The organism is Marinobacter sp. NFXS11, assembly GCF_040148675.1.
Lineage (GTDB): Bacteria > Pseudomonadota > Gammaproteobacteria > Pseudomonadales > Oleiphilaceae > Marinobacter.
The window spans coordinates 336,275-393,945 of the sequence record NZ_JAGDDV010000001.1; the positions used below are offsets into that span (position 1 = coordinate 336,275).

The 57,671-nt window shown below is 57.1% G+C and carries 50 protein-coding genes and 1 pseudogene (2 of these 51 running past the window's edge); 27 read left to right on the forward strand and 24 right to left on the reverse strand.

The features are described 5' to 3' along the window. On the reverse strand, positions 1–715 hold the 5' portion of the coding sequence (locus J3362_RS01690) for a GGDEF domain-containing protein (RefSeq protein WP_349517829.1). The gene continues 224 nt to the left of window position 1, outside the view; 715 of the gene's 939 nt are visible here — the first part of the coding sequence; the start codon lies at positions 713–715; its stop codon lies off the left edge, out of view. Positions 716–881: 166 nt separating this feature from the next. On the opposite strand from J3362_RS01690, the gene J3362_RS01695 reads away from it, so the two are divergent. Continuing rightward, complete coding sequence (locus J3362_RS01695) at positions 882–1,991, forward strand: ADP-ribosylglycohydrolase family protein (RefSeq protein ID WP_349517830.1); 1,110 nt, start codon at positions 882–884, stop codon at positions 1,989–1,991. Here the strand turns inward: J3362_RS01695 and ovoA are convergent. After that, positions 1,966–4,119, reverse strand: a complete 2,154-nt coding sequence (ovoA, locus tag J3362_RS01700; protein WP_349517831.1) for a 5-histidylcysteine sulfoxide synthase — start codon at positions 4,117–4,119, stop codon at positions 1,966–1,968. The genes J3362_RS01695 and ovoA overlap by 26 nt on opposite strands. Before the next feature lie 107 nt (positions 4,120–4,226). Beyond that, positions 4,227–5,420 carry a multidrug effflux MFS transporter gene (locus tag J3362_RS01705; protein ID WP_349517832.1) on the reverse strand — a complete coding sequence of 398 codons (1,194 nt, stop codon included), beginning with the start codon at positions 5,418–5,420 and terminating at the stop codon, positions 4,227–4,229. Positions 5,421–5,558: 138 nt separating this feature from the next. On the opposite strand from J3362_RS01705, the gene J3362_RS01710 reads away from it, so the two are divergent. The 3 genes from J3362_RS01710 (at position 5,559) to J3362_RS01720 (ending at position 9,056) form a co-directional block, all read left to right on the forward strand. Next, positions 5,559–7,115: a BCCT family transporter gene (locus J3362_RS01710; protein ID WP_349517833.1), complete on the forward strand. Its 1,557-nt coding sequence runs from the start codon at positions 5,559–5,561 to the stop codon at positions 7,113–7,115. Between the two features lie 74 nt (positions 7,116–7,189). Then, the gene (locus J3362_RS01715; protein WP_349517834.1) at positions 7,190–8,239 is read left to right on the forward strand and encodes a mechanosensitive ion channel family protein; all 1,050 of its coding nucleotides are present in this window, start codon (positions 7,190–7,192) and stop codon (positions 8,237–8,239) included. Positions 8,240–8,258: 19 nt separating this feature from the next. Then, positions 8,259–9,056: an SDR family oxidoreductase gene (locus tag J3362_RS01720; protein WP_349517835.1), complete on the forward strand. Its 798-nt coding sequence runs from the start codon at positions 8,259–8,261 to the stop codon at positions 9,054–9,056. A 17-nt stretch (positions 9,057–9,073) separates the two neighbouring features. Here J3362_RS01720 and J3362_RS01725 read toward each other — a convergent pair whose 3' ends face one another. Next, positions 9,074–10,030: a DUF2860 domain-containing protein gene (locus J3362_RS01725; RefSeq protein WP_349517836.1), complete on the reverse strand. Its 957-nt coding sequence runs from the start codon at positions 10,028–10,030 to the stop codon at positions 9,074–9,076. A gap of 13 nt (positions 10,031–10,043) precedes the next feature. Further along, positions 10,044–10,889 (reverse strand): CPBP family glutamic-type intramembrane protease, encoded by an 846-nt coding sequence (locus J3362_RS01730; protein WP_349517837.1) that lies wholly within the window; start codon positions 10,887–10,889, stop codon positions 10,044–10,046. Between the two features lie 86 nt (positions 10,890–10,975). Here J3362_RS01730 and J3362_RS01735 point away from each other — a divergent pair, with 86 nt between their 5' ends. From J3362_RS01735 to J3362_RS01770, 8 genes are all read left to right on the forward strand, one after another. Further along, entirely contained in the window at positions 10,976–11,785 is an 810-nt protein-coding gene (locus tag J3362_RS01735) for a CPBP family intramembrane glutamic endopeptidase (protein WP_349517838.1), read from the forward strand. A gap of 47 nt (positions 11,786–11,832) precedes the next feature. Beyond that, complete coding sequence (locus J3362_RS01740; protein ID WP_349517839.1) at positions 11,833–12,216, forward strand: DUF2750 domain-containing protein; 384 nt, start codon at positions 11,833–11,835, stop codon at positions 12,214–12,216. A 114-nt stretch (positions 12,217–12,330) separates the two neighbouring features. After that, positions 12,331–12,771, forward strand: coding sequence for a thioredoxin TrxC (gene trxC, locus J3362_RS01745; protein ID WP_349517840.1), 441 nt, complete (start codon positions 12,331–12,333; stop codon positions 12,769–12,771). Between the two features lie 257 nt (positions 12,772–13,028). Then, positions 13,029–13,745 carry a substrate-binding periplasmic protein gene (locus J3362_RS01750; RefSeq protein WP_349517841.1) on the forward strand — a complete coding sequence of 239 codons (717 nt, stop codon included), beginning with the start codon at positions 13,029–13,031 and terminating at the stop codon, positions 13,743–13,745. 92 nt (positions 13,746–13,837) lie between these two features. Further along, the gene (locus tag J3362_RS01755; RefSeq protein WP_349517842.1) at positions 13,838–14,317 is read left to right on the forward strand and encodes a hypothetical protein; all 480 of its coding nucleotides are present in this window, start codon (positions 13,838–13,840) and stop codon (positions 14,315–14,317) included. 433 nt (positions 14,318–14,750) lie between these two features. Further along, entirely contained in the window at positions 14,751–15,029 is a 279-nt protein-coding gene (locus J3362_RS01760) for a type II toxin-antitoxin system RelE/ParE family toxin (RefSeq protein WP_349517843.1), read from the forward strand. 12 nt (positions 15,030–15,041) lie between these two features. Next, the gene (locus J3362_RS01765) at positions 15,042–15,356 is read left to right on the forward strand and encodes a HigA family addiction module antitoxin (RefSeq protein ID WP_349517844.1); all 315 of its coding nucleotides are present in this window, start codon (positions 15,042–15,044) and stop codon (positions 15,354–15,356) included. Between the two features lie 330 nt (positions 15,357–15,686). Further along, positions 15,687–16,385, forward strand: a complete 699-nt coding sequence (locus J3362_RS01770) for a crotonase/enoyl-CoA hydratase family protein (protein ID WP_349517846.1) — start codon at positions 15,687–15,689, stop codon at positions 16,383–16,385. A 1-nt stretch (position 16,386) separates the two neighbouring features. Here J3362_RS01770 and J3362_RS01775 read toward each other — a convergent pair whose 3' ends face one another. Continuing rightward, complete coding sequence (locus tag J3362_RS01775; RefSeq protein WP_349517848.1) at positions 16,387–18,588, reverse strand: LemA family protein; 2,202 nt, start codon at positions 18,586–18,588, stop codon at positions 16,387–16,389. A 161-nt stretch (positions 18,589–18,749) separates the two neighbouring features. On the opposite strand from J3362_RS01775, the gene J3362_RS01780 reads away from it, so the two are divergent. The 5 genes from J3362_RS01780 to J3362_RS01800 all read left to right on the forward strand — a co-directional run bounded on the left by J3362_RS01780 (position 18,750) and on the right by J3362_RS01800 (position 23,074). Then, the gene (locus J3362_RS01780; RefSeq protein WP_349517849.1) at positions 18,750–19,781 is read left to right on the forward strand and encodes a threonine aldolase family protein; all 1,032 of its coding nucleotides are present in this window, start codon (positions 18,750–18,752) and stop codon (positions 19,779–19,781) included. A 76-nt stretch (positions 19,782–19,857) separates the two neighbouring features. Further along, complete coding sequence (gene efpL / locus J3362_RS01785) at positions 19,858–20,424, forward strand: elongation factor P-like protein EfpL (RefSeq protein WP_062781535.1); 567 nt, start codon at positions 19,858–19,860, stop codon at positions 20,422–20,424. A 30-nt stretch (positions 20,425–20,454) separates the two neighbouring features. Next, positions 20,455–21,645, forward strand: coding sequence for a YbfB/YjiJ family MFS transporter (locus J3362_RS01790; RefSeq protein WP_349517850.1), 1,191 nt, complete (start codon positions 20,455–20,457; stop codon positions 21,643–21,645). Beyond that, positions 21,642–22,565 (forward strand): malate dehydrogenase, encoded by a 924-nt coding sequence (locus tag J3362_RS01795; protein WP_349517851.1) that lies wholly within the window; start codon positions 21,642–21,644, stop codon positions 22,563–22,565. The genes J3362_RS01790 and J3362_RS01795 overlap by 4 nt, the downstream gene beginning before the upstream one ends. Beyond that, positions 22,565–23,074: an acyl-CoA thioesterase gene (locus J3362_RS01800; protein ID WP_349517852.1), complete on the forward strand. Its 510-nt coding sequence runs from the start codon at positions 22,565–22,567 to the stop codon at positions 23,072–23,074. The genes J3362_RS01795 and J3362_RS01800 overlap by 1 nt, the downstream gene beginning before the upstream one ends. A 7-nt stretch (positions 23,075–23,081) precedes the next feature. Here the strand turns inward: J3362_RS01800 and paaX are convergent, their stop codons facing one another. Beyond that, on the reverse strand, positions 23,082–24,050 hold the full coding sequence (paaX, locus tag J3362_RS01805; protein ID WP_349517853.1) for a phenylacetic acid degradation operon negative regulatory protein PaaX: 969 nt from the start codon (positions 24,048–24,050) through the stop codon (positions 23,082–23,084). 306 nt (positions 24,051–24,356) lie between these two features. Here paaX and J3362_RS01810 point away from each other — a divergent pair, with 306 nt between their 5' ends. The 6 genes and pseudogenes from J3362_RS01810 (at position 24,357) to J3362_RS01835 (ending at position 29,616) form a co-directional block, all read left to right on the forward strand. Then, a complete protein-coding gene (locus J3362_RS01810; protein WP_349517854.1) occupies positions 24,357–25,514 on the forward strand; it encodes an ABC transporter substrate-binding protein in 1,158 nt (385 codons plus the stop codon). Positions 25,515–25,596: 82 nt separating this feature from the next. After that, positions 25,597–26,472: a branched-chain amino acid ABC transporter permease gene (locus J3362_RS01815; RefSeq protein ID WP_349517855.1), complete on the forward strand. Its 876-nt coding sequence runs from the start codon at positions 25,597–25,599 to the stop codon at positions 26,470–26,472. Beyond that, positions 26,472–27,479: a branched-chain amino acid ABC transporter permease gene (locus J3362_RS01820; protein ID WP_349517856.1), complete on the forward strand. Its 1,008-nt coding sequence runs from the start codon at positions 26,472–26,474 to the stop codon at positions 27,477–27,479. The genes J3362_RS01815 and J3362_RS01820 overlap by 1 nt, the downstream gene beginning before the upstream one ends. Then, on the forward strand, positions 27,476–28,234 hold the full coding sequence (locus tag J3362_RS01825; RefSeq protein ID WP_349517857.1) for an ABC transporter ATP-binding protein: 759 nt from the start codon (positions 27,476–27,478) through the stop codon (positions 28,232–28,234). The genes J3362_RS01820 and J3362_RS01825 overlap by 4 nt, the downstream gene beginning before the upstream one ends. Positions 28,235–28,272: 38 nt before the next feature. After that, positions 28,273–28,701: pseudogene (locus tag J3362_RS01830) on the forward strand (hemerythrin domain-containing protein); the annotation flags it as partial. Positions 28,702–28,911: 210 nt separating this feature from the next. Then, positions 28,912–29,616, forward strand: a complete 705-nt coding sequence (locus J3362_RS01835) for an ABC transporter ATP-binding protein (RefSeq protein ID WP_064228284.1) — start codon at positions 28,912–28,914, stop codon at positions 29,614–29,616. Between the two features lie 123 nt (positions 29,617–29,739). Here J3362_RS01835 and paaZ read toward each other — a convergent pair whose 3' ends face one another. The 11 genes from paaZ to paaG form a co-directional block, all read right to left on the reverse strand. Then, on the reverse strand, positions 29,740–31,785 hold the full coding sequence (gene paaZ / locus J3362_RS01840; RefSeq protein ID WP_349517858.1) for a phenylacetic acid degradation bifunctional protein PaaZ: 2,046 nt from the start codon (positions 31,783–31,785) through the stop codon (positions 29,740–29,742). Between the two features lie 87 nt (positions 31,786–31,872). Further along, positions 31,873–32,952, reverse strand: a complete 1,080-nt coding sequence (gene paaE / locus J3362_RS01845; RefSeq protein ID WP_349517859.1) for a 1,2-phenylacetyl-CoA epoxidase subunit PaaE — start codon at positions 32,950–32,952, stop codon at positions 31,873–31,875. A 13-nt stretch (positions 32,953–32,965) separates the two neighbouring features. Continuing rightward, positions 32,966–33,535, reverse strand: a complete 570-nt coding sequence (gene paaD / locus J3362_RS01850) for a 1,2-phenylacetyl-CoA epoxidase subunit PaaD (RefSeq protein ID WP_349517860.1) — start codon at positions 33,533–33,535, stop codon at positions 32,966–32,968. Beyond that, positions 33,519–34,283, reverse strand: coding sequence for a 1,2-phenylacetyl-CoA epoxidase subunit PaaC (gene paaC / locus J3362_RS01855; RefSeq protein ID WP_349517861.1), 765 nt, complete (start codon positions 34,281–34,283; stop codon positions 33,519–33,521). The genes paaD and paaC overlap by 17 nt, the downstream gene beginning before the upstream one ends. 12 nt (positions 34,284–34,295) lie before the next feature. Continuing rightward, complete coding sequence (paaB, locus tag J3362_RS01860; RefSeq protein ID WP_088827364.1) at positions 34,296–34,577, reverse strand: 1,2-phenylacetyl-CoA epoxidase subunit PaaB; 282 nt, start codon at positions 34,575–34,577, stop codon at positions 34,296–34,298. Positions 34,578–34,594: 17 nt separating this feature from the next. Further along, positions 34,595–35,587, reverse strand: coding sequence for a 1,2-phenylacetyl-CoA epoxidase subunit PaaA (gene paaA / locus J3362_RS01865; protein ID WP_349517862.1), 993 nt, complete (start codon positions 35,585–35,587; stop codon positions 34,595–34,597). Between the two features lie 327 nt (positions 35,588–35,914). Beyond that, on the reverse strand, positions 35,915–37,225 hold the full coding sequence (gene paaK, locus J3362_RS01870) for a phenylacetate--CoA ligase PaaK (protein WP_349517863.1): 1,311 nt from the start codon (positions 37,223–37,225) through the stop codon (positions 35,915–35,917). Positions 37,226–37,284: 59 nt separating this feature from the next. Then, positions 37,285–38,514, reverse strand: coding sequence for a 3-oxoadipyl-CoA thiolase (gene pcaF / locus J3362_RS01875; protein WP_502882413.1), 1,230 nt, complete (start codon positions 38,512–38,514; stop codon positions 37,285–37,287). Positions 38,515–38,528: 14 nt separating this feature from the next. Continuing rightward, entirely contained in the window at positions 38,529–38,975 is a 447-nt protein-coding gene (gene paaI, locus J3362_RS01880) for a hydroxyphenylacetyl-CoA thioesterase PaaI (protein ID WP_014577964.1), read from the reverse strand. Beyond that, on the reverse strand, positions 38,972–40,492 hold the full coding sequence (gene paaH, locus J3362_RS01885) for a 3-hydroxyacyl-CoA dehydrogenase PaaH (RefSeq protein WP_349517866.1): 1,521 nt from the start codon (positions 40,490–40,492) through the stop codon (positions 38,972–38,974). The genes paaI and paaH overlap by 4 nt, the downstream gene beginning before the upstream one ends. Positions 40,493–40,495: 3 nt before the next feature. Then, positions 40,496–41,287, reverse strand: a complete 792-nt coding sequence (paaG, locus tag J3362_RS01890; protein WP_349517867.1) for a 2-(1,2-epoxy-1,2-dihydrophenyl)acetyl-CoA isomerase PaaG — start codon at positions 41,285–41,287, stop codon at positions 40,496–40,498. A 384-nt stretch (positions 41,288–41,671) separates the two neighbouring features. Between paaG and J3362_RS01895 the strand changes: the two genes are divergently transcribed. Then, a complete protein-coding gene (locus J3362_RS01895; RefSeq protein ID WP_349517868.1) occupies positions 41,672–42,265 on the forward strand; it encodes a phenylacetic acid degradation protein PaaY in 594 nt (197 codons plus the stop codon). 50 nt (positions 42,266–42,315) lie between these two features. On the opposite strand, the gene J3362_RS01900 is transcribed toward J3362_RS01895, so the two are convergent. Then, positions 42,316–44,118 carry a flavin-containing monooxygenase gene (locus J3362_RS01900; protein ID WP_349517869.1) on the reverse strand — a complete coding sequence of 601 codons (1,803 nt, stop codon included), beginning with the start codon at positions 44,116–44,118 and terminating at the stop codon, positions 42,316–42,318. 337 nt (positions 44,119–44,455) lie between these two features. On the opposite strand from J3362_RS01900, the gene J3362_RS01905 reads away from it, so the two are divergent. Next, positions 44,456–46,429, forward strand: a complete 1,974-nt coding sequence (locus tag J3362_RS01905) for a sigma-54-dependent Fis family transcriptional regulator (RefSeq protein ID WP_349517870.1) — start codon at positions 44,456–44,458, stop codon at positions 46,427–46,429. 21 nt (positions 46,430–46,450) lie between these two features. On the opposite strand, the gene J3362_RS01910 is transcribed toward J3362_RS01905, so the two are convergent. Further along, positions 46,451–46,903, reverse strand: coding sequence for an Lrp/AsnC ligand binding domain-containing protein (locus J3362_RS01910; protein WP_349517871.1), 453 nt, complete (start codon positions 46,901–46,903; stop codon positions 46,451–46,453). Between the two features lie 159 nt (positions 46,904–47,062). Here J3362_RS01910 and J3362_RS01915 point away from each other — a divergent pair, with 159 nt between their 5' ends. Together J3362_RS01915 and putA are read left to right on the forward strand one after the other, a co-directional pair. Then, a complete protein-coding gene (locus J3362_RS01915; RefSeq protein ID WP_349517872.1) occupies positions 47,063–50,557 on the forward strand; it encodes an NAD-glutamate dehydrogenase in 3,495 nt (1,164 codons plus the stop codon). A gap of 170 nt (positions 50,558–50,727) precedes the next feature. Then, on the forward strand, positions 50,728–54,357 hold the full coding sequence (gene putA, locus J3362_RS01920; RefSeq protein WP_349517873.1) for a bifunctional proline dehydrogenase/L-glutamate gamma-semialdehyde dehydrogenase PutA: 3,630 nt from the start codon (positions 50,728–50,730) through the stop codon (positions 54,355–54,357). A 32-nt stretch (positions 54,358–54,389) separates the two neighbouring features. Here the strand turns inward: putA and J3362_RS01925 are convergent, their stop codons facing one another. The 4 genes in view from J3362_RS01925 to J3362_RS01940 are tightly spaced (at most 31 nt apart) and all read right to left on the reverse strand, a layout consistent with a single transcriptional unit that may run on beyond the window. Beyond that, the gene (locus J3362_RS01925; protein ID WP_349517874.1) at positions 54,390–55,334 is read right to left on the reverse strand and encodes a 5-oxoprolinase subunit C family protein; all 945 of its coding nucleotides are present in this window, start codon (positions 55,332–55,334) and stop codon (positions 54,390–54,392) included. Next, the gene (gene pxpB, locus J3362_RS01930) at positions 55,324–56,016 is read right to left on the reverse strand and encodes a 5-oxoprolinase subunit PxpB (protein ID WP_349517875.1); all 693 of its coding nucleotides are present in this window, start codon (positions 56,014–56,016) and stop codon (positions 55,324–55,326) included. Before pxpB ends, J3362_RS01925 begins: the two co-directional genes overlap by 11 nt. After that, positions 56,013–56,747, reverse strand: a complete 735-nt coding sequence (locus J3362_RS01935; protein ID WP_349517876.1) for a 5-oxoprolinase subunit PxpA — start codon at positions 56,745–56,747, stop codon at positions 56,013–56,015. Before J3362_RS01935 ends, pxpB begins: the two co-directional genes overlap by 4 nt. Before the next feature lie 31 nt (positions 56,748–56,778). Next, positions 56,779–57,671: the 3' portion of a TRAP transporter large permease gene (locus tag J3362_RS01940; RefSeq protein ID WP_349517877.1), read on the reverse strand. 415 nt of this gene lie beyond the right edge of the window; only the last 893 of its 1,308 coding nucleotides appear in the window; its start codon lies beyond the right edge, outside the window — the gene reads right to left on this strand; it ends in the stop codon at positions 56,779–56,781.

Consider the following 57,671-nt stretch of genomic DNA (forward strand, 5'->3'; position numbering starts at 1 on the left):
CCGTTTCGGGCAAGACGATGACGAATTCCTCACCACCGAACCTTGCCACGAAGTCGCGGGGACGTTGGGCCGCGTTCTCCAGAAGCGTAGCGATTCGTTTGAGACACTCATCACCCTGCAAATGGCCGTTCAGATCGTTGTACGCTTTGAAATTGTCGATATCGAGCAGTATGACTGACAGAGAGGACTGGTGTCGGATGGCATGGTTCCAGTTCTCGTTCATGACGGTATCAAACATTCGGCGGTTTGCGACGCCGGTAAGTCCATCCTTGTAAGAGTACTCTTCCAGCTTTTTCTGCAGTGCGACCAATTCGTCCTCGGTTTTCTTGCGCTCGCTGATGTCGAACATAAAGCCGATAAGAGCCTCGACATCGCCGTTATCGTCACGCAGTACATGCACCACATCCCGCAACCAGACGTATTCCCCTCCCTCCGTGAGGGCCCGATAGTCCGCCTCATGATCGACTCCGGCCTCGGATTGCGATACGCAGAAATTGACAACCCGCTCCCGATCCTCGGGGTGCATGCGGGTGGCCCAATCGTCTACGGTTAGCCAGCTGTCCTGGGGCCAGCCGAGCAAGGCTTCAATCTGGGGCCCTATGTACTCGAATCGCATGGTTCGCCAGTTGATTTTCCAGGGAATCGCTCTGGTTGATTCCAATAAGGTTCTGTAAACAGAGCTATCTTCAACCAGTCCAGCGGGGTTGTCACTCAATGCATTTTTCTCCGATTGCCGAGCCAGAGCAGCTCTGTTTCTGGGCGATGAACGTAAAAGGAACGTGGTTTCCTATAGTTAAGATAAACCAGTCCCCGCATCAAAAATACCGCTTTTGGTGCTTGCCAGTCTTCGGGATGATCCCGTTGTTCCAGGAGGTGTGATTGTGAGCATTGATCCGGTGCGTAATTCTCGAGTCACGAACGCACTGAAAACACAGTTCGTTGCTGATGCCCTCGCCATGCCCGTCCACTGGTATTACAACCCCATGGACATTGAAAAGGCTTTTCCCGGCGGAGTCCAGAAATTCGAGGCCGCACCGGAGTTCCATCCTTCGTCGATCATGTCTTTGCACTCCACCCGCCGTGGTGGTCGCCGTTATGGTCAAAATGCTGAGGCGGAGCCGAAAATTGTAGGCGAGGTTATCCTCAAGGGCCGCGACCAGTTCTGGAATGTGCCGAACGTGCATTATCACCATGGCATGGGTGCGGGAGAGAACACCCTGAATGCCCATTGCAGCCGCGTGCTCATGCGTTGCCTGGCGGACGGGAACGGTGAATACAGTTCTCAGGCGTTTCTTTCGGCGTACATCGGCTTTATGACCGCCGATCCACCGGCGCACCCGGATACCTATGCTGAATCCTACCACCGAGGGTTTTTTGCTAATTATGTGAAGGGTTTACCGGCGCAACGCTGTGCCATGGTCACCCACGATACGCCTTCCATCGGTGGCCTGGTGACGATTGCCGCGTTGGTGTTTGCAGAGCGACTCCGTGGCACGGACGTGCCCGGCATTCAGTCCCATTGCCGGGACCATCTTGCGCTGACCCATCCGGATGAGAGCTTGATGAGGGTATGCGACCGCTACGTGAAACTGCTCTGTGGCCTGCTCGAAGGTCCCGATGACGAGGGTATCAAGGCGCTGCTTTCAGAGGCTGGCAAGGGTGCTGGCGGGCTGGATGTCGCCGGATTGGTCAAGCGGAACCTGCCCGACAACCAGGTCGTGGGCCGGATGTATTCGCCAGCGTGTTATATCTCCGACTCCTGGCCGGTCGTTCTTTACCTGGCCTACAAGTACCGGAACGATCCATGGCTGGCGCTTCGCATGAACACCAACCTCGGTGGCGATAACGTTCACAGAGGTATCGTGCTGGGGACGCTGTTGGGGCTGACGACCGGTCAAGTGGCCACCAACTGGTTCGATCAGTTGGTGGACCACGAGGCGATCAGTGAGGAGATCACCGCGCTGATCAGCGCGGCAAGCGCTCCCAGATAGTCACTTCAGACAGGGTATGCTGGAACTTGTGTTGGGTTTCGCGGATAACGAAAGGCACCTTTTTCGGCTCACTGACTAACCGGAAGTGCTGTGAGAGGTGTTCTTTCAGGCCATCCAGCGTGGTGTGATTCTCACCATCCTTCTTGAAACCGCCAATCCACTCTTCTTTGGGCGTATGTTCTTCCAGCCAGGTGTAGGGAGAGGCAATAACCAAAAGGCCACCGTCGTTAATGCGCTCGTGAATGCTGTCCAGGAAGCGCCTTGGGCGGTAAAGCCGATCAATGAGGTTGGCCGCCAGAACAAGGTCGTAGCCCGAGTACTGCGGTTTCAGGTTACAGGCATCGCCCTGGTAGAAGCTTACCCGATCTGAGCATTCCTCGAGGCCCAGCTCTTTAAGTGTCCGGGTGTGATAGCTGACCAGTTCACCTTCCTCTGCCAGCGCATAGCGAATGGAGCCCTGCTCGGCCATCTCCACGCCCAGCCTGATAAAGTTGGCCGAGAAATCGACACCTTCCACCTCGTCAAAGCGCCTTGCCAATTCAAAGCTGGACCGGCCGCAGGCACAGCCCAGATCCAGGGCTTTTCCGGTTGGCTTGCCCGTCATCGCATCCAGGGCAAGATCCGCCAGGGCTTTCGGGAAGTTGTCGACACCAAACCAGGTGTCACCGAAGTGGAATTCGGCGTATTCAGTCAGCAACCGGTCGCTTTCATAGTAGGCGTTGGGTTGCACGGCCTCGCTTTCGGAGGCGATGTAGCGGAAGCCGGCATGCTGGAAGAAGTGCCTGCGGAACGCATAACGAGCCGACAATCGGGCTTCGTTGCCGCAGGAAATCCAGGAGCCGCCCTTGATCAGGTTGTGTTGCCCGTCAAACGTCGGCGTTGTGAAATCGTCGTACAGCGGATGAACCTTGAAATTATCGAACGGATAGGTCGGTGTTTCCATCCATTGCCAGACGTTGCCAACAACGTCGAACCACTGACCGTGCCGGAACCGGGTAACCGGGCAAGAGGATGCTCCATGGTCGAGATGCAGGTTGGCATTCGCGGGATCATGGCCCACTTCTTCGATGCCGGCCTCGGCGCACAGACGGTACCACTCGTCCTCGGTTGGCAGGCGGATTGGCTGGCCGGTTTGCTCCCGTTTCCACTCGCAAAAGGCTTTGGACTCGTGGTAGTTCACCTCGACGGGCCAGTCCCAGGGCATCTCGACCTCTTCAGTCATAAGGCGCAGATGCCAACCGTTCTGCCAGCGCCAGAAAGTCGGATGCTTCGCCCTGGCGAATTGCCGCCAGGCACAACCCTCTTCACTCCAGAATCGATCTTCCTGGTAGCCACCGGCTTCAACAAACTCCAGGAATTCCTGGTTGCTGACGAGATACTGACTGGCCCTGAATTCATCAACCTGGGCCTCGTGTTCGCCGTACTCATTGTCCCAGCCATAGAAGGCGTCGTCGTAGGGTTTGCCAATGGAAACTGTGCCAGCCGGTACGGTGAAAAGTTCGTTTTCGGGCGCTTCCCCGGTCTCGCGAATCGGCTCCCATTCTGGCTGCGGCCGCACCTTCGAGAGATCGTGTTGCCGGATCAGCACGGACGAGGTCTCCAGGTGGATGCGTTCGTGCTCAACACCCATAACGATAGGCCACCAGGGACTCTCCCAGTTGATCGGCAGGCTGAGCGGGAGTGTTTCAATCAGGTCCAGAACGGTGGCGCGGACTTTAGCGCGGTAATCCAGCACCTCGGCAACGGTGGGCCAGTCGTAATGATCTTCGTCCAGATCGTCCCAGCTCATCTCATCAACGCCCACCGCAAAAATCGACTCCATGTGAGGGTCGATGCGCTCTGGAAGGAGTTTGGCCAGCACCAGTTTATTGACGAAAAAAGTTGCGGTGTGGCCGAGGTAAAAAATGAGAGGGTGTCTCAGGGGAATCGATTTCTGGAAATAGCCCGAATCACCAGCGAGGCAGTCGAAGAGGCGCGTGTAGATGTCAAAGGTGTTGGTGAAGTAGGAAGCAATTTCGGCGCGTTTGTCCTCCACAGACCCGATACTCAGATCCGGCGTTCTGAGCAGGCCGACTCCGGGTTTGAGGGCTCGGCTGGAGGACTGCACTTCCGGTATTGGCATTGTCATTTCTGGACACGTCCTTTGTTGTGTTTGCTAACAGCAATACGTCTTGTGGGTAGGGGATGGTTCAATTTCCCCCTAAAACTGTTCAGACGATTCCTTTGCTGAAATTGTTACAAGGCGGACTCTTTGGCCAAAGCTACCGCCCGGGGCGCGCCCAGTGCAAGAAGAACGGCACCCGATGAACAGGCAAGCATTGAAACCGCGATGCTCAGGAGTGTCTGGTCTCCAGAGACAGAGGATAGGGTGCTGACTGCCCCGGCAATGGTGAACTGCGATGCGCCCAGAAGAGCCGCCGCAGTGCCGCTGAGATTCGGAAAGAACTCCATGGCGTTCGCCATGTTGTTGGGCACGATGCCGCCCTGGCAGCCGATGGCAACGATGATGCACCCTGCCACCAGCCAGAGGGGCCCCTGGAACTGCACGCTGGCAACCAGAGCGACAAGAGCCAGGCATTGTGCAATAACCTGGGCACGCACCAACTTCACCGAGGAAAATCGCCTCAGCAGCGGACGGTTAGTCAGATTCAGGGCAGCCATGAACGCAATATTGGCGGCGAACAGCATGGCGAAGGTGCTGTTGGAGAGCCCGTACCATTCCTGGTAGATAAATGAGGAGTGGGTGATGAACAGGAGCATAGTGCTGAAACACAGAACCTGAATGCCGATGAAACGCATGGTGGTTTTGTGTTTGAGCACCAGCAGGTAATTGGTTACCAGGGAGCGAATAGGCGTGGTTGTCGGTGTGCGCGGTTGAAGCCTTGGGAAAAGCGCCAATTGGAGAGTCAGCACAAGAAGCGCGGCATAGCCGGCCAGCATCAGGAATATCCAGTGCCACTCACCCAGTGCAAGCATCAGTGAACCCAGCGACGGCGCCGCAGCGGGCGCTATGAACATGATCAGGCCAATGAGCCCGAACAGGCGGGCAGCGTCCTGTCCACTGACTTCGTCGCGAACAATCGCAGGAACCGACACCGCACAGAAAGCGCCACCAATGCCCTGCGCTATCCGCCAGAACACCATGTCGGACAGGCTGTCAGCCAGCGATACCATGACTGCGCCTGCCATAAAAATCAGCAATCCACCGAAAAGCACCGGTTTGCGACCGTATCGGTCAGACAGGGGGCCGCCCACTAGCTGGGCAAGCCCCAAGGTAGTCACATAGGCGCTGAGCGTGAGCCCCACGTGCCCGTGATCAACGCCCAGGCCGTCGGCAATCTCCGGGAAAGCGGGCAGGTAGGCATCAAGCGCCAAGGGCCCGAGTGCCACGGTCATGCCCAGCAGTATGGCCAGCTGCAGATGCGACAAGAGTGATCTCCTTGAAAGATAGAATCCTAACAATACGGTGGCATATTTCATCAGACCATGCGTATTTTCAGAAATCTCCGTGCATGATCCATTCACTTCCTGTAGCCTGCTCGGCTTTTTCTTCCGGAGGCAGATCTAATGACCGCTCAATCCCAATCTCTCCCGCGAACCAGAAGCGGGCCGCTAACAGACAGCGATCCCGTTGTTCTCGTGCTCACGATTGGCTTCATACTCCTGTTCGTGGGTGCCTCAATCGTCGACAGCGGATACGTGGCCGACCTGATCGGAGCCGGGTTTGCGTGGACGGCAACCTATCTGGGCTCTTTTTTCCAGGTGCTGCTGCTACTCACGTTTTTCATCGCTATGGGAACAGCCCTGAGCCGGGCCGGCGCCGCCAGAATCGGCGGACTGGATCGGCCGGAGATTGGTCGGTTTCGCTGGTTGTCGATGATCATGTGCACCCTGCTGGCCGGGGGCGGTGTGTTTTTTGCTGCCGGCGAACCGGTTTACCACTTCGTCGTCACACCGCCGGCCTTTGATACCGAAGCGGGCTCAGCCTCAGCGGTTGCTCCTGCAATGGCCCAATCGTTCACCCATTGGGGTTTCCTGGCCTGGGCCGTGCTGGGCTCCCTCACGGCTCTGGTGCTGACCCGGGCCCATTATGGCCAGGGCAAGCCACTGCAGCCGAGAACCCTGTTGTACCCGGTTTTTGGTGAGAAGATCATTCAGGGACGCCTCGGTGGTGTTATCGATGCCTTCTGTGTGATTGCCGTGGTGGCGGGGACTGTTGGCCCCATCGGTTTTCTGGCCACTCAGATGAGCTTTGGGTTGCATGAGCTGTTTGGCGTATCGGATGGATATGGCACCCAGTTGACGGTATTGGTGGTGCTGGCCGGCGTCTACATGACCTCTGCCATGACTGGTCTGCACAAGGGCATTCAGTTATTGAGCCGTTTCAATGTGATACTGGCGCTTGTCATTGCCGGGATCATCTTTGTCTTCGGCCCCACGCTATTCCTGGCCAACACCTACACCCAGTCCATGGGTGAGTACGTTTCCTCGTTCTTTACCATGGCAACGATGACCGCCGAAACAGCGCCGGCCTGGTGGATGAAATGGTGGACGGTGTTCTTCTTTGCCTGGTTTATTGGCTACACGCCTTTGATGGCGGTCTTCGTTGCCAGAATTTCCCGGGGCCGGACGGTTCGCGAAATGGTTCTAGCCGTGGCTGTTCTGGCGCCCATCGCGACCACCATCTGGTTCACACTACTCGGTGGTTCCGGCATTTACCACCAGCTTGCCGGTACCTTCGACCTGACCGAAGCACTGAACAACTTCCGCTTTGATGTAGCCACACTCACCGTGGCGCAGGCCTTGCCCGGCGGCACCTGGATGGCGGCTGCGATTCTGTTGCTGACAACCATTTTCGTGGCCACCACCGGCGACTCGATGAGCTATTCCATTGCCATGGTCGGAGCTGGCCATGACGAACCAAGCCCGTGGATCCGTGTGTTCTGGGGGGGTGCCATGGCATTGATGGCGGCGATCCTTCTGTATATGGGCGCCGGCCAGATTGGTGTGTTACAGCAGTTTATTGTGCTGACAGCGATTCCGGTTTCACTGATCATCCTTCCCTCGCTCTGGACCGGGCCGAAAGCGGCCATGGCAATGGCGCGTGAGCAAGGGCTGGTCTAGGCTTTTATGGAACACAGCGGGACAGGGACGTACTTCCCCGCGAACTCCTATGATCGAAAGCGCCTGGAGGGCTGATGCTGGAATCGTTTGAAGCCGGTTTCACGGCTTGGTTGTGGCCGGGGTTTTCGGCGATTCTGGCGGTTGCGGTTACCTACATCGTTTACCGTCTGGCCCTCGCTCTGTTCCGGCATTTTTCAGAGTCCAGAACGGTCATCCGGCTGTTTCTGGATGCCGCTGCCCGGGCTTTAGGTGTCGTTTTCTGCCTTCTTACCCTGGTAGGTTCGTTGGCCGCCGCGCCAGCGGATCTGCCCTTGATCTCAGCCATTCAGCAAATTGCCACCCTACTGCTCATCCTTGCAATCACATGGGCGGCAGTCAGACTGACCTCGGCCATTGGCGAAGTCATTGTCGCGCTCAATCCGGTGCTGGAAGGGCAATGGAAGCGAGCCCGCAAGGTCGAAACCCAGACCCGATTCCTGGTCCGCGCACTTAACATTCTCATCGTGATCATCGGTCTCGGCGCTGCGCTGATGACCTTTGAATCGGTTCAGCACATGGGCGCCAGCCTTCTCGCCTCCGCGGGTGTCGGCGGCCTGATTCTCGGTTTCGCGGCCCGTCCTGTGTTGAGCAACCTGCTGGCCGGTATGCAGATTGCCCTGACTCAACCTTTTCGTATAGACGACGTGCTGTATGTGCAGGGGGAGTGGTGCTGGGTGGAAGAAGTAACAGCCACCTATGTGGTCTTGCGGGTCTGGGATCTGCGCCGCCTTGTAGTGCCACTGCAATGGTTTATCGAGAATCCGTTCCAGAACTGGTCCAGGAATACCGCAGAACTGCTGGGAACAGTCTTTATCTGGGTCGACTACACCATGCCGGTTGAACCGCTGCGGCAGGAATTCACTCGTCTGCTCCATGAATCGGGGCTCTGGGATGGCGAATTTTCCTCAGTGCAGGTGACCGATTCCAGTGATCAGGCCATCCAGGTGCGTTTTTTGATGAGCGCCGCCAATTCCAGCAAGAACTGGGACCTGAGATGTGCGGTCCGGGAGGGCATGGTAACCTTCATTCAGGAACACTACCCGGCTCAGCTACCGAGGCTTCGGGCCCGGATGGTGGAAAACTGAGATTTCTCGAGGACCCTGCATGTCTGCCAAAACCGTCTGGATAACCGGTGCTTCCTCTGGCATCGGTGAAGCACTTGCCTTGCAGTTTGCGAAGAATGGCGACCGTCTGGTGCTTTCCGCTCGTCGGGAAGATGAGTTGGAGCGTGTTGCTGAACGTTGCCGGGCCGTGGCCGGTTCAGCAACCGGGCAGGTACTGGTACTCCAACTGGACGTTACCGACTGGGATTCACTTCCGGGCAAGGTTGAGACGGTTCTGGATCAGTTCGGTACTATCGATCTGCTGGTGAACAACGCCGGCGTTTCGCAACGGTCCCTGTGTAAGGACACCGACATGTCTGTCTACCAGAAACTGATGGATGTGGATGTCATGGGCCAGATTGCCCTGACCAAAGCGGTGCTTCCCCATATGCTCGAGCGTGGCTCAGGCCACCTCGCCGTGACCTCCAGCGTCGCCGGTAAAGTCGGCGCCCCCATGCGTACCGGCTATTGTGCCGCGAAGCATGCCGTTATGGGATTCTTCGATGCTTTACGGGCCGAGGTTGAAGGCCAGGGCGTGAGCGTCTCGACCATCACCCCCGGTTTCATTCGCACGGATATTTCCCGCAATGCCCTTGCCGGTGACGGCTCAGCCTACGGCAAGGAAGATGAGGACATTGCTGGCGGCATGGACGTGACCGAGTGCGCCGAGGTGGTGTTCAAGGGTCTCGAGGCAAAGAAGCGTGAAATCCCGGTGGGGAAGGGCAAGGAAATGGCTGCCCTTTGGATCAAGCGAATCTCGCCAGAGGCCCTGTTCCGTATGGCGAGGGCTGGATCCTAGGTCAAAACCGGGACTGATCAGAAATTGTAGTTCAGCCCCACTGCAAGCAGATACGAGGATTCATCGTAGAAGGTCAGGTTGGACTGGGTGTTGCCGTAGCCTGCAAACGAAACAAACGACCAATCCTTCCAGCCCATGAACTGTGGGTACTCGTAGGCTGCGAACAGACTGAATTCATCATCCGAACGCGTCCTGTTGAACAGGGTGCTGGCGCTGTCGTAATCCCGTCTTGTGAATCCTGCGGTCAAAACCAGGCTGTGCCGGTCCAGAATATTGAACCAGCTGACTTCCGCTCCATAGGCGTCGAAGCTGCTGGCAATGCCGTCGGCATCGTGCTGGATGTAAATAACAGAGGGTGAGACAAAGCTGGTCGGCGAGACGGTAAAGCGGTAGCTACCTTTCGTGTAGAAACTGTCTGCATCCCGGGCCAGGTCTGTACCCGCCGTCAGATCATCTTCGACATCCGTTGTTGCAAAGGCGAGATCCAGGCTAAAGCCGGAGCCGGAGATGCTGTTAAGTTGAAGACGGTAGGCGTTGCCCGAGACGTCTGTTTCTTTCCTCGGCGTGTTGAGCTGATAAGGATTTTGCCAGGTTTCTCCCGAAATTACCGTGGGCAAAAAGGAAACATCCACCACGGTGCCCGAGCTGAGACTGTATTTATACCCGAGTTGCACGGCCAGGGTGCCGACCGCAATATCTTCCCTGGTGGTACCAAAGTAAATCTGCTGATTCAGTCCATCGCCGAAGGTGTAGGCAATGTTGCCAAGGGGCGCAATCAGGCCCTCTGACTCGCTGTCTGCCTTGTTCTCGAGGGAACTGATGGTTCGGTCGCCATCGACGTTAAAATTGGACGTGGAAGAGATAACCCCTGCATTCAGCGAGACTTCACCACTGAACCCCTTTTGAGGAGGCGCCGGTTGCGCGAAGACAGGCATCGCGATGAACAGAGCCGGGAGGGCAAGGTGCTTTTTCATTCGGAAGCTCCGATTATGGTGGATTGGGCGCGGTTTTCCGGGGTACGACCTCAATGATGCAGTTTTTACGTGTAAACAGTGTTTCGCGGTTCAGCCAGACGATGACTGTAGCCACCATTACAAAGATATAGGTGTCATAAGGCTGGGCGTCGGGCCAGACGGGATTGATAAGCATGAAGTGAAAGAGCGCGGGCAGGAAGATGCTACCCCTCGAAGCATTGAAAAGCGGCGTGACAATCACGCTCAGCGCAATAGTTCCCGTGAAAAATGGCAAAAAAGACCACGCGCTCTGCTCGGTACCGCTCAGCAGGAAAGCCGGGGTGTGCCAAAGGCCCCAGATCACGCCAATGACGATTGCGGCCCATATGGGCGTTATCTTGCGTTGCAGGAGGGGGAGTGCCAGGCCTCGCCAGCCGAACTCCTCAATGGGGCCTTTGATGGCAATAAAAATAAGCGCAACCAGAAACGAGGACGCAGTCGGAAATGGGAAGGCAGTCTCTGACAGGTTGCCCTTTAAGAACGACCCCACGAAGAACACCAGGGGCACGCCAAGAAGCAGGAACGCATACCAGGGCCATGAGCAGCGCCACAGCAGGGCGCGCCCCAAATGCCGTCGCAATCCTTCCAGCCCGGACCACCGAAAAATCACAATGAACGCCGAGATGGCCGGGGCCCAGACCGCGAGATAGAAAAGCGGGTGCTCTCCAGTAATCTCACCGAACAGCCCAACCATGGTTTCGGAGAAAAAGATGAAGGCAGCCAGGATCCCCCAGGCGATGCCGAAGCTCAGCAACAGGAACAGGGTTAACGACCGAAAGGGAATGGCATCGGGTTGTGAGATGTGATCTTCTGGAGGCATTGACTGGCGTCCCGGTTATGGCCAACTGCGGAGTAGGCCGGTTCCACCACACGTTGATAATACGCAGTTAAGTGGAGACGAGGGTAGTGCTATTGATAAAGCAACCGTTGGTCGCTTTTCCCCTGGTTTACCTGGGTTGGGCGTATATCTTCTGGATACCGGTGTTGCTCTCGGATTCCTCGGTTTGGGCATTTCCAAACCTGATCTGGTTTTTGATTGGCGGGGCCAGCCCAGTCGTTGCCGGTCTTGGCCTTGCAGCGGCGAACGGTGGAAAAGAGCAACTGAAAGACCTGTGGCGGCGCCTGACAGACTGGCGTCGTATACCCGGCCGCTGGTGGCTCATCATCCTGTTGTTCTGGCTTGCTTACGATTTTGCCATGGCCGGCCTGGCAATGCTTCTGGGCGTTGCTGGCGAGCCCCTCGATACGAACTGGCAGTTGTTTGTTAATCCCGGGCCCTTGCTGTTTTTGTTGGTTCTTTCCTTTGTGTTTCCGGCAGTTGAAGAGGTGGGGTTACGCGGTTTTTATCTGGAGGCTTTGCAACAGCGCTTTAGCCCCCTTATGGCGGGCCTGGTGAACGGTGTGGTCTGGGCGCTGTGGCACGCACCCTTCGTCTTTTTCCCCGAGTATTACGCCAACACCACGTTTCACCCCGAGCTTTACTGGTGGATGCCGATGATCATCTGCCATACGTTGTTGATCGTGCTCGTTTATAACCGCACCGGTAGAAGCATTCTGGCGGTCCTGATTTTCCACGCCATGATGAACTTCACCGGTGAATGGTTGCGAATCTCCCCTGAAATGTACCCCTTCCTGCTGTTCGGCAACTTGGCCCTTGCAGCGCTGCTGGTAATGTTTTGGAAAAGCGGCCGCCAGTCTCCCCCAAATACGTGTTAGTCTCCGACGAATACCGAGAAGCAAACGACTGGAGTGGCGTACCTGACATGAGTAGTGAAGACCTTAATCAAGTAATGGAAATGGATGGTGAAGAGCGGTATGACTACTTCCTGAGCCAGGTGGCCGAGGAACGGGGAATCTGGATTCTGGTGAACGGCGAGAGCCGGTTCCTCAAGATCGCCTCGGACGACGGCGATGTGGAATACCTGCCGGTGTGGCCGGCCTCGGCCTTCGCCTCCGAGTATGCCAACGGCGGTGATGAACTGACTCCCCGCAGTATCTCATTGCCGGACTTTTTCCGGAAATGGGTGCCGGGTTTGACGAGAGACGGGCTTGATGTCGGCGTATTCCCGGGCCTCGACAAAACCGTGTGGATAACTGAGCCGGAAGAACTCAAGCGCGATCTTCAGGACGTAATGTCCGATTTCTAGATACCGCTTTTAGTGTCTGACCGGCTTGGCAATACGGCTGGGACAAGCGCTGCTTGATTTCTTCTGGTCTGCCCCGATCATTTATCCCAGTACACAATCTGAGGGTAATGAATCATGACTGACATCCGACATCTGGTCTGTCCCCACTGTCACAAGGTTAATCGCGTACCCGCGGATAAACTGTCAGCCGGCGGCAATTGCGGTGCCTGTAAACAGCCGTTGTGGCCGGATCAGGTCCTGGAACTTACGGACCAGAGCTTTGCTGCCCATACAGGTCGCAGTGATGTGCCGGTATTGGTGGACTTCTGGGCAAGCTGGTGTGGCCCCTGCAAAATGATGGCGCCCCAGTTCGAGCAGGCTGCTAAAGACTGGCGGGGCAAGGTACGCTTTGCCAAGCTCAATACCGAACAGGCCCAGGGCCCGGCCGGCCAGTTTGGCATTCGCAGCATCCCTACCATGATCCTGTTTCAGAATGGCCGGGAAGTCGCCCGCCAGAGCGGCGCCATGAATCAGGCGCAGATCAGTCAGTGGCTGCAATCCAAGGGTATTCGCTAGCCTGATAAGGCCATTTATTCGCTGGCCGGTCATTAAAACGCCACAATTGCTGAGGCCCTGCCATTGCAGGGCTGAAGGCACCTATCCGAGCTGTTCCCACAAAGTTATCCACAGTTTTTGTGGGTAAAGCTGACTTTGCAACGATATCGACTTTCTCATGGCGTGTGGCCAGAATTCGAGCCAAACTGCCTGTAACTAGCAAGGCATAGTCGGGCAAGCGGCGGCCTTACCCGATTGATCACTCCAACGAGGACCGAATGAGAGTAGTCCTGTTTATCATCATGGCATTCTGGCTCCTTCCAGCTTCTTCCCAAACGCTCAAGATTATGGGTTCGGACGAGAGCTTTCTGCCGTTTTATTACGGCAATAATCTCAACGAGGGCATTCTGGTCGAGGTGATCAATGAATTCACCATACAGACCGGTATCGCAGCCGATTTCGTCCCGATGGCGCGCAAGCGCCAAGCCTGGGCTCTGGAGCGAGGACTAGCCAACGCGGTTTTCGCCAACCCGTTATGGATGCCTTTGCCGGACCGAATGCACGGCGTAGGGCCGGTGTTGACCTGGCGTGACCGCGTGTTCGCACAACCTGGCCGGCAACCGGACTCCTTCGATGACCTCAAGGGAGGTATCTGTCTTCGCAGATGGTTTGTCTACAGTGATCGGCTCGAGCGGCGGATCGGGAGCCAGCTGGTGCGCCATGACGCGTACAACGCCGGGCAGATGCTGCAAATGTTTCTGCACAAACGCTGCGATTACATTGTCATGAACGAAACGGAGTTCCGGTTTCTAGCACAGCTGGGGGACGTCGATCCGGAGCTTTACCGTACGGAACTGGTAGACGCCGAGTGGCCGGTCTATCTCGGGATACTTAACAACGAGACTGCTTTAATTGAAGCGGCGGAAGCTTTTTTCTCTACCTACACGATTGACGTGGAGGCCATGCTGCCTAAACTGCCGCGGCCAGAACTTTAATGGTGAAAGGTCTGGCCGCTGCGGGGCCGGCGCATAAGTGAAGAGAGGGGCGTTTTTATTGTTCATGCTCAGGCTGGAGCAAATGTGACCTCATGTTCACCATAGTCGACTTTCTCATAGCCTTAACCTTCATCTGCGTTGTCATGGCGTTGGTCGTCTGGTCGCGGCTCAAACCAGATGCAAAGCCCGACAAACAGGAATCTGAGGTACGTGCTCGGCGGGCTGCCGCATTTTTTGCACAGGCCGGCCATTGGGCAAGCTCAGCAGTAAACGTTGTTATTGGTGTATTGCTTGGGGTGGCAATTAACGGCTTGGTCAAATTGATGTTTACCGGGGCTTGGGCTGCGGTGTTCAACATTGCAGTGTTGTCCGCTGTACTGTTTTTTATCGTATTCTTGCATGACCGCTTGGGTAAAAAGCTCTTTCCGAGTGGTATACGGCCAGCATGTGGATCGGAGGAAGAGCGTAAAACATCGCTGGTGCGGCGTCTTAGCCTGCCTGCAGGTGTTGTTTGTGGTGTTTTCTTCACCAGTCTTGGCCTGGGGGATTACCTTTCTGTCTGGCTCTTTTGAGTCCCTTAGTGTCCCGAACTAGCTGCATAGAATTATCCCAAATCTGGACGTTCGTTTTGAAACCAGGCCGAGCTTCCCAAGCTCTTAAACAAAAGCGGACATTAGCGACCCCTTTTATAATGATCCACGTTACTGGAAAAGCAGATCTTTCTGCTGAACCGAGGTGGTTTAGTGAAGATACGCTTCGGATGATTCCTTCTTTGAGCGTCGCGTTGCCGCCTTCAGGATAGCGTCCACCTATTTTTCGAGTATTGTTGGTGACAATAATATGCGATCAATTAGTGGTAAACTAACGGCCCGAAGTTTGATTACTCCATCTCCATCTCCATCTCCATCTCCATCTCCATCTCCATTCCATTTATTATAAAAAATTATGTCATAATAACTAGATCGTATTTCACGTTTAACGTGCAACGTTATAAGGTGGGTGGTCATGATCAAAAACTTCAAGTGCAAGCATACGAAAGAGCTTGTTGAAACTGGCCGGACTCGACGATTTACCGCAATACAGCGGACGGCTGAGCGGAAGTTGCAACAACTATTGAGCGCTGAAGCTCTTGATGATTTGAAGTCTCCGCCCGGGAATAGGCTAGAACCGCTTTCTGGAAACAGAGAGGGGCAGCATAGTATCCGGATCAACGACCAGTGGCGATTGTGTTTCCGCTGGACAGAGGAAGGGGCGGAAGACGTTGAGATAGTTGATTACCACTAAGGAGGTTGCGCAATGATTACGGTCGGTATGCGCCCTGTTCATCCGGGAGAAATTTTACTTGAGGATTACCTCAAGCCTCTCGGCATGAGTGTGAATGCGCTGGCAAAAGAACTGTATGTTCCGGCCCAGCGACTGAATGAGATTGTTCGCGAGCGTCGTGGTGTTACCGCTGATACGGCCATGCGATTGGCTCGTTATTTTGGAACCACTGAGCAGTTCTGGCTCAACTTGCAAACTGATTACGATCTGCGCCGAGCCCGTGCGGAAAAAGCTGATCAAATCAAAGATCTCATCAAACCCCGCAAGACCAAGCATGAGGCTGCCTGAGCTCTGATAGTCATACGTTTTATCAAACAACACCTTGGTTTCGACTTGCTCGGACGCGTCCCTCGGAATCGGGTTCCTCTGAGTTTGCTATTTGCGCATTGTCTGGAAAACATCGCCTTTCCAGAATTGCCGCAACCCATGGCGACGTACGTTGGGAGTTCAATCTGAACGTTCGCTTTGCGACCTTACCGGATACTTGACTGGCCCAAACTTCGGCCAGGTTTTGGCGACATGACCAATGGATATTGAATCTCTAGCGCGCCTAACCCACAATCAGGTCCATCGAAGTAAACAAACGCTCACTTTAATTCCGGTAGAGAGGTAGAACAGGTGACTGAGCTGGTAAGTTATGACTTGAAAGACGGTGTTGCGACGATTGCCATCAGCAATGGCAAGGCCAATGCCCTGAGCCAGGAAGTGTTCGAGGGGCTCAATGCCGCACTGGATCGGGCAGAGCAGGATAAAGCCGTTGTGATCCTGACCGGCCAGCCAGGCGTGTTCTCTGCCGGATATGACCTGAAAGCGATGCAGAAGGGGCCGAAAGAGGCAGCTGCGCTGGTCAAGACCGGCTCCACCTTTACCCGCCGTCTGGCGGCGTTCCCGTTGCCGATTATCGGTGCCTGTAGCGGCCATGCCATTGCCAAGGGAGCGTTCATTCTGCTGTCAGTGGATCACCGTATTGGTATTGAGGGGCCCTTCAAGCTTGGCCTGAACGAGGTGGCAATCGGCATGACCATGCACCATGCCGGGATTGAAATTGCCCGCCATCGGCTGGCGCCGGCTCACTTCTACCGTTCCGTAGTGAATGCCGAAATATACAATCCGGAAGGCGCAGTAGAGGCGGGCTTCCTGGATGAGGTGGTTGCCCAGGACAAGCTGGTTGAGCGGGCCACCGAGCTGGCACTTCATTTCAAAACCCTGAACATGCGCGCCCATCGTGAAACCAAGGTGAAGGCCAAAGCGGACTATCTGGCGCTGCTGGATCGTTGCATCGAGCAGGACGCCGAGCACCTTGGCCTGAACGGCTAGTTCAGGTTTCCGAACTGAACTGCGGTGCTTCACGAAAACGGAACAGCTTGGCCAGGATCACGTCCGGGAACGACTGGATCCGCGTGTTGTAGATCATGGCACTCTCGGTAAAGCTGTTTCGCAGCAGTGAAAGGTAGTTTTCCGTCTCTGCCATGATCGACATGAATTTCTGAATCACCTCATTGTTTTTCAGGTCCGGATATCCTTCGACCCGGGCCTGAAGCGCAGTTGCCACCTTCTTTTCAAACTGCATCAACTTGTCTGCCTGCTCTTTCGAGCTCATCTCGACAGGGTCTGCGCTGCGTAACTGGGCAATGGCTTTCAGCAGTTGCTTTTCATGGGCCAGAGACGCCTTGACGACTTTCTCGAGGTTGGGCCAGAGCTCATGGCGTTGTTGGAGAATGGTGTCGATGTTGGCGGCTGCCCGGTCCACACGGTTTTTCAGGAACACAATGTCGTTGTAGTGCAGTATACCGGTGTAGATGAGCAGGATGATCGGTACCGTAAGAGCCGACAGAATCAGGTTGTCCGGGCTGAAACCGCCGTCTGCAGCAAACAGTGCGGTGGTGGAGAACAGGAACAACCCGAGTGTCAGGGCGATGCCCGCGAAACCCCGCGCCCCTCGGTCCAGCACAATGTCTTCCTCTTCGTTACCACTGATCAGGAATGGTGAGGCTTCGTCCTTCTGGATGGTGAGCCGGTCCGGCTGATCGCGATCCAGGCCGGCAAAGCCCAGGCAGTAAACGTTCACGAAGGTATCGAGGAAGCGCACGGTGTAGCGCCTGTCGCCCTGGCGCTCTGAATGGTACTGCGGATATTCGATCTTCGCACCGTCTGGCTGGACCAGAACCTTCCCCTCGCTGTCTTCCAGCCAGAAAGGTGCTCGTTCTTCCCGATGCTCGATGACTCGCCATTTCTCGTTTTTTCCCGACCCCCGCTTTTCTTCCACCTTGTAGTCGAAGGCCACGCATTTCTCGTTTTTCAGTGGATCCCGGAGAGGAGGGTGCTCATCATCGACATCCACCATCGCCTTGAGCTCCGAGAGACCAAAACTGAGTCCCCGGGTGCTGCTGGTGGGCACCGCTTCCATCAGGCGCTTGAACTTGACGGTGCGGATGGACAGCCACAAAAGCAGCAGGGCGGCAATAATGCTGGCCACTGCAAGCCCTTGGCTGGTCCAGGCATGCTGGTAACGGCCCTCGGGCTGGCTGGCTACGATGGATCGCGCAATGCTGGCGGTCTGCTCGTCAAGCTCCGGGACTGGCAGGCGATTCTGGACCACGCTCCGGAACATCCAGCGGTCCAGCCAGCCACTGGTGCTCTGGCGGATCAGTTGCTGTAAGGCAGCGACGTCGGCAAGCACCAGTGAGCGGGCGCTTGTTTCGTCGATTTTTTGATAGCGGGCTTCATACAAGTTGGCGATGGCAGACCATTCCTGCCGGAGTTTGTTGATGCCCAGTACCGAAAGTGTTCCAGAGACAGCAAAAGTCATCACCAACACATAGACCCAGAACCGGTGAATCCTGATAAGGGGAAGTATCAGTGCGATGCCCAGAGCCAGCAGACCCGTTGCTATGGAAATGCGGATGGCAGCGTCGAAGAACCGGTCGCCACTGTCCGCGGCCAGGGTGTTCCTGGATACCATGGCGGGCAGGCTGAAGTCCTCGAGGCCAGCGAAGTTCAGCGATGTGCTTTCGCTGCTGTATTGGCCAATCACCCGAGCTGTGTGGCCGGGAACCAGCGCCCACTCAGAATAGATTCGCCGGCCGGACTGTTGGCGATAGGTTCGGTCCAGTATCCATTCCGTTGCGTCAGGATTGCCGCCCGTTGCCACAGTGACCGAGCCGGTCTGGTCCCGCAGCAGGAAATCTCTGCCGCGGTAACCGGAATCCAGAGTGCGAATACGCAGATCACCGTCGGAGTCGCGATATTCCTCCTCGAGTTTGTACCGATAGTAGACCGCTTCGGTTTTGGAATAGGGCGTTTCCAGAGTTCCCAGCTGATCCGTGATTTCTCCCGCGATCACATAAGGCCCGGTGGTCAGGGCCCCGACGGGCGTCTCCGGGAGTCGTTCCAGTTGCCGTGCCTCGGTGAGCTTGCCGAGACCTGTTGTCATTGCGTAATAGCTGCCGGCAAGGCAGGCGACTGCAATAATGGCGGTAATAATCCGGCCGGGAATGCTGGCGATATTGAAACGCCTCATGGCAGGAAGGTCCTTATGCTGATGGCTTTCTGAGGCACGAGTATAAGGGATCGGGCTTCGCCATTCCGCCGATCCGATGGCAACCGGGTGATTGGCAAGTTGGCAACGGCTGGCTGTTCCTATAACGTTAAAGGCTTTCCTTTCAGTTTTCAGGAGCGGTTGTGTCCCAGTCCGAACAGTTTGCCAGCGACAACTACAGCGGTGTTTGCCCACAGGCCTGGAAAGCCATGGAAGCGGCCAACCGGATGGATGAGCCGGCCTACGGCGAGGACAGCTGGACGCAAAAAGCGGCGGATGGTCTGAGAACGCTGTTCGATACCGACTGTGACGTTTACTTCGTGTTCAACGGCACCGCTGCCAACTCGCTGGCTCTGGCGTCGATTGGTCAGTCGTTTCACAGTGTGATCTGCCACGAGCTGGCCCATATAGAAACCGACGAATGCGGTGGCCCGGAGTATGCCTCCAATGGTGCCAAACTGCTCCTGGGACAGGGCGAAAACGGCAAGCTGACACCGGAGAGCATCGAGCACCTGGTGACCAAACGGACCGATATTCACTACCCCAAGCCCAAGGCGCTCAGCCTGACCCAGGCCACAGAGGTTGGCACGGTCTATACACCGGAGGAGCTGAGGGTTATCCGGTCGGTCGCCGATCGCTATAAGCTCAATATTCATATGGACGGTGCCCGCTTCGCCAATGCGGTGGCTGCGCTGGATGTGCATCCGTCGGAGATTACCTGGAAGGCCGGTGTCGATGTTTTGTGCTTTTCCGGTACCAAGAACGGCCTGGCGCTCGGCGAGGCGGTGGTGTTCTTCAACCGGTCTCTGGCGGAGGACTTTGAGTGGCGTTGCAAGCAGGCTGGTCAGCTGGCCTCCAAGATGCGCTATATTTCTGCACCCTGGTGCGGGCTTCTCGAAGGCGATGTATGGTTGCAGAACGCCCGCCACGCCAACGCCTGCGCCCAGCGTCTTGCCGCGGGGCTGGAAGGCCTTCCCGGTATCCAGCTACGCTACCCGAGACAGGTCAACGGTGTTTTCGTAGAGATGCCGGAGCCGTTGCAGGCAGCACTGCGGGCCAAAGGCTGGCGCTTCTATAACTTTATTGGAGGCAGTGCCCGCCTGATGTGTTCCTGGGCAACGACCAATGAACAGGTTGACCGCTTTCTATCTGATGTGAGAGCTCTAGTAGGCTAAGAGCTATCGATTCTGGGGCGAAGTCGTGATATATCAGCAGCCCCAAAACCCCAATTATTTTACGGAAACAGAAGACATGCCCAGAGCCAGTGAAATCAAAAAGAACTCCGCTGTTGAATACGATGGTCGGGTGTATTTTGTAAAGGACATCGAGCGTTCAGTGCCCCAGGGCCGGGCCGGCGGCAGTCTCTACCGCATGCGCATGTACGATGTCGTGACCAACCAGAAGCTGGACGAGACCTTCAAGGACTCAGACATGCTCAACCTGGCCGATCTCACTCGCCGGGAAGCCACCTTTTCCTACGCCGATGGCGATGAATACGTGTTCATGGATACAGAGGATTTCACCCAGTACAGCCTGAACCGCGAGGCCATTGCCGACGAGCTGCTGTTCATTTCCGAAGATACGCAGGGAGTCATGGTCATCCTGTTGAAGGATTCGCCGGTTTCGCTGGCTCTTCCGCCCACGGTTGAACTGGTAATTGAGGAGACTGACCCGTCTGTGAAGGGCGGCTCTGCGACGGCCAGAACCAAGCCCGCCCGTTTTGCCACGGGGTTGGTCGTTCAGGTTCCCGAGCACATCTCCACCGGAGATCGCATTCGCATCAACGTGGAGGAGCGCAAGTTCCTGGGTCGCGCCTGATCTGAAGCCGTTCCGAAGTAAGGAATCCCTGTGAAGCCAATAGAAACGATAAAGGTGCTGGTCGCCAGCGTGATTGCTGTTGTGGTCATGGTGGGGATTGCCCGGTTTTCCTACACGCCCATGATCCCGGAAATGGTCGCGGCACTGGGGCTGAGCAAATCCGTTGTCGGCATGCTGGCGACGGTTAACTACGCCGGCTATCTGACTGGTGCAGTGCTGATTACACGGATCAGCGATCTCGGTCTCAAGGTAAGGCTTTATCAGCTCGGGCTTCTGGTCGCTGTGGTTTCGACGGTTCTCATGGGGTACACCACCAACGTGTGGCTTTGGTTCATCCTGCGTTTCATCTCAGGGCTGAGCACCTCCGCAGGCATGTTGCTTGGCGCGGGTCTGCTGATGAGCTGGTTGATCAAGAACAACCAGAAGTCCGAGCTTGGCGTTTTCTTTTCCGGCATCGGGCTCGGGATTGTTCTGACCGCTGTTACAGCGGAGCTGATCAAGGATCCGTTTACCTGGGACCAGCAATGGGTGATCTATGGTCTGGTGGCCCTGGCGTTGCTGATCCCCGCCTGGCGCTGGATGCCTGATTACCGAGCCTGTGCCTTGCCAAAAACGGGGACAACCGATGGTGGCGACGAGCGCAGCCGGTTCATACGTATCCTGCAACTAGCGTATTTCTGCGCCGGCGTTGGCTATGTGGTCACGGCTACCTTTCTAGTGGCTATTGCTGAATCCATGCCCGAGCTTCAGGGGCAGGGCTGGCTGGTCTGGCTGATTGCAGGCCTTTCCGCCACCCCGGCCTGCTGGTTGTGGGATGTGTTCTCCCGTCGATGGGGACAGTGGCTGGCACTATACCTGGCCTACACTCTGAACTCCGTCAGCATCCTGATGCTGATTGTAAATACCAGCCTGGCCAGTGTGATGGTCAGCTCGGTGATCTATGGCGTCAGCTTCATCGGTATCGTCAGCATGATGCTGGCGATGGTGGGGCGGGCTTTCCCGGAGAATCCCTCGCGGCCCATGAGCAGGCTGACTTTCAGCTATGGCATTGCACAGATGGTGGCGCCGGCCGTTGTCGGTTATCTCGCTGATGTGGAAGGCAACTACACCAACGGCCTCTGGCTGACCCTGGTGGTGATGGCGTTGGGGGTTCTTGTTCTCCACTTGGCTCGTAGAGCCCAGGCGAGGGGAAGTGAAAGGAAACCTGCGGAGGTCACATGAAAGTTTCAGTCATTGGTATGGGGAATGTCGGGTCGACGCTGGCTTTCGTGCTGACGTTGAAAAACATCATCAATGAACTGGTTCTGGTTGGCCGAAGCAAAGAATCCGTGCTGGGTGATGTGCTTGATCTGCGGCACGGTCAGTTGTTTGTAAATACGCCTGCACAGGTTACTGCGGGTACGATTTCGGATACTGCCGGCTCGGATGTGATTGCCGTCTGCGCATCCGTTCCTACACCGAAAAACATGAGCAGTCGTCTGGAACTGGCGCAGGGCAATGTCCAGTTGATGAAGGAGCTAATGCCAGAGTTGGCAAGGATGTCGCCGGACTGCAAGATCGTGATGGTGTCGAATCCGGTGGACGTTCTGGTGCATTATGCTCTGGAGTTTGGCGGTTTTCGTCCGAATCAGGTTATCGGAACCGGCACATTGGTGGATTCGAGCAGGTTTCGCCAACTACTGGCAGAAGAGCTTCGCATCCACAGTGAGGATATTCGCGCCTACATTCTGGGTGAGCACGGGGACAGCCAGTTTCCCGCCATGAGTTGCGCTGATGTTGGTGGCGAAACACTTGATGCTACGCCCGGCCGGTATGCTTTGTTCGAGAGAGCGTCCCGTGCGGGTTTTGAGGTTCTGAAGCACAAGGGCTGTACCAATTATGCGGTTGCCCTGGCGGCGGCAGAGATCATTGAATGCATTGCAAATGATTCGAAGCATACGCTACCGGTCAGTCTCCGCGTTGACGGCTTTCTCGGTGTGGATGATGTTTGCCTGAGCCTGCCTGCCGTTGTTGGCCGTAATGGCATTGAGCGAGTCCTGCATCCGCGATTGGATGAAAAGGAGCAGGCGGCGTTTTTGCACAGTGCGAATGTCGTCAGAGAGGTAATTGCTTCATCGGCACCGGAAAAAGAGGACCATTAATGGCTGACAAGCCTTCAAAGCCCGTCTCAGCATCTGCAATTGAGAAGCACGTTTACAAGGTGTTTCCGAACGACATGAACTCCCACGACACGGTGTTCGGAGGGATGATCATGGCGAAATGCGATCGGTTGGCGCTGGTTGTGGCAGAACGACATTCTGCTCATGTCTGCGTGACGGCTGCCGTGGATTCAATCCATTTCAGGGCGCCGGCGAAGGGAAATGATACGCTGTTGTTCAGCCTGTCGCTGAACCGTAGTTGGGGGTCGTCCATGGAGATCGGGGCCAGGGTGGAGGCGGAGAACAGCTACACCGGCGATACCCGGCATATTCTCTCGGCCTTCTTCACCTTCGTTGCGCTGGACGAGCATGACAGCCCTGTGGAGGTGCCGGATGTGATTCCGGAGACGGAGGAGCAGCGGCGCCGATTCAAAAACGCACAGATCCGTCGGGAGGGGCGCCTGGCAACCAGAAAGCAGCTCTCTTCCGCTGACGGTCGATCACCTGACTGACCGTCGGTTACAGCACCTCCGGTTCAGTCCTCAGGTCAGTCTGGGCAGCGGTATCTCTCAGGCCACCAAAGCGTTTGTAGAACTTCTCACCGGGCCCTGGAAGAGGGCCAGAGGCGTTCTCGAGGTTCGCGTCCAGCCACTGCTCTGCACGCACATAGATCTGCCGGTAAAGGTTGCGGCAAAGTTGCTTCGCGCTGCGACCTTCCCAGTCACCGGGTAATAGTTCATCCGGTAGCAGCGGATCCCTCAAAAGGATCTTGCGGTACTCGTGGATCAGCAGGATCCTGAGAATCAGGCACTCTTCAGCGCTAAGAGTGTCTTCAGATTGCAGCTCGCGCCACAGAGGGCGGAACTGGCTCAGAAACCGCCTGTATCGACCACCCAGTTCCTCAAGGTTCCAGCTCTCCCGGACCTGCAGCCTCAGAGCCTTCGGACTCTTCTGTTCCATGGGCATGGTCTGCATCACGATGGTGTCGTCCAGGGCGCCCCACTCTTGAAGCATCGGGATCAGCTCGCCACGCGTAAACCGCGGGTGCTCCATCAACCCGGGTGCCATGCTGCCAAAACTGAGCCATTTCAACTCTTCACGAACTTTCTGTCTGAGCTCCGGTGACAGTTGGTTCAGGTAAACCAGGCACCAGCTGCCGCTCCATTCTTCGGTATCCAGATTGTAAACATGCTGAAACGCCTGCTCGAACCGACGCAGACCAGGGCCGGTCAGGCTGTAATAACTGCAACGGCCCACCTTTTCGGTCTGCAGCCAGGACTCCTGTACCAGTCGATACACCGAGGTGCGGACCAGTCGCTGGCTGATACCCATGGGTTCGACCAGTTTCATCAGGCTGCCCAGCCATACGTTGCCGCCGCGGGGAACGATGGCATCACCGTAGATGGTGATGATGAGAGAGCCGGCCCGAAGGGGTCGCTTCTTCTGGAAGTTTTTGACGAGCAGTTCTAGCTGGCTTTTCGCAGTCATGGCCTGAGTTCGCAAATAAGAATCAATGAAACATGTTCCACGTATTATGCGGTTCTTACGTGTCAGGTAAAGGTTTGTCTTTCCGCCAGCGGTGCTGGCGTGTTCTGCCAGTGTCGGCTTTACTGAAAGAGCCGCGTCGGCACTCCCGGAAATCAGTTGACACGAGCGTTATGATACAATAACTTCATTTGATATTCGTCAATGGTATCGAATTTTACCGGGAGCGAAGAATAGGGACTGTCGTAGTCACGGACGATGAAACAAAAACATACTCAAGCCCCTGCACAATTCGGGAGAACAAAAACAATGTTTAAAACAGTGATTCGTCGCGCAGGAAAATGCGCAGCCGTTGCAGCCGCCGGTCTCATGATGATGAGCGCCCAGGCAGCCGAACCCATCAAAATCGGGTCGTTCCTGTCTGTCACAGGTCCGGCATCTTTTCTTGGCGATCCTGAGCTGAAAACGCTCGAGATGTACGTCGAAAAAATCAATGAAGAAGGCGGTGTCCTTGGTCGTCAGCTGGAGCTGATTCACTATGACGACGTTGGCAATGCTTCCTCTGCCCGTAACTTTGCCAGCCGTCTGATCCGCTCGGACCAGGTCGATATCATTGTTGGCGGCAGTACTACCGGCGCCACCATGGCGGCGGTCCCGCTGATTGAACAGGCTCAAGTGCCATTCATTTCGCTGGCTGGTGCGGTTGTTATTACCGACCCGGTCAAGAAGTGGGTGTTCAAGACACCCCAGACTGACCGCATGGCGGCAGAGCGTATTCTGACCGACATGAAAGATCGAGGCATTACTAAGTTCGGTCTGATTTCAGGCACAGGTGGTTTTGGAAGCTCTGGTCGCACCCAGACTCTGGAAGTGGCTGAGCAGATGGGCATGGAAGTTGTAGCCGATGTGACCTACAGCGGATCTGATACAGACATGACCGCCCAGTTGACCAATATCCGTAACACAAGTGGCGTGGAAGCGGTGCTGAACTTCGGTTTTGGTCAGGGTCCGGCCATCGTAACCCGCAACTATGCCCAGTTGGGCATGGAACTGCCGTTCTATCAGTCTCACGGTGTTGCATCCGACAGCTTCCTCGAACTCGCCGGTTCGTCTGCAGAAGGCCTTCGCCTGCCAGCGTCTCCGCTGCTGGTGCCGGATTCCCTGCCTAACGACGATCCCCAGAAAGAAGTGGTTCAGAACTACAAGGCTGAATACGAAGCCCGTTGGGATTCCAAGGTGTCCACCTTCGGTGCCTACGCCTACGATGGCCTGATGCTGGCGGTCCGAGCTATGGAAGAAGCCGGCTCGACCGATCCGGAAGCCGTTCGTAATGCACTGGAGAATATCCAGGGCTATGTCGGCGTCACCGGTGTGTTCAACATGTCACCGGAAGACCACAACGGCCTTGACCCGGAATCCTTCCGCATTCTGGAAGTCCAGAATGGCGAATGGAAACTGATCGACTGATACCCCTTTAACCTGTCTCGCGGCTGGCGACGAGCCCTTTTCAGGGTAAGTCGCCAGCCGATGTTCGACCGGAACCACCGCTATGCTCGCAGAATTCTTACAGTACCTGTTCACCGGGATTACTATCGGTGCGACTTACGCCCTGATAGCCCTCGGCTTTACCCTCATCTACAACGCCAGTCACGTCATCAACTTCGCCCAGGGCGAGTTTCTGATGATTGGAGGCATGGCTACGGTTTCGCTTACGGCCATGGGCGTGCCCATGATCCTGGCGGTCGTGTTGGCGGTCATTCTGGCCGGCATTCTTGGCATCGCGCTGCAGCGGTTCGCGATTGCACCTGCCAAACAGGCAGACGTCGTTACCCTGATCATTATCACCATCGGCGCGTCGATCTTTATCCGCGGTATTGCCCAGGTTGTCTGGGGCAAGGAATACCATGTGATGCAGAATTTCAGCACAGACCAGCCCATTGAGGTTTTTGGCGCAGTGTTAAACAGCCAGAGTCTTTGGGTTCTGGGTATTGGTGCGATCATGGTGGTTGGGCTGGTGCTGTTCTTCACCAAGACACTGATTGGTAAAGCGATCCTGGCCACTTCCATGAACAAGGAAGCCGCGCGCCTTGTGGGTATCCGTACCCAGATGGTTCTGATGCTGGCGTTCATGGTGTCCGCGCTACTCGGTTCTGTAGCCGGCATTGTGGTGGCTCCAATCACGTTTACCTCTTATGACATCGGCATCATTCTAGGCCTCAAAGGTTTTGTGGCGGCTGCCATTGGCGGCCTGGGTAGCGGCGTTGGTGCGGTTGTCGGTGGTCTCTCGCTGGGTATCGTTGAAGCCATGGCGGCCGGCTACATTTCATCGGACTACAAGGATGCCGTGGCATTCTCCATGATCCTGCTGGTGCTTTTCTTCATGCCCCGAGGGTTGTTTGGTGCCAAGGTAGTGGAGCGCGTCTGATGTTGAATACGTTTATGCAGTCGCGTCTCCGGGGACTGGTGATTCTCGCCCTTATTCTCATCATTCTTCCTGCTTTTCTTGGTAATCCGTTCCATTATGAGCTTGTCACCCAGATGGCGATCATTGCTGCCACGGTGGTGGGCCTCAATCTCCTGGTTGGTTTTGCTGGCCAGATCAGTCTTGGCCATGCTGGCTTTTTCGGTCTTGGCGCCTACTTTACCGGCATCGCGACCGGCACCTACGGCTGGTCTTCAGTGCCTGCGCTGGTGGTGGGAGCAATCGTTGTGGGCTTTATTGCCTGGATCGTCGGCCGTCCGATTCTGCGTCTGAAGGGCCACTATCTTTCCATGGCGACCCTTGCCGTAGGTTTTATTATTGCCATTATCCTGAACAACGAGCGTGCACTGACCGGCGGGCCAGACGGTATGCCGGTGCCGGCCTTCGAAATATTTGGCTGGGAGTTGAGCGCGTTTGGTAGCTATTCACTGTTTGGCATCGAGATTGAAGGCTTCCAGGCCTGGTATATCTTTGCCAGCGTTGTGCTTCTGGTAGCGGTCTGGTTTGCCCTGAACCTTATTGAGTCGCCAATTGGCCGGGCACTGCGCTCGGTTCACGGCTCGGAAGTGGCAGCCAGTGTGGTTGGTGTGAATACGGCGAAATACAAAAGCCTGGTGTTCGTGATCTCTGCCATATACGCCAGCCTGATGGGTAGCCTGTACGCGCATTTCCAGGGCTTTATCACGCCCGCGGTAGCAAGCTTTGAATTCTCCATCCTCTTTATCACCATGGTTGTGCTGGGCGGAATGGGTTCCACCTTCGGCGTGATTCTCGGCGCCGTGGTACTGAAGCTGTTGCCGCAGGTTCTGGCTGATTTTCAGGAGCTGGAGACTGTGATGTTCGGCCTGATTTTGATGCTGACCATGATTTTCATGCCCAAGGGCCTGCTCCCGACACTGGTTGCGGTGGTTTCCAAAAGGTTGGGCAAGAAAACGGGAGGTGAGGCATGACAGCCCTGGTTGAAGTTAAAGGACTGGATAAGGCCTTTGGTGGTGTGCACGCGGTGGAAGGCGTCAGTTTCGCCGTGGAGGCCGGGCAGGTCTATTCGGTTATTGGCCCCAACGGCGCAGGCAAGACAACGCTGTTTAATCTGATTACCGGGCTTTATACGCCGACCAAAGGCGAGATTCTGCTGAACGGTGAGAGCACCGCCAAGCTGGAGCCCAATGAACTGGCAGAGCGGGGCATGTGCCGCACGTTCCAGCAGATGCAGATCTGCATGAACATGACCGCCATCGAAAACGTGATGCTGGGTCGGCATCTGCAGCTCAAAAGCAGCCTGTTTACGACCCTGTTCCGTTTGCCTTCCTTGCGCCGCAACGAGGCCGCGGCCCGCAAGCGCGCTGCCGAGCTTATGGAGTATGTGGGCTGCGGTGACTACCTGGATGCCGAAGCATCGGCGATGTCCTATGGCGCGCTCAAGCGCCTGGAGATCGCCCGTGCGCTGGCGGCTGAACCCAAGGTTATTCTTCTGGATGAGCCCGCCGCCGGTTTGAACGCGGTTGAAACCGCTGCCCTGGAGGATCTGATCCGGAAAATTGCGGATCAGGGCACTACGGTAATGCTGGTTGAGCACGATATGAAACTGGTGATGGGAATATCTGACCGGTTGCTGGTGCTTAACTATGGCCGTGTTCTGGCGGAAGGGACCCCCGAGGAAATTCGCCAGAACCCGGATGTTATCGCCGCCTATCTGGGTGGCTGAGCAAGGAGACATTTCACATGAGCGAGCAAAATACTGAAATGGCGCCTGCCCAGTCACGCAGTGAGCAGGCCGTACGGATTATTGTTCATGAACACCAGGCGTTGTGGCGGATTCTGGATCTGCTGGACCAATTGCTGAGTGATATGAACCTTAACGATCAGCGCCCGGATGAGCGGCTGCTGAAGACCATTTTTGATTACATCCAGCACTTCTCCCAGCGGGTGCATAGCACGCCCACTGACATTGAACTCTACAAAAGGCTCAGTGAGAAGTCTCCCGAGACAGCGCCTCTGCTGGAGAAGCTGGCCAAGGGCTATGTCATCGGTCACGAAAAGCTGGTGGAGTTGCGCCAGTTGTTGGCTGAGTGCGAAAAAGGCTGGCCGGAAGGTCGCGAAGAGTTCAGCCATGCTCTGGCCCGTTTTACGGAAGCCTTGCGCAAACACATTCGCAAGGAAGAGGGCGTGGTTATTCCACGGGCCCGTAAACTCCTGACCGAGGAAGACTGGCAGCAGATCATTGAAGCGCGGGACGTGGAAAACGATCCCCTGTTCGGTGAGCGCGTCCGGGAGGAATTCCGGGAATTGCGGCACCAGATTGTCAGCTATACACCCGAGAAATTCGGTGGTCTCGGCCTGAAGCACGCAGAGCGGGTGACTGCGCCTCATGCCAAAGAAGAGATGCTGTCCATCAAGGGACTGGTAACGTCTTACGGCCAGATTGAAGTGCTGCATGATGTGGACATCCACATCAACAGTGGTGAGATCGTGTCACTGGTAGGTGCCAATGGCGCTGGCAAATCCACCCTGTTGATGACTATCTCGGGGCTTCAGCCCACAGACCGTGGTGCCATTACCTTCGAGGGCAAGGATCTGTCAAAGATCAGTGCCGATCAGCGTGTGGCTGACGGGATTGTTCAGGTGCCTGAAGGCCGGCAGGTGTTCAAGGATCTCAGTGTGCACGACAACCTGCTGCTGGGCGCCTACACCCGGGGTAAAACGCCCGAGGTAATGGACGATCTGGAGCGCATGTACACCAAGTTTCCGATTCTGCGACAGAAGCGCCATAACCTGGCAGGCGAGCTCTCCGGTGGTCAGCAACAGATGCTGGCGATGGGCCGTGCCCTGATGGCCAAGCCGAGACTGCTGCTTCTGGATGAGCCCAGCATGGGTCTGGCGCCGTTGATCATCGAGGAGATCTTCAACATCGTCAAAGAACTTAAGGAAGAGGGCATCACAATCTTCCTGGTGGAGCAGAATGCCTCCCAGGCACTGGCACTGGCGGATCGTGGCTATGTGCTGGAGACCGGCAAGGTGGTAATCGAAGGGACCGGCCGGGAGCTGCTCAGCAATGAGAAAGTGCGGGAAGCCTACCTGGGTATGTAAGCGCCCAGGTTTTTCCTTGCACCAATAAAAGGGGGACAGGTCTTGCGACCTGTCCCCCTTTTATTTGCCTGACGCTTTCTCCCTGGGGTCCAAGACAGGGAGAAAGCAGGAGAAGCCCGGTGGTTACTCGGGCTTCTTGGCAACCAGTGTCAGGATGTCGTAGCTTGCAACCATTTCGTCGTTCTGGTTGTGAACCTGGACGTCCCAGACCACCACACCCTGAGGATGTCCGTCCGGAGATGTCCGACCCTGATCGATCTTGCGCTTGCAGGTCAGTCGCGCCCTGATGGTGTCTCCAGGGGCAACCGGTTCAATGAAGCGCAGTGTGTCCAGACCATAGTTAGCCAGCACCGGGCCTTCCCCCGGATAGACAAACAGGCCGGCCGCCGCGGAAAGTACGAAATAACCGTGGGCAATACGCTTGCCGAACTGGGAGTCCCGCGCTGCGATTTCATCAAAGTGCATGTAGAAGTGATCACCCGACAGGCAGCCGAAGTTGACGATGTCGGCTTCGGTAACGGTGCGTCGGTGAGTCAGCAGCGATTCGTTGATCTGCAGGTCTTCGAAGTGGCGACGGAATGGATGCACGTCGGTTTCGATCAGATCGGCACCGCGCACATACTCGCGGGTAACCGCGGCCAGCATGCTCGGTGAACCCTGAATGGCGGTGCGCTGAAGGTAATGATGTACCGCACGAATACCGCCCAGTTCCTCACCACCGCCGGCGCGACCCGGGCCACCATGCTTCAGCATGGGCAGGGGTGAGCCGTGTCCGGTGGATTCCTTCGCGGCTTCGGCATCCAGCAGATGCAGGCGGCCATGGAAGGCTGCGAGCAGCGGGGCGATCTTGCCGGCAATGGCTGGCTCACGGGTGGTCAGAGTGGTGACCAGGGAGCCGCGGCCCCTGGAGCACAACTCAACCGCGTCCTCGATGGTGTCGTAAGGGATTACGGTCGCAACCGGGCCGAATGCCTCAATATCGTGGGCGCCACAGCCGTTTTCCGGGTTCCGGCAGAGCAGCAGGTGCGGCTCGATGAACGCCCCCTTCTCGGTGCCATCGCCGGTAGCCTTGAAGTTGCCTTCGCCACCCAAAACCAGTTCGCTGGTCTTGAGCAATTCCTGGATGTTGGCTTTCACATCTTCCAGCTGGTCGATGGAGGCTAGTGCACCCATGCGAACGCCTTCGACAGAGGGATCACCCACAGTGACCTTGGAGAGCTGCTCTTTCAGCTTGTCGCAGACCGCGTTCACCTGATCTTTCGGCACGAGGATACGACGAATGGCGGTACATTTCTGACCGGCCTTGGCGGTCATCTCGCGGCGTATTTCCTTAACGAAGATGTCGAATTCTTCGTGCTCCGGGGTGACGTCCGGCGCCAGAATGGCACTGTTCAGTGAATCGGCCTCGGCGTTGAACGGAATCGAACGGTTGATGATGTTCGGATGGTTCTTGAGCTTTCGTGCCGTTGCCGCCGAGCCGGTGAAGGTCACCACGTCCTGCTCTTCCAGATGGTCAAACAGGTCGCCGGTGCTGCCGATGATCAACTGCAGACTGCCTTCCGGAAGCGCTCCGGATTCCTGCATCAGGCGGACGGCGAGTTCGGTCACGTAGCAGGTTGAGGTGGCCGGCTTCACGATGGACGGCATGCCCGCCAGGAAGGTGGGTGCAAACTTTTCGAGCATGCCCCAAACCGGGAAGTTGTAGGCATCAATGTGAACCGCAACGCCGCCGCGGGGCACCAGGATATGGGTACCTGCAAAGTGGTTGTTCTTGCCCAGCGGAGTCACCGGGCCTTCGTGAACCACATTACCGGAGGGAAGTTCGCGCCGGCCCATGCTGGCGTAGGAAAACAGGGTGCCGAAGCCGCCATCGATATCGATGCCATTATCGCCCTTGGTGGAACCGGTATGCATCGACAGAGCGTAGAGCTCTTTCTTGTGTTCCTGAAGGTACATCGCCATGGCTTTCAGTGCGAGCGCGCGCTCCTGGAAATCCATGGCCATCAGGTTTTTACCGCCAACCTTGCGGCCATACTCAACAGCGTTCTTGAAATCGAGGGTGTCGTCGTGGGTATGGGCAACGATTTCGCCGTTAACGGCGCTTGGCAGAGCCTTTGCGGGCTTTTCGCCGACCCACTGGCCGGCAATGAAACTTTTCAGGACTGACATGGGAAACTCCATTCGTTTCTGAAACGCGAAGGCAAGCCCCGTTGCTGCGGGGCTTGCCTTGCTCTTGTCTTGTTTTGGGGGTAGAAACTACATTTCGTCGTAGTCCAGAACCACCTTGTCGCTGATCGGGTAGCACTGGCAGGAAAGTACGTAGCCGGCTTCTACCTCGTAGTCTTCCAGAGCAAAGTTCTGGTCCATCTCTACTTCGCCTTCCACGACCTTGGCTCGGCATGTGGAGCAGACGCCAGCCTTACAGGAATAGGGCAGGTCCGCGCCTTCTTCATTGCCGGCATCCAGAATGCTCTTGGTGTCGCGCACCAGCGGGAAAGTCAGTGAGCGGCCATCAGCGATCACCGTTACTTCACTGATTGACTGGGGGTCGACGTGTGCAGGATCCCTGTCCTTGCGGGGCTGGGGTTTGCCGCCGGCCGGGGTAAACAGCTCGAAGTGGATCCTGCTCTTTTCCATGCCGTGGTTCAGCAGTGAGTCGCGCACGGTCTCGGTCATCATCTGCGGGCCGCAGATAAATGCCGCCGTGAGCTCCTTGGCATTGATCCAGTGATCAAACAGCTTGTCGCACTTCTCGTGGTCAATGCGACCGTTGTACAGGTCGATGTCCTGTTCTTCACGGGTAAAGATGTACACCAGGTTAAGGCGGGACATGTACTCGTTTTTCAGGTCCTGCAGCTCGTCACGGAACATGGTGCTGCTGGTGGCCTTGTTGCCATAGAACAGGGTGACCTCGCTCTTGGGCTCGGTCTCCAGCGTGGTCTTCACGATCGACAGGATCGGGGTAATACCACTGCCGGCGGCAACAGCCAGATAGTTGCCTTCACGCTCGGGGTCCAGGTCGACCGAGAAATGGCCTTGCGGCGGCATGACTTCCAGAGTCTGGCCGGGCTTGAGCTGCTCGTTGGCAAACGTGGAGAAGCGGCCACCAGAAACCTGTTTGACGGCGATGCGAAGCTCCTGATCGTTGACGCTGCGGCAGATCGAATAGGAGCGACGAACTTCCTCGCCATCCAGCTTGGTGCGCACGATCAGGTGCTGACCCTGCTGGTAGTGAAACTTGTCTGCCAGATCTTCCGGCACGTCAAAAGCAAGTGATACGGCGTTTCTTGTTTCAGGTCTGACCTCTTTGAGGGTCAGTGAGTAAAATTTGTTCATGATCGTATCGGCTCTAGATGCATTTGAAATAGTCGAAGGGCTCGAGGCATTCCTTGCAACGATAAAGGGCTTTACAGGCCGTGGATCCGAACTCGCTGACCCGTTCGGTATCCTGACTGCCGCAGTGAGGGCACGTAAGGACTTCCGATTCCCCGAGCAGGCTCATTTTGCTTGAGCTGCCCACGGGTGGCGCGATTCCGAATGCGCGAAGCTTCTCTTTGCCTTCGTCTGTGATCCAGTCGGTGGTCCAGGCAGGAGTCAGCACCTGATTGATTTTTGGATCCCGGAAGCCCGCAGCACGCAAGGCTTCAGCAATCAGTTCCTCAATCAATTCGGTGGCTGGGCAGCCGGAGTAGGTCGGGGTCACATCAACGGACAGCTCTTTGCCATCCCAGTGGACCGCCCGGACAATGCCGAGCTCCACGACACTGACTGCCGGCACTTCAGGGTCTTTGACCTCTTCAAGCAATGCCCAGATGTCGTCCTCTGTCAGCAGATCGGGGCGGGCATTTGCCGGCACCCGATCACTGGCAATCAGAATGTCGACAGCTGACCGGCTGTCTGAATCACCATGTTGTGGCATCGGGATAGGCCCTCTGCAGGAACTGCATTTCTGCCAGAATGAAACCAAGGTGTTCGGTATGCTCGCCGTGCTTGCCACCCATGTACATCCAGGCGTCTTCCGCGCCCGGCGTCAGGGTTGCCTGGGTGAGCACCTCGTTGACCATGCCGCGCCAGTCTTTGGCCAACTGGTCAGGATCCGAGCCAATGCCCGCCTCGGCCATCACACGATCGGTGTCGTCCGGCGTAATAAGCTCGCCGGTAAAGCGCCACAGAATATCGACCGCCTCCTGCATTCGGCGGTGGCTTTCTTCGGTGCCATCGCCCAGACGCTTCACCCACTCCGAGGAACGACGCAAGTGGTAGGTCGCTTCTTTCAGAGCCTTGGCGGCAATGCCGGCAATACGCTCGTCGCTGGATTCGGTCAGGCTCTTGAGCGTGAAGTAGTGGTACACGTCGAAGAAGAACTGACGACCCATGGTGACCGCGTAGTCCTCGTTGGGCTGCTCGGTCATCAGCAGGTTGCGATACTCGTGGGCGTCGCGGCGGAAGGCCAGCTTGTCGGCATCGCGGCCATCGTCGATCAGTTCGGCTGCGTACTCATACCAGTTACGGGCCTGGCCGACGAGGTCGAGGGCAACGTTCATCAGTGCCATCTCTTCCTCAAGAGCCGGGGCCTTGCCGCAGAGTTCGCACAGGCGCTGCCCCAGGATCATGTCGGAATCTGCCAGGCGCAGCAGGTATTCCTTTAATGCTTCTGCTTGTGTCATGGGTAACGCTCCTTACATGTGTCCGACTTCATCGGGCAGCTTGTAGAAGGAAGCGTGCCGGTAAACCTTGTCTTCCGACGGATCGAAAAGCACTTCCTTCTCGTCGGATGCGGACGCCGTGATCGTGTCGGAGGGAACCACCCAGATACTCACGCCCTCGCTGCGGCGTGTGTACAGGTCACGGGCGTTTTCCATGGCCATTTCGGCGTCAGACGCATGCACGCTGCCCACATGTTTGTGGTTCAGACCGTGCTTGGAGCGTACAAAGACTTCGTAAAGGCGCCATTCAGACATGTTGTATTCCTCCGGTATCAGGCGGCTTGCGCGCGCTGTTTTTGTTTTTCGGCATAGGCGACGGCCGCTTCACGGACCCAGGCGCCTTCATCAATTGCGTTCTTGCGAGTTTTGATGCGCTCGCGGTTGCAAGGACCGTTGCCCTTGAGAACGTCATAGAATTCCTGCCAGTTGATTTCGCCGAAATCGTAGTGGCCGGTTTCTTCGTTGTACTTCAGGTCCGGATCCGGAGCGGTACAGCCGAGGAACTCAAGCTGCGGCACGGTCTGGTCAATGAACATCTGACGCAGTTCGTCGTTGCTCTTACGCTTGATCTTCCAGGCCATCGACTGCAGGGAGTTCGGGGACTCGTCATCGTGCGGTCCGAACATCATCAGAGCCGGCCACCACAGACGGTTGATGGCGTCCTGCACCATGGCTTTCTGTTCCTCGGTGCCTTCGCGCATCATGTCCAGCAGGATCTGGTAACCCTGACGCTGGTGGAAGCTTTCTTCCTTGCAGATGCGGATCATGGCTCGGGAATAGGGGCCATAAGACGTGCGCTGCAGCACCACCTGGTTGACGATGGCGGCGCCGTCCACCAGCCAGCCAACGGCACCCATGTCCGCCCAGTTCAGGGTCGGATAGTTGAAGATGCTGGAATACTTGGCTTTGCCCTGATGCAGCTTTTCGATCTCTTCGTCACGGTCAGCACCCAGAGTTTCCATGGCGCTGTACAGGTACAGGCCGTGGCCCGCTTCGTCCTGAATCTTGGCCATCAGCTGGAGCTTGCGCTTGAGCGTAGGCGCGCGGGTAACCCAGTTGCCTTCCGGCAGCATGCCGACCACTTCGGAGTGGGCGTGCTGGGAAATCTGGCGGACCAGGGTCTTCCGGTAGCCTTCCGGCATCCAGTTTTTGGGTTCGATTTTGGTTTCGGCGTCGACCTTTTCCTGAAAGTCGCGCTCTTCGGGCGACATCTCTTCTTTGGTCTTGAGGCGCTTGGCGCCGGTTTCAACGAGCTGGGCGTACATAAACAAATACCTCCGGATCGGGCTTGTTGTTCTGTTGTCCGTGAACAGAGAACCCTCAATAACGACTGAGGGCCAATGACTCCATATTATATGATACTGAATAAATATCAAGAACAGTCTTTATGTGTCATGTTATATCTAAAAGCTTCCTTATGAGATCTTATAGTACTGATTTGCATAATAAAAAAAGTGATACGTGAGCAAATGCTATTGAGATCAGCAAACGGAAAGCAATTTTAAATCGGTGATTGCGGGGCCTGGTGGTGGGAAAAGCAGCGAGAGTCAGCGGCATCCGCTGCGTGCTGACTCTCGGCTGGTCGGCCGGATTTACTTGTTACGGCGATCAAACACGCGCTTGGCCTTGCCCTCAGAGCGTGCCAGGCGGTTGGTTTCCACTACCTCGACACGAGTGCTGATCCCGATGTAGGACTTGATGTGGTGCGCAAGTTCCTTGGCTGCAGCGGCGCGACTCTCGGGGGTGTCGGTTACGCCGGGTTTCAGTTCGGCCCGGATGTCCACGCAGTCCAGGTTGCCTTCCTTGTAAACCTCGATCTCGTAGTGCGGTGCCAGAGCCTCGCACTTGAGCACCTGCTCCTCGATCTGGCTCGGGAACACGTTCACGCCGCGTATGATCAGCATGTCGTCGCTGCGGCCGGTAATCTTGTCAATCCTGCGCATCGGGCGCGCTGTGCCTGGGAGCAGGCGGGTGAGGTCACGGGTGCGGTAGCGCAGAATCGGCAGGGCCACCTTGGTCAATGATGTAAAGACCAGCTCACCGTATTCACCGTCAGGCAGTACTTCGCCGGTTTCCGGGTTGATGATTTCCGGATAGAAGTGATCTTCCCAGATGGTCGGGCCGTCTTTGGTTTCAATACATTCCATGCCCACGCCCGGACCCATGACTTCCGACAGGCCGTAGATATCGAGAGCCGAGATGCCCAGGCGCTCCTCGATCTCTGATCGCATGGCGTTGGTCCAAGGCTCCGCGCCGAAAATGCCGAGCCGCAGGGGCAGTTTATGGGGATCAATGCCCTGACGCTCCATTTCGTCGGCAATGTTCAACATGTAGGACGGCGTCACCATGATGATGTCCGGTTCAAAGTCCTTGATCAGCTGGACCTGCTTTTCGGTCTGGCCGCCAGACATCGGAATGACCGTGCAGCCAAGGCGTTCGGCGCCGTAGTGGGCACCCAGACCACCGGTGAACAGGCCATAGCCATACGCTACGTGGACCTTGTCGCCACGGGAGCCGCCGCCGGCCCGGATGGACCGTGCCACAATGTCGGCCCAGGTGTTGATATCACTCTGGGTGTAACCGACCACGGTTGGCTTGCCGGTGGTACCACTGGAGGCGTGCACCCGAACCACATCGGACATGGGTGTGGCAAACATGCCGAACGGGTAGTTGTCCCGCAGATCCGCCTTGGTGGTGAATGGCACCTTGGCCAGGTCTTCCAGCGAGTTGATGTCCATGGGCTTCAGGCCCAGGTCATCAAACGCTTTGCGGTAGAACGGCACGTTGGTGTAGGCATGGACAACGCTCCAGCGCAGACGCTGCAGCTGTTCGTGACGCAGCTCATCAATGCTGGCGGTTTCCATGCGGTCAAGTTTGCCGAGTTTTTGCAGTGGTAAGGTCATGGTTCTGTCCTGCGTTGTTCTTGTCGAATAATGGTCTTTGTTCTTGTTGGCGGGTGGCTTCAGGCCACCGCATCCATCCGTTCAATGATCAGTGCGATACCCTGGCCAACGCCGATGCACATGGTGCAGAGGGCATACCGGGCTTTCTGGCCCGCGGCGTGGCGACGTTCCAGTTCATTCAGGGCAGTGGTTACCAGCCGGGCGCCGCTCATGCCCAGGGGATGGCCGAGGGCAATGGCGCCACCGTTCGGGTTTACGTGCTCGGCATCATCCGGCAGGCCGAGGTCCCGGGTGACCGCCAGGGCCTGCGCAGCAAATGCTTCGTTCAGCTCGATAACATCCATATCTGCCAATTCCAGACCGGCCGTGGCCAGAACCTTTCGGGTGGCCGGTGCCGGGCCAAATCCCATGATCCGCGGCTCCACGCCAGCCGTTGACATGGCAACGATCCGGGCGCGGGGTTTGAGGTTGTATTGTTTGAGGGCATCGGCTCCCGCCAGAAGCAGTGCACAGGCACCGTCATTCACGCCGGACGCATTGCCCGCAGTCACCGTGCCGTTTTCACGGAACGGGGTTGGCAGAGAGGCGAGTTTTTCCAGGCTGGTTTCCCGGGGATGCTCGTCGGTGTCCACCACCAGCGGGTCCTGCTTGCGGCGGGGAATCGTGACTGGTGTGATCTCAGCGGCCAGCCGGCCTTCTTTCTGGGCAGCTGCGGTGCGCTGCTGGCTGCGCAGGGCGAACGCGTCCTGGTCTTCCCGGGAAATGCCGAAGTCGGCCGCAACGTTTTCCGCCGTCTCGGGCATGGAATCAATGCCGTACTGCTTTTTCAGTACCGGGTTTACAAAGCGCCAGCCGATGGTGGTGTCAAAAATCTCTGCCTTGCGACTGAATGCAGAGTCGGCCTTGCCCATAACGAAGGGGGCCCGGGACATGGATTCGACGCCGCCGGCAATCATCAGCTGGGTTTCGCCGGTACGGATGGCCCGGGCGGCGCTGCCGACCGCATCCATACCGGAACCGCACAGACGGTTGATGGTGCTGCCCGGTACGTCCACCGGCAGGCCTGCCAGCAGCAGGGACATGCGGGCAACGTCGCGATTGTCTTCACCGGCCTGGTTGGCGCAGCCATAAAGAACGTCGTCAATTTTCGACCAGTCCAGATCCGGATGGCGTTCGGTAAGCGCCTTGATGGGGATGGCGCCCAGGTCATCTGCCCGCACGGCGGAGAGAGCGCCGCCGTATCGACCGATGGGGGTGCGGATGGCATCGACGATGTAGGCGTCTTTCAGGGTATTGTCGGTGCTCATGCAGTTTCCTCCGAATTGCGTACGGTGCCACGAACCTCATAGGAGCGGCCCCGGAACAGGGCAACCTTGCGGCCGTCCTGATTGGTTAGTGTGATGTCGTAAACGCCGGTGCGGCCGCCGCGGGCCTGTTCTTCGGCGGTGGCGGTCAGCAGGTCGCCCTCTTTGGCCCCGTACATGTAATCAATGCTGCAACCGGAGGCCACGGTGGCGCGGTCGTAGCTGTTACAGGCAAACGCAAACGCCGAATCGGCCAGGGTGAACAGGTAACCGCCGTGGCAGGAGCCGTGGCCCTGGATCATGTCGCCGGTGACCGTCATGGTGAGCACTGCCTTGCCCGGGGCAACGGACTCGATGTTCATGCCCAGTTTCTGGCTGGCGCGGTCCCGCGCGAACATGGCCTTGGCGCATTCTTCGGCGAGTACTTGCGGATCCATCTCGCTCATGAATAAAACCCCTTCTGTGCAAATGCGTTCTTCCGGAGCAGCAGGGCAGGGCGATAGCGGTCCTCTGCGTAGCTGGTCTGGATGTTGGTGAGCACCTTGAACACGTGGCCCGCGCCCAGGCGGTCGCTCCAGCTCAGGGGGCCGTCTGGATAGTTCAGGCCCGCTTTCATTGCCAGATCGATATCCGCGACCGTTGCTACACCGTGAAGAGCCGCATCGGCCGCTTCATTCGCCAGCGTGGCGACGGTGCGCATGATGACCAGCCCGGGCCGGTCCGCGATCAGGCTGACTTCGATACCCGCTTTCTGCAGTAAAGCACAGGCACAGGAAACCGCTGCGTCGGATGCCTGATCAGCAGGCGCCAGGGCAAGTCGGCTTGCTTTGCTGTAGTCAAAGGCGAGGTCAAACAGCACCAGATTGGCGACACCCTCATTGGCGGCACGCTCGGTAGCCATCCGGCCGTCGGTGAGTGCCAGTACCACATCGCCGAAGCGAATCTGGCCCGGGCCGTCGCGCTCGATAATGGTCAGGCCGGCGGCCTTCAGTCGCTCCAGTAGCGGTGCGGCTACACCGGGATTGCCTTCGGCAATGACCACGGACTCATCGGATTGATGTGCCGGCTCGGTCTTTGGCTGCGGCTTTTCCGCACTCTCGCCATAGGGATAGAACCCCTGGCCGCTCTTGCGCCCCAGGCGACCGGCTTCCACCAGTTCTTTCTGGATCAGTGACGGCAGAAAGCGCGGGTCCTGGTAATAGGAATTGAAGACAGAGTTAGTAACCGCGTAATTGACGTCGTGTCCGATCAGGTCGGTCAGCTCGAATGCGCCCATGCGGAACTGGCCGGCTTCGCGGATGATGGCATCCAGGGTGGCGGCATCCGTGGCCTGTTCCTGCAGCAGGCGCAGGCTTTCCGCGTAAAACGGGCGGGCGACGCGGTTCACGATGAAGCCCGGAGTGGACGTCGCATACACCGGCTTCTTGCCCCAGGCGGTGGCCGTAGCATGAACGGTATCGGCAACGGTCTTGCTGGTCGCCAGCCCCATGACCACTTCGACCAGCGCCATCAGCGGTGCCGGGTTGAAGAAGTGCATGCCCACCAGACGCTCCGGTTTGCTCATATCAGCACCGAGCGCGGTAACAGAGATGGAGGAGGTGTTGGTGGCGAGGATCGCATCGGCGGTACACAGATCTTCAAGATTCGACAGCAGCTGACGTTTGATCTGCAGGTCCTCGATGATGGCCTCGATTACCAGTCCGGCGTCGGCGACTTGGTCGAGATTCGCGACGGGCTGAATCCGGCCGATGACGGCGTCCAAATCCTGCTGCTGCATCTTGCCCTTGTCGACACGACGCTGAAGCTGTTTGGCGATACCGTCCCGGCCTGCCTGAGCAGCGCCCTCCCTCTGGTCGTGCAGGTAAACCTGGTGGCCAGCTTGTGCGGCCACCTGGGCAATGCCAGAGCCCATGGCTCCGGCGCCGACGACGGCAACTTTGGTTTGTGTGTCCAATGCCGGCATGGCTTATTTCCCCTTGAAGTTCGGCGTGCGTTTTTCCATGAAGGCGGCAACGCCCTCACGGTAGTCTTCGGTCTGTCCCGCCATGCGCTGCAGATCGCGCTCCAGATTGATCTGCTCTTCAAAGGTGTTGCTGGCGCTGGCGTGCAGTGCCCGCTTGATCAGTGCAAGGCCCTTGGTGGGTTGGGTCGCGAAATGGCGGGCAAGTTTCATGGTTTCTTCCATGAGCTGCTCGTTATCGACACAGCGCCAGATCATGCCCCAGTTTTCCGCCTGCTCGGCGCTGATCTTTTCGCCCAGAAGCGCCATGCCCTTGGCCCGGGCCATGCCAGCCACGCGGGGCAGCGTCCAGGTGCCGCCGGAATCGGGTACCAGGCCCAGCTTGCAGAAAGCCTGAACGAAGTTGGCTGAGCGGGCTGCGAGGGTAATGTCGCAGGCCAGCGCGATATTGGCACCGGCGCCAGCGGCGACGCCGTTCACGGCGCAGAGCACGGGCATCGGCAGATCACGCAGGCTGCGCATCAGCGGGTTGTAGTAGTTCTCCAGGGAGGCGCCCAGGTCCGGCATTTCCTGATCTGGTGAGACGCTGCGGTCGGAAAGATCCTGCCCCGCACAAAAACCCCGGCCGGAACCGGTGATAACCAGTACACGGACAGACTCATCCTTGCGCACGGTGCTGATGGCATCGCGCATACGCTCATGCATTTCAACGTTGAAACTGTTCAGGTTGTCCGGACGGTTCAGGGTAAGCAGAGCCACGCCCTGATCGATTTCAAGAAGAATGCTCGGCTGAGTCATGGCGGTATGTCCTGTTGTTTGTTGTAGGGGGGATAGCGCGAAAGGTGTGTTAAATCGGCACACTGCTATCGAATGTGGAAAATGAGTATATCTTAGAATTGATACTCGTCAAGGATTGTGCTGGCTTGGTTCTGTATCACTTTGGTCGGATATGGTGGCCTGCTTCGTCTACATGGCTGAATATCCGGTAAAAATTTATCAGCGTTCTTGGGTTTGGGCCATTGAGGCGGTGGATTCTCGTCTCCAAACAGGCGCTAAGGTATGAAAAATCTCCCGGAAAAGGATAATGTGATACAGAAAATGAATCACAATGACTTTTCGGGTCCCACGTTCAGCCGGTCGTTTGGCGGAGCGCTGCCAGGCCCGTCTGCGAAGGAGACCGTTATGCCCAGCTACAGTATAGAAGGCGTTGTTCCTGTTGTTCATCCGTCCGCCTATGTGCATCCGACCGCCGTTCTGATTGGCGATGTCTGGATCGGACCGGATTGCTACGTGGGGCCTGCGGCTTCGCTGCGTGCAGATTTCGGGCGGATTATTCTGAAACAGGGGTCCAATGTTCAGGACACTTGTGTGATGCATGCCTTTCCCGGGATGGATACGGTTGTCGAGAAAAACGGACACGTCGGCCATGGCGCAATCCTGCACGGCTGCGTTGTCGGCGAAGATGCCATGGTGGGCATGAATGCGGTGGTGATGGATGAGGCGCACATTGCGCCCCGCTCCATTGTTGGCGCTTGCGCGTTCGTTAAGGCGAAGTTTACCTGTGAGCCGGGGTCGCTGATCGTTGGCTCACCTGCCAAGGTTATGCGCATGCTGAGCGACAAGGAAATCGCCTGGAAGAGAAAGGGCACTGAAGAGTACCAGCGACTGACGCTTCGTTCTCTGGCCAGCCTTGAGGAGGTCCAGCCACTGGCCGAAGCCGACCAGGATCGGGCCCGCGTGGACGCAGGGGGTTACAAGCCGAAGTACGAGCAGTGATGAACTGCTAGGCGGCCCCGAGCGTCCTCGGTTCGGGGCCGCCTGCTGTATCAGGACAAGTGATGGACTGGCTGTAATCCGTAAACAGGCGTTTCCAGCCCCTCCATGCGTGCTTTCAGCTGTAGAGCCAGATAGCGGGAGTAATGCCGGGATTGGTGCAGATTGCCACCGTGGAACCAGAGTGCCTCCTGCTGGGTTGGTTTCCACATATTACGCAGCTCTCCCTCCCACGGCCCGGGGTCCTTGGTAGTGTCAGAACCCATGCCCCAGCATTTTCCGACCTTGTCGGCAACTTCCTGAGAAATGATGCGGGCAGCCCAGCCATTCATTGATCCGAAGCCGGTGGCATACACAATCAGGTCTGCTGGAAGTTCGGTGCCGTCGGTCAGCGTCACGGATCGTGGGTTAACGCGTTCGATGGTCACGCCGCTTTTCAGCTTGATTTCCCCCTGGGCGACGAGTTCCGAAGCGCCGACATCAATGTAATAGCCGGAGCCACGCCGTAGGTACTTCATGAACAGGCCAGAGCCATCATCACCGAAGTCCAGCATGAAGCCTGCTCTCCTCAGGCGGTTGTAGAAATCCGCATCCTGTTCCTGCGCCTGCTCGTAAACCGGTTTGTGGAATTCAGGCATGATCCTGTAGGGGAGGGACGCGAAAGTCAGATCGGCCTTTTCGGTGGTAATGCCGTTTTCGACTGCCTGCTCTGAATAGAGTCCACCCAGTGCCAGGTCCATGAGTGTGTCTGACTTGATGATATGGGTGGAAGAACGCTGAATCATGGTCACGTCGGCATCGTTTTCCCAGAGGGCGGCACAGATGTCATGGGCTGAGTTATTGGAGCCCAGCACAATGCATTTCTTGCCCTTGTAGGCTTCCCCGCCCGGGTGCTTGCTGGAGTGGTGCTGTTCTCCCTCAAAGCTGTCCATGCCGGGAATGTTGGGGATATTGGGGATGCCGGACATACCGGTGGCCAATACAAGCTGTTTTGGGCGGAGGGTAACTCTTTCTCCATCCCGGACCACGTCAACGACCCACTCCTGATGCTGCTCATCAAAGCGGGCGCCGGTGCATTCCGTTGAACTCCAGTAATTCAGCTCCATGATTTTGGTGTACATCTCCAGCCAGTCACCAACCTTGTCCTTGGGGCAGAAAACAGGCCAGTGTTCGGGGAAGGGGATATAGGGCATGTGGTCGTACCACACCGGGTCGTGAAGACAAAGGGACTTGTAACGGTTGCGCCAGGAATCGCCGGGCCTTGGGTTGCGCTCTATAACGATGGTAGGGACGTCCAGTTGCCGCAAACGCGCTCCCAGGCCGATGCCTCCCTGGCCACCACCGATCACCACGCAATAAGGCTGTTTGCTGTAACCGAGTTCTTGTTCTTCCTCCTGTCTGGCCTCGAGCCAGGTCTTGCGAGATTTGCTCGCGCCGTGCTGAGCGCCCTTGGGGCGCAGGTGATTGCGTTTTTCAGGAAATTCCCGGAGCTCCTGCATGGTGGTCAGAAGAGTCCAGGCTTTCCCGTCACGGAGCCGCAAGTGCCCTTTGCAGTGAGCGTCGGTAGTTTCGAAGGTGACCCAGGCTTCGATAACACCGTCCTGGTCTGTGGCTTCTTCACTAACTTGCCAGTTATGCGGGCGGCGGTCTTTGGCGGCGCTAGCGAGCATATCCTGTATCTCTGACCGCCCCTCCATGGTCTTTATGTTCCAGGTCATCGAAACGAGGTCTCGCCAGTAGCCTCCTTCCTCAAAGTGATTGGCAGCCTGCTCAGGGGTGTCGGATCGCAGGGTTTCCTCGAAACCGGCGAGCCACTGTTCTGCTTTTTGCGTGGGTGTGCTGGGTTGCTGCGTCATTACTGATCTCCACTGTTGCATTTTTTTTGTTTGCAGAGTGGTCGTAGCAGCTGCTGTGCCAGGTTGCGGTTCCGCGCACCCAGAGCTTCCAGGTATCTGAAATGATTGGCGTCTTTTGGGGTGATGAATGGGCGGCAGTGCAAGCTCCAGTGCCAATTTTTGCCTCAGTGCATTACAGCTGTCATGTCCGCCAGCTTGCCGACGTTACAGGTGTAATCTACTGGCTGGCACTAAAGGAGGATGCGGGGAGAAGTGTTAAGGGTATAAGCTGAATAGATATTGCAGTAGTCCTCCGACAGATGACAACCACAAGAGCCCGTCGGGTCAGGAGCTTTGCATGACCACGCAACAACTTGCCAAGCGTCAACACATCGACAACATCCTCAGTTATGTGGATGGCGTTCAGCCTGCACATTCATTTCCCGAGACGGAGCTGATCGGACGCTCGTGGACGCGTTGCCTTACGGAATACGGGCTGGATCCGAGTCGGCCACGTAGCGCACGTATCGTCACAGAGCAGACGCTTCGGGAACATCAGGATTCTGTGGATGAGTTCCTGAACGTGGCGAGGGCCGGCGTCGAACAGCTATATGGGATGATTTGTCACCTGGGGTACGTGCTCCTTCTGACGGACCATCGCGGAATTACGGTGCAGTACCTGGGCGACCGGCGGTCTGACCGACGCCTGCGACAGGCGGGACTTTATTTGGGAGCCGATTGGAGTGAGCAGTACGCTGGCACTTGCGCGGTTGGCACCTGTATCGCGGAACAGCTGCCACTGACCTGTCATCGGGTCGATCATTTTGATGCCACCCATATCAGCCTGACCTGCACATCGGCGCCCATCAGGGACCCTTCGGGCGAACTTCTGGCGGTGTTGGATATTTCCGCTCTGGACTCCCCTGAGGCGCGTTACAGTCAGACCTTCGCTCTGAACCTGACTCAACTTTACGCGCGGATGATTGAAGATGCCTATTTCCTGCGCAGGTACCGGAGTCAGGTGATTTTTCGGTGCGATAAGTCGCGGGAGTTTGTACAGGTCAACGGTCAGTATCTCTTTGCCATTGATGAGACGGGGCGCGTCGAAGCTAGCAATACAGCCGGGCGCGAGCTGATTGAGGATATGCATCTTGAGAACAGGGCGGACCAGAATCCGGACCTTACCCAGCTGTTCGAATGCCAGTTGGAAGACATCTGGAGCATTCCGTTCGATCAGGACGATCAGGTGCGGGCCTTCCGGCGCCAGGGAAGCGGGGACACATTCTTTGCTGCCCTGATTCAGCCTCGCATCGTGTCATCCAGGCCGTCTGAGGTTGAAACGCTTGCTGCCGACGATCGGGTTCCCGGGCTCGATATCCTTGCGGCTGATGACCCAGTCATGCGGCGCACGCTTGGTCTGGCCAAGCGACTTCGAAATAGGGATGTGGGTTTGCTGATTCTTGGCGAAACAGGTACCGGAAAAGAGATCCTTGCCCGCGCTATCCATGATTCGAGCAATCGGAGCGGACAGGCGTTTGTGGCGGTCAATTGTGCGGCAATTCCGGAATCGCTGATTGAGAGTGAGTTGTTTGGCTACGTTGCAGGCTCCTTTACAGGCGCGCGGAACAAGGGTATGCGAGGGCTGATTCAGCAAGCGGATGGTGGCACCTTGTTCCTCGACGAGATTGGCGATATGCCGCTGCAGCTCCAGACCCGATTACTGAGGGTTCTGGCAGAGGGCGAAATTCTTCCGATAGGCTCAGATCGACCGGTTTGCGTGAACTGCCGGGTTATCGCCGCAACCCACCAGGATCTGTCTCAGCTGATCGCGCGTGGTGAATTTCGTGCGGACCTTTACTATCGCCTCAACGGTGCTTGTTTGAAACTACCGCCGTTAAGGCAGCGGGCAGACCGACTGCATGTTATCCAGTCGGTGCTGGAAAACCTGATTGTCAGCGGAAGCCTTCCGAAGGTGCGCATACGCGCCGATGCGGTGAGCGCGCTTCTGGCCTTCGATTGGCCGGGAAATATTCGACAACTGGTCAACGCCCTGACATTTGCCGAGGCAACGTGCGATGGCGGCGAGATAACGGCTTACGATCTGCCGGAAGAATGTGTGTCCGATCGGATGCCGCCTTCAGTTGGAGACCTGGCCGGCACGGAACCGGAATCGACCCCGTTGCTGAATGCGCTTCAGGTCCATCAGTGGAACATTTCAGAGGTGGCTCGGCAGTTCGATGTTTCGCGACCAACAATTTACCGGTGGATTGGACAGCAGGGCATTATTCTGCCCCGCTTTCTCGGAAAAGGCATTGGTACGGAAAGGAAGTAGTGGAACGCGTCGTGCCAGGTGTCAGATACCCGCGTCCTTCACGTTCTCCATAACGACAAAGGTGCTGGTCTGCAGCACATGCGGCAGGGCGGAAATCTCTTCGCCCAGTACCTGCCGGTATTCCTGCATGTTGCGGGTTCGGACTTTTAACAGATAGTCGAAGTTTCCGGCAATCATGTGGCACTGTTCCACCGCCGAGACGGTCTGAACGGCTTTGTTAAAGGCGGTAAGGGCGCCGCTGCTGGTGTCGTTCAGGGTGACCTGTGCGAAGGCAATGTGGCTGAGACCAAGTTTGGTCTGGTTAACCAGGGCCGTGTAACCGGTGATATAGCCGTGCTCCTCAAGCCGGCGCATCCGCACCTGGCACGGCGTTTTGGAAAGGCCCACCCGGGACGCAAGCTCGGTTACCGTGATTCGGGAGTTCTTCTGTAGCTCGCGAATAATGGATTGGTCTATTCGATCCAATTCGGCCATGTTGTCTGTTCCAGGTTAAATTAACGGCTAAATCATATGGCAAATATAATCGAAACTCCTCTAATCCGAAACTATATGGTCTAAGTGACTTTCCGGCCTTGCGTATACTGGTAGGTTAAACAGCCCAGTAAGAACGTTTACCAAGTCCGGAGAGTTTCGATGACCGATTCCCGCGCATTACAAAAACAAACCCTGCTGGAACAGCTTGCCGATGTCCTCCAGAACCAGGCGTCCGATAACGACGACTCCCTGGAACTTCGGGAGATCGTAGCCCGGATGGTGGAGGAGTCCCGATCCTGGGATGACGACCTCCACGGCGAACTGGTCCGGAGTTTCGGCGACTCGATTGGCGGGCGCTATGCCCAGGTGTTCAGTGGCGGGTTTCCTTCAGCCTACCGGGCAAGGTTTCCGGTGTCGGAGGCACTTGCCGATATTGAGCAGATCCAGTCCATTGCCGTGAGCACCGATGTGCCCATGCGGTTCTATCAACCCCGAGATCCATCCGAAACCGGATTCCACTTCAAGCTCTACAGCGAAGGCCAGCCGGTTATCCTGTCAGATGTGATTCCGATTCTGGAGAACCTGGGTATGCGGGTTCTGGGCGAGCACCCCTACCGGGTTCGTCGGCGGGATGGCGAAAATTTCGGGGTCAGTGATTTTACCGTCGAACTCCACGACCGGTGCCGGCAAGCCGACCTGAGTACTGCAAGACCGCTGATCCAGTCGGCGTTCCGGGAAATCTGGAACGGCTTTGCAGAAAATGATGATTTCAACCAGCTGATCATGCTCTGCGGCCTGGGCTGGCGAGAAGTGGCACTGATCAGAGCCTACGCCCGTTATGTGAAGCAACTGCGATTCGGATTCAGTCAGCCGTTCATTGCAGAAACACTGGCCCGGCATCCGGATATCACGTCGCGGCTTGTGGCGTTCTTTTTCAATCGGTTCGAGCCCGGGGTGAAAGGACGCAAGTCCAGGACAGAAAGGCTTGAGGCAGAGCTGAGGGACTCGCTTGAAGCGGTGGCGAGCCTTGATGACGACCGTATTCTGCGGCGTTTCTTCATGCTCATCCGGGCAACGCTGAGAACCAACTATTTCCAGGTCCGGGAGGATGGTGGGTTTCCGTCCTATCTGTCGCTCAAGCTGGACCCGTCGTCGATTCCTGACATACCGCGCCCAAGGCCAAAGTTCGAGATTTTTGTGTACTCGCCCCGAATCGAAGGCGTGCATCTGCGTGCCGGGCCCGTGGCCCGCGGTGGCCTTCGCTGGTCCGACCGGATTGAGGATTACCGCACGGAGATTCTTGGCCTGGTGAAGGCCCAGCAGGTCAAGAACTCGGTGATCGTGCCCGCAGGCGCCAAGGGTGGCTTCGTGGTGAAGCAGCCGCCCAGGGATGGCTCTCGGGAGGCAGTTCGCGAAGAAGGGGTTGCGTGCTATCAGACCTTCATAAGGGGGCTGCTGGATATCACTGATAACCTTGATGACGGCCAGGTGGTCCCTCCTGCCAATGTCGTTCGCTATGACAGCGATGACACCTATCTGGTGGTCGCCGCCGACAAGGGCACAGCCACGTTTTCCGATATCGCCAACGCACTGGCGGCAGAGTACAGCTTCTGGCTGGGTGATGCCTTTGCCTCCGGAGGCAGTGAGGGCTACGACCATAAGAAAATGGGTATCACCGCCCGGGGCGCCTGGGAGTCGGTGAAACGGCACTTCCTGGAAAAAGGCACTGATACCCAGAGCGACGAGTTCACCGTGGTCGGTATCGGCGATATGGGTGGCGATGTGTTCGGCAACGGCATGCTGCTTTCAGACCGAATTCGCCTTATCGGAGCATTTAATCACCAGCATATTTTTGTCGACCCGGATCCGGATGCGGCGGCCTCGTTTCGCGAGCGAGAGCGACTTTTCAAATTGTCCGGTTCCTCCTGGGCCGATTACGACACCCAGCTGATCAGCGACGGGGGCGGTGTTTTCTCCCGATCCATGAAGTCTATTCCCGTGTCGTCACAGATGCGCAAGGTGTTGGGCATCAAGGCACGCAGCCTGTCGCCTGCGGATCTGATCAGCGCTTTGCTGAAAGCGCCGGTAGACATGCTGTGGAACGGTGGTATCGGGACCTACGTGAAGGCGCCTTCGGAGTCCCATGAGGATGTGGGCGACAAGACCAACGATTCACTTCGAATCGATAGTAACGAACTGCGATGCAAGGCACTGGGAGAAGGCGGGAACTTGGGTGTAACCCAGAAGGCTCGGATCGACTTCGCCCGTCGTGGCGGTTCCGTGAACAGTGATTTCATCGATAACGCCGGTGGCGTCGACTGCTCGGACCACGAGGTGAATATCAAGATCCTGCTGAATGATCTGGTGCACCGACAACTGATGTCGCTTCCCGAGCGCAACCGGATGCTCAGGGCCATGACGTCTGAGGTGGCCGAACTGGTGCTGCGCAACAATTACCGACAGGCGATGGCGTTGAGTCTTGCCCAGAACCCGGCAGTTGCCACTGCAGACCAGTACGAACGGCTGATGCGCAGGCTTGAGACAGAAGGCAAACTGGACCGCAGTCTCGAATTTCTTCCGTCCGATGAGGAATTGCAGGCTCGCCGGGAGCACGGCGGCGGCCTGACGCGCCCTGAGCTGGCGGTACTGGTTTCCTACGCAAAAATTGAACTCAAACAGGCCCTGGTTGCATCACCGATCGTCCACGACCCGCGATTCAATTCGGCGCTGCACTCGGCCTTCCCGGCCTCTCTGCTGGCGGCCTTCCCGGAAGCGGTGGGGGCACATCCCCTGCGTGCAGAAATCTCGGCCACCCAGATTGCCAACGATATGGTAAACCGCATGGGGATCACCTGGTTTGACCGGATACGCAGTGCTACCGGGGCTGATGCTGGACGGATTGCCTCGGCCTACCTGATCTCCCTGCGAATACATGACGTAGACGCCCATTGGGAGGGTATGGAATCACTGGATGGAAAAATTGACGCCGGTGTCCAGGCAGACCTGTTCGCCGATGCCATCCGACTGGTTACCCGAAGCACCAGCTGGCTTTTGCAGAACCGCCGGCAGGCGCTGGACCCGGTTTCCTGTATCGACCATTACCGGGCTCCCATGGCGGATGTGCTGGCTTCGAAAAGCCGACTTGAATCGGTGATTCCTGCAAGCCGGTGGTATGAACGCTATGCTGAATACTGTGAGCGGATGGTTCCGGAAGATCTTTCCGCTTGGTGCGCTTCCGCGGAAAGCCGCTACTGGCTGATGGACATGGTCGAGATCGCCCGTCAGCTGGACGAGGAGCTGGAGTCGGTAGCCTGGGTGTATTTCACGCTCGGTGAAAGCCTGAACCTGACCTGGTTGGACCGGCAAATGCGGGCCTTCCGGGCAAATGGCCACTGGCAGGTGTTGGCGACCATTCATTTCAGGGACGAGCTGGACCATCAGTTACGGAATCTCACGCTCAGCGTGTTTTCCGAGCCCGTAGATGGCGATGGAACGCCGGAGAAGCGGATTGAGGCGTGGCGGGGGAACAAGCGGATGTTGCTCGCCCGCTGGGAGCGGATGCTGAACGACATGCAGGCCGCCAATGATGTGGATTGTGCCGTTTTCTCGGTGGCTCATGGAGTGCTCAGAGAGCTGGCATTGAAAGCCGCATAGCAGGACTACGACAGGTAAAGTGACCGAAAATCACGTTTTTTGGAGAAAATTATTAATTTTTTGTGATGTATTAAAGACGTAACGGAACGCTTTCCTTGAATTTATAGCGAAATAGTCTTTGTCGATCTCGGTAGAATGCGGGAGAGACAAACAACTAAGAGGGTACAACTATGAGACCGCAGCAATCACAGACGCCCGAGCTTGTCGATAGCCGGCAGGCGATTCGTGATTATTATCTCGCTGACGAGCACAAGGTTATCCACGAGATGATTGCTGGTGCCCAGTTGTCCCAGGCCGAGCGCGACGCCATTTCCGCTCGTGCGGCTGAACTGGTACGCAGCGTTCGCAAGAATGCCAAGTCCACCATCATGGAAAAATTCCTGGCGGAGTATGGCCTGACGACCAAGGAAGGCGTTGCCCTCATGTGTCTGGCCGAGGCGCTGTTGAGAGTGCCTGACAACACCACCATCCACGAACTGATTGAAGACAAGATCACCTCCGGTGCCTGGGGCACCCACGTGGGCAAGGCGTCCTCTGGACTGATCAACACCGCCACCGTTGCCCTGCTGATGACCAGCAACCTGCTCAAGGATTCCGAGCGCAACACTGTGGGTGAAACCCTGCGCAAGCTGCTCAAGCGCTTTGGCGAGCCGGTTATCCGTACGGTGGCCGGTCAGGCGATGAAAGAGATGGGTCGACAGTTTGTTCTGGGTCGCGATATCGATGAAGCCCAGGATGAGGCCAAGGAATACATGGCCAAGGGTTACACCTATTCCTACGACATGCTGGGCGAAGCTGCCCGCACCGATGATGACGCCAAGCGTTATTACGACTCCTATTCCAACGCCATCGACAGCATTGCCAAGGCGAGCAAGGGCGATGTCCGCAAAAACCCGGGCATCTCGGTCAAGCTCTCCGCCTTGCTGGCCCGTTACGAGTACGGCAACAAAGAGCGGGTCATGAACGAGTTGCTGCCCAGGGCCCGCGAACTGGTTAAAAAGGCCGCGGCTGCGAACATGGGCTTCAATATCGATGCCGAGGAGCAGGATCGCCTGGATCTGTCGCTGGACGTGATTGAAGAGCTGGTAGCCGATCCCGAGCTTGCCGGCTGGGATGGCTTCGGCGTGGTCGTTCAGGCATACGGCAAACGCTCGGCGTTCGTTCTCGACTGGCTGTATGGGCTGGCCGAGAAGTACGACCGCAAGTTCATGGTGCGTTTGGTGAAAGGTGCCTACTGGGACGCGGAGATCAAGCGTGCCCAGGTTATGGGTCTGAACGGTTTCCCCGTGTTTACCCGCAAGGCCTGCAGCGACGTCTCTTTCCTGTCCTGCGCCACCAAGCTGTTGAACATGACGAACCGGATTTACCCGCAGTTCGCCACCCACAACGCGCACTCGGTATCTGCCATTCTCGAAATGGCCAAGACCAAGGGCGTGGACAATTACGAATTCCAGCGCCTCCATGGCATGGGCGAATCCCTGCACAATGAAGTTCTGAAGGTCAGTGGCGTGCCCTGTCGCATTTATGCGCCGGTTGGCCCGCATAAGGATCTGCTGGCGTATCTGGTGCGTCGTTTGTTGGAGAACGGTGCCAACAGCTCCTTCGTGAACCAGATTGTCGACAAGAGCATCACACCGGAAGAAATTGCCAAGGATCCGATTGTCAGCGTTGAAGAAATGGGCAATAACATTTCCAGCAAGGCGATCGTGCATCCGTTCAAGCTTTTTGGCGATCAGCGTCGGAACTCCAAGGGCTGGGACATTACCGACCCGGTCACCGTGACCGAGATCGAGAAAGGTCGCGGAGCCTACAAGGACTATCGCTGGAAAGGTGGTCCGCTGATTGCTGGCGAGGTGGCCGGTACAGAAGTGCAGGTGGTGCGTAACCCCGCCGATCCGGATGACCTGGTTGGCCACGTCACCCAGGCTTCCGATGCAGATTTAGACACCGCGATTACCTCAGCGGCGGCCGCGTTCGAGAGCTGGTCCGCTAAATCGGCTGAAGAGCGTGCTGCCTGTGTCCGCAAGGTGGGCGACCTGTACGAGGAGAATTACGCCGAGCTGTTCGCGCTCACTACCCGTGAAGCGGGCAAATCCCTGCTGGATGCGGTTGCTGAGATCCGTGAAGCGGTCGATTTCTCACAGTACTATGCCAACGAGGCCATTCGCTATAAAGACAGCGGCGATGCCCGCGGCGTGATGTGTTGTATTTCGCCCTGGAACTTTCCGCTGGCGATCTTCACCGGACAGATTCTGGCCAATCTGGCTGCGGGCAACACCGTGGTGGCGAAGCCGGCTGAGCAGACATCCCTGCTGGCCATCCGTGCGGTGGAACTGATGCATCAGGCGGGTATTCCGAGGGATGCCATCCAGTTGGTGCCGGGTACCGGCGCAACCGTGGGCGCGGCCCTGACCTCCGATTCGCGGGTGAGCGGCGTGTGCTTCACCGGTTCTACCGCCACGGCCCAGCGCATCAACAAGGTCATGACCGAGAACATGGCACCGGACGCGCCGCTGGTGGCAGAGACCGGCGGCCTGAACGCGATGATCGTGGATTCTACGGCATTGCCGGAGCAGGTTGTCCGTGACGTGTTGGCGTCTTCGTTCCAGAGTGCCGGTCAGCGGTGTTCAGCCCTGCGCATGCTCTATGTGCAGAAAGACATTGCCGATGGCCTTCTGGAAATGCTCTACGGTGCAATGGAAGAACTCGGCATCGGTGATCCCTGGTTGCTGTCCACGGACGTGGGCCCGGTGATCGACGAGAACGCCCGCAAGAAGATCGTGGACCATTGCGAGAAGTTCGAGCGCAACGGCAAGCTGTTGAAAAAGCTGAAGGTGCCCGAAAAAGGGCTGTTCGTTTCGCCGGCGGTTCTCAGCGTCAGTGGTATCGAGGAAATGGAAGAGGAAATCTTCGGCCCGGTACTGCATGTGGCCACGTTCGAGGCGAAGAACATCGACAAGGTGGTGGACGACATAAACGCCAAGGGCTACGGCCTGACGTTTGGTATCCACAGCCGTGTTGATCGCCGTGTCGAGCGCATCACCAGCCGGATCAAGGTTGGTAACGCCTATGTGAACCGCAACCAGATCGGTGCCATCGTGGGTTCCCAGCCATTCGGTGGTGAAGGGCTGTCTGGCACCGGTCCCAAGGCCGGTGGTCCGCAGTACGTGCGTCGTTTCCTGAAAGGTGAGACGGTCGAGCGCGAGGCGGATTCGAACGCCAGGAAGGTGGATGCCAAGCAGCTGCAGAAGCTGATCGGGCAGCTGGACAAACTGAAGGCGCCCAGGCCTGAAGCTCGTATGGACGCAATCCGGCCCATCTTTGGCAATGTTCCGGAGCCACTGGACGCTCACGTGGAAGCGCTGCCCGGGCCGACGGGTGAGACCAACCGCCTGTCCAACCATGCCCGTGGTGTGGTGCTGTGTCTGGGACCGGACAAGGAAACCGCGTTGGAGCAGGCGGGTACCGCGTTGTCACAGGGTAACAAGGTGGTGGTGATTGCACCGGGCACTCAGGATGTGGTCGATAAAGCGAACAAGGCCGGGCTGCCGATCGTTGGCGCAGAGGGGCTGTTGGAGCCGGAAGCACTGGCAACCATCGATGGCTTCGAGGCGGTAGTCAGCTGCGGCGATCAGCCCCTGCTGAAAGCCTATCGCGAGGCACTGGCCAAGCGTGATGGTGCGTTGCTACCGCTAATCACCGAGCACACGCTGGATCAGCGATTTGTGATCGAACGCCATCTCTGTGTCGACACAACCGCAGCGGGCGGTAACGCCAGCCTGATTGCCGCCTCGGAATAAGCGGCGACAATCGGTGCCAAACGCGCCCGGCGTCAGATGTTCCTGGCGCCGGGCGCGCCTGTTTTCAGCCTCTGGTTAAACAGCATTCGGCGGCCTTCGGCCTCGGCAACGTCCGAGAGGAAGAAACTCACCGATGATCCCGGCCCACGCTGGGACAGAAGACCGGAATCCAGGGCGCTCAGGCAGCCGATTTTCGGGTAGCCGCCGATGGTTTGCCGGTCTTTCATCAGAACGATCGGCTGGCCATCTTTCGGTACCTGAATAGCACCGTAGGCGATCCCTTCCGAAACAATCCCGTCCAGATCCGAATAGATGGCATCGCCCTTCAGGCGATAGCCCATGCGATCGATATTCTGGCTGATTTCGTAATCGCACGAGAAAAACTTCTCCCGCTGAACTATGGGGAAGCTCCGATACTGATAGCCGGGAATAACCCCCAGGCGCAGGTGTTGTTGATAATCGGGGATTTCCGGTTCGGGAAGAAATGCCTCAATAAACGATCCGTTTTTCTCAAACTCCAGCTTATCGCCCTTGGCCAGTTTCGCGCCCTTGCCATCGAGGCCCCCCAGGCCCTCGCGTGCCACGGTAGCGCAACTGCCCAGCTTCATGGCTGGCTTGAATCCGCCGCTGACCGCCAGGTAGGCCCTCAAGCCGCTCACGGGCGCGTTGAAGTCCAGTCTGTCACCCTTGCTGATGTGATGGGTGCGCCAGGGCGCAATGGCCTGATCGTTGATACGGGCGCCCAGATCGCCACCGGTAATGGCAATACAGGCCTCATGGTTTGCCTTCAGGCTGAACCTGCCAAAGGTGATTTCGATCTGTGGGGCATTGAGATCATTGTCCAGCAGGCGGTTCGCCCAGAAAAACGAAAACTCGTCCATGGGGCCGCCGGTGGTCACGCCCATATGCTGGTAGCCGTGGCGGCCCGCATCCTGAACAAGGGCCAGCATTCCGGGTTCGAGGACTTCAAAGCTCATCGAGATTGCCTCCCAGCTCGAGGAATTCGTCCCGGCTTATGGCGCGAAAGCGCACCTGATCGCCTACCTGCACGAGGGCCAGGGAGTCGCTGTCCCAATCCACCATTTTCTGCGGCGTGCGGCCAATGATTTGCCAACCACCCGGCGTGCAGCTCGGGTAGATTGCGGTTTGGGTGCCTGCGATACCGACGCTGCCGGTAGGAACTTTCAGCCGGGGCGTGGATTTCCGGGGAATGGCAATCCGTTCGTCGGTACTTCCCAGGTAGGCAAACCCCGGAGCGAAGCCGATGGCGTAGACCTGATAAAGCTGTTCACTGTGAATGCGAACGACCTCGTCCCGGGACAGGGCGGCATGCTCGCAGACATCCTCCAGGTCCAGACCCACTTCGGGATCATAATAGACGGGCAGCTCGACGATGCGGGCAGAATCGTCCCCGGTGGAATCATCATCCTCAGAGTCGATCGCTGCGCGTACCCTGCGGGCGATGGCAAACCGGTCAGCCTGCTCCAGATCCCAGGTCACCAGAATTGAGGTGTATGAGGGGACCAGGTCGACGATGAGGTCGGACATGTCGCGCCGCAGCCGGTCGGTCGCCCGCTTGACCAGGCCCGCGGATTCCGCTCCGATCTGGTCGCCAAAATACACCATGCAGGTGTTTTCGTTGACCGATTCGATCCTCATAGCGCTTCTACAACCTCACGCATGTGCCGCGCAGCATCGACGGCATGGTAGCTGTCACCGTGAATACAGATAGTGTCGGCTTTTATCGGAATGCGTTTGCCCGAGATTGAGGTGACGGTTCCTTCGCGGATAATCTGGGTGACCTGCGCCTCAATGGCGTCGGTGGTCTCGTGGACGGCACCGCGAACCGACCGTTTTACCAGTCTGCCCTCGTCGCTGTAGGCGCGATCAGAGAATGCCTCGAACCAGACCTCAATCCCGTACTCGTCTGCCCGATCCTTGACCTGTTGCCAGTCCGGCGTCGCCATGACCACAAGTGGGCATTGCGGTGCATAGGAGCGCACGGCGGACATCACTACCGACAAGGTGGTGTTGTCCACCATCATCCGGTTATACAGGGCGCCGTGGGGCTTTACGTAGGAGATGGAGGTGCCATGTACCTGGCAGATGCCGTTCAGCGCCGCCATCTGGTACACCAGAATAGCCTTGAGCTCATCCGGGCGGCAGTCCATGTCCCGGCGGCCAAAACCCAGAAGGTCCGGATAGCCCGGGTGGGCGCCAATGGTAACGTTCTGGGCCAGTGCCAACTTGACCGTGTGGTCCATGGTCAGCGGGTCGGATGCATGAAACCCGCAGGCAATACTGGCCATATCAATGTAGGGCATGACTTCGGCGTCCATACCCTTGGTCCAGGTGCCGAAGCTTTCACCCATATCGCAGTTGAGTTTCATTGTGTACCTCCGAAAAACGTTGTGTCCTGCATTATCCCTGGCTCATGGTCTGGGGCAGGTAGGTGACAATCTCCGGGAACCAGCCGATCAGGAAAAGTGCTGCCATGATCAGCAGGAAGAACGGTAGGGCTGCCCGGGCCACATAGAGTATGTCCTTGCCGGTCAGGGCCTGGATGACGAACAGGTTGAAGCCAACCGGGGGCGTAATCTGTGCCATTTCAACCACCAGTACAATAAAGATTCCGAACCAGAGCAAATCAATGCCGGCCTCTTGAACCATTGGCATTACAACGGCAACAGTCAGAACTACAACTGAAATTCCGTCGAGAAAACAGCCGAGAAGGACGAACAGCACTGTCAGGCCTATCAGCAGCTCGAACGGTGACAGGGACATGCTGCCGATCCAGGCAGCCAGTTCCCTTGGAATGCCGAGGAAGCCCATGGCCAGGGTCAGAAAGTGGGCACCGACCAGAATCAGACCGATCATGCAGGAGCTTTTCACTGCTCCCAGGAGACTGTCACGGAAACTCTGCACGCTCAGGGAGCCGGTTGCTGCCGCGATGATAAGGGCTCCAAACACGCCCAGGGCGGCTGCCTCTGTCGGGGTAGCGAAGCCGGTATAGATAGAACCCAGAACGAAAATGATCAGGCCAACGATCGGAAGCAGCATCTTCAGCGCCTTGATCTTGACCGAGAGCGTCAGGTTTTCCTTCTTGGTGTTCGGTAGCTGGTCCTTGTTGAGCTTGGCCCAGATCATGGTGTAACCCATAAACATGGCAACCAGCATCAGGCCGGGCAGAGCACCAGCAATAAACAGACGGCCAATGGAAACCTCTGCGGCCACGCCATATACAATCAGAATGATGGACGGTGGAATCAGCAGCCCAAGCGTGCCGGAGCCGGCCAGGGTGCCCACCGCCATCT

Excerpts from the sequence above, each read along its gene's own strand:
- ovoA (WP_349517831.1), bottom strand. The coding sequence starts at position 4,119 with ATGACAATGCCAATACCGGAAGTGCAGTCCTCCAGCCGAGCCCTCAAA.
- J3362_RS01710 (WP_349517833.1), top strand. The coding sequence starts at position 5,559 with ATGACCGCTCAATCCCAATCTCTCCCGCGAACCAGAAGCGGGCCGCTA.
- J3362_RS01715 (WP_349517834.1), top strand. The coding sequence starts at position 7,190 with ATGCTGGAATCGTTTGAAGCCGGTTTCACGGCTTGGTTGTGGCCGGGG.
- J3362_RS01720 (WP_349517835.1), top strand. The coding sequence starts at position 8,259 with ATGTCTGCCAAAACCGTCTGGATAACCGGTGCTTCCTCTGGCATCGGT.
- J3362_RS01725 (WP_349517836.1), bottom strand. The coding sequence starts at position 10,030 with ATGAAAAAGCACCTTGCCCTCCCGGCTCTGTTCATCGCGATGCCTGTC.
- J3362_RS01730 (WP_349517837.1), bottom strand. The coding sequence starts at position 10,889 with ATGCCTCCAGAAGATCACATCTCACAACCCGATGCCATTCCCTTTCGG.
- J3362_RS01740 (WP_349517839.1), top strand. The coding sequence starts at position 11,833 with ATGAGTAGTGAAGACCTTAATCAAGTAATGGAAATGGATGGTGAAGAG.
- trxC (WP_349517840.1), top strand. The coding sequence starts at position 12,331 with ATGACTGACATCCGACATCTGGTCTGTCCCCACTGTCACAAGGTTAAT.
- J3362_RS01750 (WP_349517841.1), top strand. The coding sequence starts at position 13,029 with ATGAGAGTAGTCCTGTTTATCATCATGGCATTCTGGCTCCTTCCAGCT.
- J3362_RS01755 (WP_349517842.1), top strand. The coding sequence starts at position 13,838 with ATGTTCACCATAGTCGACTTTCTCATAGCCTTAACCTTCATCTGCGTT.
- J3362_RS01760 (WP_349517843.1), top strand. The coding sequence starts at position 14,751 with ATGATCAAAAACTTCAAGTGCAAGCATACGAAAGAGCTTGTTGAAACT.
- J3362_RS01765 (WP_349517844.1), top strand. The coding sequence starts at position 15,042 with ATGATTACGGTCGGTATGCGCCCTGTTCATCCGGGAGAAATTTTACTT.
- J3362_RS01775 (WP_349517848.1), bottom strand. The coding sequence starts at position 18,588 with ATGAGGCGTTTCAATATCGCCAGCATTCCCGGCCGGATTATTACCGCC.
- efpL (WP_062781535.1), top strand. The coding sequence starts at position 19,858 with ATGCCCAGAGCCAGTGAAATCAAAAAGAACTCCGCTGTTGAATACGAT.
- J3362_RS01795 (WP_349517851.1), top strand. The coding sequence starts at position 21,642 with ATGAAAGTTTCAGTCATTGGTATGGGGAATGTCGGGTCGACGCTGGCT.
- J3362_RS01800 (WP_349517852.1), top strand. The coding sequence starts at position 22,565 with ATGGCTGACAAGCCTTCAAAGCCCGTCTCAGCATCTGCAATTGAGAAG.
- paaX (WP_349517853.1), bottom strand. The coding sequence starts at position 24,050 with ATGACTGCGAAAAGCCAGCTAGAACTGCTCGTCAAAAACTTCCAGAAG.
- J3362_RS01810 (WP_349517854.1), top strand. The coding sequence starts at position 24,357 with ATGTTTAAAACAGTGATTCGTCGCGCAGGAAAATGCGCAGCCGTTGCA.
- J3362_RS01815 (WP_349517855.1), top strand. The coding sequence starts at position 25,597 with ATGCTCGCAGAATTCTTACAGTACCTGTTCACCGGGATTACTATCGGT.
- J3362_RS01820 (WP_349517856.1), top strand. The coding sequence starts at position 26,472 with ATGTTGAATACGTTTATGCAGTCGCGTCTCCGGGGACTGGTGATTCTC.
- J3362_RS01825 (WP_349517857.1), top strand. The coding sequence starts at position 27,476 with ATGACAGCCCTGGTTGAAGTTAAAGGACTGGATAAGGCCTTTGGTGGT.
- J3362_RS01835 (WP_064228284.1), top strand. The coding sequence starts at position 28,912 with ATGCTGTCCATCAAGGGACTGGTAACGTCTTACGGCCAGATTGAAGTG.
- paaZ (WP_349517858.1), bottom strand. The coding sequence starts at position 31,785 with ATGTCAGTCCTGAAAAGTTTCATTGCCGGCCAGTGGGTCGGCGAAAAG.
- paaE (WP_349517859.1), bottom strand. The coding sequence starts at position 32,952 with ATGAACAAATTTTACTCACTGACCCTCAAAGAGGTCAGACCTGAAACA.
- paaD (WP_349517860.1), bottom strand. The coding sequence starts at position 33,535 with ATGCCACAACATGGTGATTCAGACAGCCGGTCAGCTGTCGACATTCTG.
- paaC (WP_349517861.1), bottom strand. The coding sequence starts at position 34,283 with ATGACACAAGCAGAAGCATTAAAGGAATACCTGCTGCGCCTGGCAGAT.
- paaB (WP_088827364.1), bottom strand. The coding sequence starts at position 34,577 with ATGTCTGAATGGCGCCTTTACGAAGTCTTTGTACGCTCCAAGCACGGT.
- paaA (WP_349517862.1), bottom strand. The coding sequence starts at position 35,587 with ATGTACGCCCAGCTCGTTGAAACCGGCGCCAAGCGCCTCAAGACCAAA.
- paaK (WP_349517863.1), bottom strand. The coding sequence starts at position 37,225 with ATGACCTTACCACTGCAAAAACTCGGCAAACTTGACCGCATGGAAACC.
- paaI (WP_014577964.1), bottom strand. The coding sequence starts at position 38,975 with ATGAGCGAGATGGATCCGCAAGTACTCGCCGAAGAATGCGCCAAGGCC.
- paaH (WP_349517866.1), bottom strand. The coding sequence starts at position 40,492 with ATGCCGGCATTGGACACACAAACCAAAGTTGCCGTCGTCGGCGCCGGA.
- paaG (WP_349517867.1), bottom strand. The coding sequence starts at position 41,287 with ATGACTCAGCCGAGCATTCTTCTTGAAATCGATCAGGGCGTGGCTCTG.
- J3362_RS01895 (WP_349517868.1), top strand. The coding sequence starts at position 41,672 with ATGCCCAGCTACAGTATAGAAGGCGTTGTTCCTGTTGTTCATCCGTCC.
- J3362_RS01900 (WP_349517869.1), bottom strand. The coding sequence starts at position 44,118 with ATGACGCAGCAACCCAGCACACCCACGCAAAAAGCAGAACAGTGGCTC.
- J3362_RS01905 (WP_349517870.1), top strand. The coding sequence starts at position 44,456 with ATGACCACGCAACAACTTGCCAAGCGTCAACACATCGACAACATCCTC.
- J3362_RS01910 (WP_349517871.1), bottom strand. The coding sequence starts at position 46,903 with ATGGCCGAATTGGATCGAATAGACCAATCCATTATTCGCGAGCTACAG.
- J3362_RS01915 (WP_349517872.1), top strand. The coding sequence starts at position 47,063 with ATGACCGATTCCCGCGCATTACAAAAACAAACCCTGCTGGAACAGCTT.
- putA (WP_349517873.1), top strand. The coding sequence starts at position 50,728 with ATGAGACCGCAGCAATCACAGACGCCCGAGCTTGTCGATAGCCGGCAG.
- J3362_RS01925 (WP_349517874.1), bottom strand. The coding sequence starts at position 55,334 with ATGAGCTTTGAAGTCCTCGAACCCGGAATGCTGGCCCTTGTTCAGGAT.
- pxpB (WP_349517875.1), bottom strand. The coding sequence starts at position 56,016 with ATGAGGATCGAATCGGTCAACGAAAACACCTGCATGGTGTATTTTGGC.
- J3362_RS01935 (WP_349517876.1), bottom strand. The coding sequence starts at position 56,747 with ATGAAACTCAACTGCGATATGGGTGAAAGCTTCGGCACCTGGACCAAG.